This window comes from Spirosoma oryzae (assembly GCF_003002825.1).
In the GTDB taxonomy this organism is placed as follows: domain Bacteria; phylum Bacteroidota; class Bacteroidia; order Cytophagales; family Spirosomataceae; genus Spirosoma; species Spirosoma oryzae.
Genome location: NZ_PVTE01000006.1, coordinates 168,839 through 226,509, shown reverse-complemented (window position 1 = coordinate 226,509; position 57,671 = coordinate 168,839). Strand labels below are relative to the sequence as shown.

At 53.6% G+C, this 57,671-nt stretch carries 55 protein-coding genes and 2 tRNA genes (2 of these 57 running past the window's edge); 23 read left to right on the top strand and 34 right to left on the bottom strand.

Annotated features, from left to right (window positions below; translation table 11 throughout):
* The 3 genes from CLV58_RS09075 to CLV58_RS09065 form a co-directional block, all read left to right on the top strand.
* Positions 1-1,712, top strand: partial view of an FAD-binding and (Fe-S)-binding domain-containing protein gene (locus CLV58_RS09075; RefSeq protein WP_106137470.1) — the 3' portion only. 1,270 nt of this gene lie to the left of the window's left edge; only the last 1,712 of its 2,982 coding nucleotides appear in the window; its start codon lies beyond the left edge, outside the window; it ends in the stop codon at positions 1,710-1,712.
* 63 nt (positions 1,713-1,775) lie between these two features.
* Positions 1,776-2,714, top strand: a complete 939-nt coding sequence (locus CLV58_RS09070) for a hypothetical protein (protein WP_106137469.1) — start codon at positions 1,776-1,778, stop codon at positions 2,712-2,714.
* Positions 2,715-2,822: 108 nt separating this feature from the next.
* Complete coding sequence (locus CLV58_RS09065; protein ID WP_106137468.1) at positions 2,823-3,521, top strand: 3-keto-disaccharide hydrolase; 699 nt, start codon at positions 2,823-2,825, stop codon at positions 3,519-3,521.
* 2 nt (positions 3,522-3,523) lie between these two features.
* Here the strand turns inward: CLV58_RS09065 and arfB are convergent, their stop codons facing one another.
* Positions 3,524-3,928, bottom strand: a complete 405-nt coding sequence (gene arfB / locus CLV58_RS09060; protein ID WP_106137467.1) for an alternative ribosome rescue aminoacyl-tRNA hydrolase ArfB — start codon at positions 3,926-3,928, stop codon at positions 3,524-3,526.
* A 142-nt stretch (positions 3,929-4,070) separates the two neighbouring features.
* Between arfB and CLV58_RS09055 the strand changes: the two genes are divergently transcribed.
* The 3 genes from CLV58_RS09055 to CLV58_RS09045 all read left to right on the top strand — a co-directional run bounded on the left by CLV58_RS09055 (position 4,071) and on the right by CLV58_RS09045 (position 5,205).
* Positions 4,071-4,409 carry a hypothetical protein gene (locus CLV58_RS09055; protein WP_245882279.1) on the top strand — a complete coding sequence of 113 codons (339 nt, stop codon included), beginning with the start codon at positions 4,071-4,073 and terminating at the stop codon, positions 4,407-4,409.
* Positions 4,410-4,488: 79 nt separating this feature from the next.
* On the top strand, positions 4,489-4,836 hold the full coding sequence (locus CLV58_RS09050) for a hypothetical protein (RefSeq protein WP_106137466.1): 348 nt from the start codon (positions 4,489-4,491) through the stop codon (positions 4,834-4,836).
* A gap of 12 nt (positions 4,837-4,848) precedes the next feature.
* On the top strand, positions 4,849-5,205 hold the full coding sequence (locus CLV58_RS09045; protein WP_106137465.1) for a hypothetical protein: 357 nt from the start codon (positions 4,849-4,851) through the stop codon (positions 5,203-5,205).
* 199 nt (positions 5,206-5,404) lie between these two features.
* Here CLV58_RS09045 and CLV58_RS09040 read toward each other — a convergent pair whose 3' ends face one another.
* The gene (locus CLV58_RS09040) at positions 5,405-6,133 is read right to left on the bottom strand and encodes an SDR family NAD(P)-dependent oxidoreductase (protein WP_245882278.1); all 729 of its coding nucleotides are present in this window, start codon (positions 6,131-6,133) and stop codon (positions 5,405-5,407) included.
* Positions 6,134-6,234: 101 nt separating this feature from the next.
* Here CLV58_RS09040 and CLV58_RS09035 point away from each other — a divergent pair, with 101 nt between their 5' ends.
* Together CLV58_RS09035 and CLV58_RS09030 are read left to right on the top strand one after the other, a co-directional pair.
* Complete coding sequence (locus tag CLV58_RS09035) at positions 6,235-6,804, top strand: hypothetical protein (RefSeq protein ID WP_106137546.1); 570 nt, start codon at positions 6,235-6,237, stop codon at positions 6,802-6,804.
* 86 nt (positions 6,805-6,890) lie between these two features.
* Positions 6,891-7,367 carry a hypothetical protein gene (locus CLV58_RS09030; RefSeq protein ID WP_106137464.1) on the top strand — a complete coding sequence of 159 codons (477 nt, stop codon included), beginning with the start codon at positions 6,891-6,893 and terminating at the stop codon, positions 7,365-7,367.
* Between the two features lie 32 nt (positions 7,368-7,399).
* On the opposite strand, the gene CLV58_RS09025 is transcribed toward CLV58_RS09030, so the two are convergent.
* Positions 7,400-8,344, bottom strand: coding sequence for a Fic family protein (locus tag CLV58_RS09025; RefSeq protein ID WP_245882277.1), 945 nt, complete (start codon positions 8,342-8,344; stop codon positions 7,400-7,402).
* Positions 8,345-8,858: 514 nt separating this feature from the next.
* Between CLV58_RS09025 and hemE the strand changes: the two genes are divergently transcribed.
* Positions 8,859-9,887, top strand: coding sequence for a uroporphyrinogen decarboxylase (gene hemE / locus CLV58_RS09020; protein ID WP_106137463.1), 1,029 nt, complete (start codon positions 8,859-8,861; stop codon positions 9,885-9,887).
* A 42-nt stretch (positions 9,888-9,929) separates the two neighbouring features.
* Here hemE and CLV58_RS09015 read toward each other — a convergent pair whose 3' ends face one another.
* Positions 9,930-10,940, bottom strand: a complete 1,011-nt coding sequence (locus tag CLV58_RS09015) for a bifunctional heptose 7-phosphate kinase/heptose 1-phosphate adenyltransferase (RefSeq protein ID WP_106137462.1) — start codon at positions 10,938-10,940, stop codon at positions 9,930-9,932.
* A 226-nt stretch (positions 10,941-11,166) separates the two neighbouring features.
* Here CLV58_RS09015 and CLV58_RS09010 point away from each other — a divergent pair, with 226 nt between their 5' ends.
* The 4 genes from CLV58_RS09010 (at position 11,167) to CLV58_RS08995 (ending at position 15,877) form a co-directional block, all read left to right on the top strand.
* Positions 11,167-12,651, top strand: a complete 1,485-nt coding sequence (locus CLV58_RS09010; RefSeq protein ID WP_106137461.1) for a xylulokinase — start codon at positions 11,167-11,169, stop codon at positions 12,649-12,651.
* A 338-nt stretch (positions 12,652-12,989) separates the two neighbouring features.
* Entirely contained in the window at positions 12,990-13,748 is a 759-nt protein-coding gene (locus CLV58_RS09005) for a putative periplasmic lipoprotein (RefSeq protein WP_106137460.1), read from the top strand.
* A gap of 99 nt (positions 13,749-13,847) precedes the next feature.
* A complete protein-coding gene (gene xylA, locus CLV58_RS09000; RefSeq protein ID WP_106137459.1) occupies positions 13,848-15,194 on the top strand; it encodes a xylose isomerase in 1,347 nt (448 codons plus the stop codon).
* 218 nt (positions 15,195-15,412) lie between these two features.
* Positions 15,413-15,877 carry a nuclear transport factor 2 family protein gene (locus CLV58_RS08995; protein ID WP_106137458.1) on the top strand — a complete coding sequence of 155 codons (465 nt, stop codon included), beginning with the start codon at positions 15,413-15,415 and terminating at the stop codon, positions 15,875-15,877.
* Here CLV58_RS08995 and CLV58_RS08990 read toward each other — a convergent pair whose 3' ends face one another.
* The gene (locus CLV58_RS08990) at positions 15,878-16,696 is read right to left on the bottom strand and encodes an enoyl-CoA hydratase/isomerase family protein (protein WP_106137457.1); all 819 of its coding nucleotides are present in this window, start codon (positions 16,694-16,696) and stop codon (positions 15,878-15,880) included.
* 110 nt (positions 16,697-16,806) lie between these two features.
* On the opposite strand from CLV58_RS08990, the gene CLV58_RS08985 reads away from it, so the two are divergent.
* Positions 16,807-17,913 (top strand): T9SS type A sorting domain-containing protein, encoded by a 1,107-nt coding sequence (locus tag CLV58_RS08985; protein WP_106137456.1) that lies wholly within the window; start codon positions 16,807-16,809, stop codon positions 17,911-17,913.
* A 53-nt stretch (positions 17,914-17,966) separates the two neighbouring features.
* Here the strand turns inward: CLV58_RS08985 and accD are convergent, their stop codons facing one another.
* The 24 genes from accD to CLV58_RS08865 form a co-directional block, all read right to left on the bottom strand.
* The gene (accD, locus tag CLV58_RS08980; RefSeq protein ID WP_106137455.1) at positions 17,967-18,809 is read right to left on the bottom strand and encodes an acetyl-CoA carboxylase, carboxyltransferase subunit beta; all 843 of its coding nucleotides are present in this window, start codon (positions 18,807-18,809) and stop codon (positions 17,967-17,969) included.
* Positions 18,810-18,995: 186 nt separating this feature from the next.
* A complete protein-coding gene (ftsZ, locus tag CLV58_RS08975) occupies positions 18,996-20,456 on the bottom strand; it encodes a cell division protein FtsZ (RefSeq protein WP_106137454.1) in 1,461 nt (486 codons plus the stop codon).
* A gap of 72 nt (positions 20,457-20,528) precedes the next feature.
* A complete protein-coding gene (gene ftsA, locus CLV58_RS08970) occupies positions 20,529-21,923 on the bottom strand; it encodes a cell division protein FtsA (RefSeq protein ID WP_425443503.1) in 1,395 nt (464 codons plus the stop codon).
* The gene (locus CLV58_RS08965; RefSeq protein WP_342748898.1) at positions 21,920-22,579 is read right to left on the bottom strand and encodes a cell division protein FtsQ/DivIB; all 660 of its coding nucleotides are present in this window, start codon (positions 22,577-22,579) and stop codon (positions 21,920-21,922) included. The genes ftsA and CLV58_RS08965 overlap by 4 nt, the downstream gene beginning before the upstream one ends.
* Positions 22,580-22,732: 153 nt before the next feature.
* Complete coding sequence (murC, locus tag CLV58_RS08960; protein ID WP_106137452.1) at positions 22,733-24,145, bottom strand: UDP-N-acetylmuramate--L-alanine ligase; 1,413 nt, start codon at positions 24,143-24,145, stop codon at positions 22,733-22,735.
* Positions 24,142-25,233, bottom strand: a complete 1,092-nt coding sequence (gene murG / locus CLV58_RS08955) for an undecaprenyldiphospho-muramoylpentapeptide beta-N-acetylglucosaminyltransferase (protein ID WP_106137451.1) — start codon at positions 25,231-25,233, stop codon at positions 24,142-24,144. The genes murC and murG overlap by 4 nt, the downstream gene beginning before the upstream one ends.
* Positions 25,234-25,269: 36 nt before the next feature.
* Complete coding sequence (locus tag CLV58_RS08950) at positions 25,270-26,406, bottom strand: FtsW/RodA/SpoVE family cell cycle protein (RefSeq protein ID WP_106137450.1); 1,137 nt, start codon at positions 26,404-26,406, stop codon at positions 25,270-25,272.
* A 24-nt stretch (positions 26,407-26,430) separates the two neighbouring features.
* Positions 26,431-27,795, bottom strand: coding sequence for a UDP-N-acetylmuramoyl-L-alanine--D-glutamate ligase (gene murD / locus CLV58_RS08945; RefSeq protein ID WP_106137449.1), 1,365 nt, complete (start codon positions 27,793-27,795; stop codon positions 26,431-26,433).
* A gap of 87 nt (positions 27,796-27,882) precedes the next feature.
* A complete protein-coding gene (gene mscL, locus CLV58_RS08940) occupies positions 27,883-28,215 on the bottom strand; it encodes a large conductance mechanosensitive channel protein MscL (RefSeq protein ID WP_106137448.1) in 333 nt (110 codons plus the stop codon).
* Positions 28,216-28,310: 95 nt separating this feature from the next.
* A complete protein-coding gene (locus CLV58_RS08935) occupies positions 28,311-29,357 on the bottom strand; it encodes a DUF3078 domain-containing protein (RefSeq protein WP_106137543.1) in 1,047 nt (348 codons plus the stop codon).
* Positions 29,358-29,370: 13 nt separating this feature from the next.
* Positions 29,371-30,216, bottom strand: coding sequence for a mechanosensitive ion channel family protein (locus CLV58_RS08930; RefSeq protein WP_106137447.1), 846 nt, complete (start codon positions 30,214-30,216; stop codon positions 29,371-29,373).
* Between the two features lie 33 nt (positions 30,217-30,249).
* A complete protein-coding gene (locus CLV58_RS08925; protein ID WP_106137446.1) occupies positions 30,250-30,441 on the bottom strand; it encodes a hypothetical protein in 192 nt (63 codons plus the stop codon).
* A gap of 7 nt (positions 30,442-30,448) precedes the next feature.
* Positions 30,449-31,048, bottom strand: coding sequence for an RNA polymerase sigma factor (locus CLV58_RS08920; protein ID WP_106137445.1), 600 nt, complete (start codon positions 31,046-31,048; stop codon positions 30,449-30,451).
* Positions 31,049-31,390: 342 nt separating this feature from the next.
* Complete coding sequence (tsf, locus tag CLV58_RS08915; RefSeq protein WP_106137444.1) at positions 31,391-32,224, bottom strand: translation elongation factor Ts; 834 nt, start codon at positions 32,222-32,224, stop codon at positions 31,391-31,393.
* Positions 32,225-32,433: 209 nt separating this feature from the next.
* Positions 32,434-33,267, bottom strand: a complete 834-nt coding sequence (gene rpsB, locus CLV58_RS08910) for a 30S ribosomal protein S2 (protein WP_106137443.1) — start codon at positions 33,265-33,267, stop codon at positions 32,434-32,436.
* Between the two features lie 158 nt (positions 33,268-33,425).
* Complete coding sequence (gene rpsI / locus CLV58_RS08905; protein WP_106137442.1) at positions 33,426-33,812, bottom strand: 30S ribosomal protein S9; 387 nt, start codon at positions 33,810-33,812, stop codon at positions 33,426-33,428.
* Positions 33,813-33,821: 9 nt separating this feature from the next.
* Positions 33,822-34,265, bottom strand: coding sequence for a 50S ribosomal protein L13 (gene rplM / locus CLV58_RS08900; RefSeq protein WP_106137441.1), 444 nt, complete (start codon positions 34,263-34,265; stop codon positions 33,822-33,824).
* Between the two features lie 126 nt (positions 34,266-34,391).
* Positions 34,392-35,600, bottom strand: coding sequence for a phospho-N-acetylmuramoyl-pentapeptide-transferase (gene mraY / locus CLV58_RS08895; protein ID WP_106137440.1), 1,209 nt, complete (start codon positions 35,598-35,600; stop codon positions 34,392-34,394).
* A 91-nt stretch (positions 35,601-35,691) separates the two neighbouring features.
* Positions 35,692-37,182: a UDP-N-acetylmuramoyl-L-alanyl-D-glutamate--2,6-diaminopimelate ligase gene (locus tag CLV58_RS08890; protein ID WP_106137439.1), complete on the bottom strand. Its 1,491-nt coding sequence runs from the start codon at positions 37,180-37,182 to the stop codon at positions 35,692-35,694.
* 206 nt (positions 37,183-37,388) lie between these two features.
* Positions 37,389-37,475 (bottom strand) — tRNA-Leu (locus tag CLV58_RS08885).
* Positions 37,476-37,561: 86 nt separating this feature from the next.
* Positions 37,562-38,899 carry a dihydroorotase gene (locus CLV58_RS08880; RefSeq protein WP_106137438.1) on the bottom strand — a complete coding sequence of 446 codons (1,338 nt, stop codon included), beginning with the start codon at positions 38,897-38,899 and terminating at the stop codon, positions 37,562-37,564.
* On the bottom strand, positions 38,896-39,867 hold the full coding sequence (gene hemB, locus CLV58_RS08875) for a porphobilinogen synthase (RefSeq protein ID WP_106137437.1): 972 nt from the start codon (positions 39,865-39,867) through the stop codon (positions 38,896-38,898). Before hemB ends, CLV58_RS08880 begins: the two co-directional genes overlap by 4 nt.
* A 139-nt stretch (positions 39,868-40,006) precedes the next feature.
* Positions 40,007-40,690, bottom strand: a complete 684-nt coding sequence (locus CLV58_RS08870; RefSeq protein WP_106137436.1) for a response regulator transcription factor — start codon at positions 40,688-40,690, stop codon at positions 40,007-40,009.
* A 74-nt stretch (positions 40,691-40,764) separates the two neighbouring features.
* Positions 40,765-42,648, bottom strand: a complete 1,884-nt coding sequence (locus CLV58_RS08865) for a sensor histidine kinase (protein ID WP_106137435.1) — start codon at positions 42,646-42,648, stop codon at positions 40,765-40,767.
* Between the two features lie 178 nt (positions 42,649-42,826).
* Here CLV58_RS08865 and CLV58_RS08860 point away from each other — a divergent pair, with 178 nt between their 5' ends.
* Complete coding sequence (locus tag CLV58_RS08860) at positions 42,827-43,636, top strand: T9SS type A sorting domain-containing protein (protein WP_106137434.1); 810 nt, start codon at positions 42,827-42,829, stop codon at positions 43,634-43,636.
* Between the two features lie 192 nt (positions 43,637-43,828).
* Complete coding sequence (locus tag CLV58_RS08855) at positions 43,829-44,086, top strand: hypothetical protein (protein WP_106137433.1); 258 nt, start codon at positions 43,829-43,831, stop codon at positions 44,084-44,086.
* Between the two features lie 204 nt (positions 44,087-44,290).
* Here CLV58_RS08855 and CLV58_RS28310 read toward each other — a convergent pair whose 3' ends face one another.
* On the bottom strand, positions 44,291-44,467 hold the full coding sequence (locus CLV58_RS28310; RefSeq protein ID WP_211300833.1) for a hypothetical protein: 177 nt from the start codon (positions 44,465-44,467) through the stop codon (positions 44,291-44,293).
* A 352-nt stretch (positions 44,468-44,819) separates the two neighbouring features.
* On the opposite strand from CLV58_RS28310, the gene CLV58_RS08845 reads away from it, so the two are divergent.
* The 6 genes from CLV58_RS08845 (at position 44,820) to CLV58_RS08820 (ending at position 54,301) form a co-directional block, all read left to right on the top strand.
* Positions 44,820-47,891, top strand: a complete 3,072-nt coding sequence (locus CLV58_RS08845) for a serine hydrolase domain-containing protein (protein WP_106137431.1) — start codon at positions 44,820-44,822, stop codon at positions 47,889-47,891.
* 142 nt (positions 47,892-48,033) lie between these two features.
* The gene (locus tag CLV58_RS08840; protein WP_106137430.1) at positions 48,034-51,732 is read left to right on the top strand and encodes an Ig-like domain-containing protein; all 3,699 of its coding nucleotides are present in this window, start codon (positions 48,034-48,036) and stop codon (positions 51,730-51,732) included.
* Positions 51,733-51,845: 113 nt separating this feature from the next.
* Positions 51,846-52,283 (top strand): nucleoside deaminase, encoded by a 438-nt coding sequence (locus CLV58_RS08835; RefSeq protein WP_106137429.1) that lies wholly within the window; start codon positions 51,846-51,848, stop codon positions 52,281-52,283.
* A gap of 56 nt (positions 52,284-52,339) precedes the next feature.
* Positions 52,340-52,960, top strand: a complete 621-nt coding sequence (locus CLV58_RS08830) for a superoxide dismutase (protein ID WP_106137428.1) — start codon at positions 52,340-52,342, stop codon at positions 52,958-52,960.
* Between the two features lie 95 nt (positions 52,961-53,055).
* Positions 53,056-53,131: transfer RNA gene (locus CLV58_RS08825), tRNA-His, on the top strand.
* A 291-nt stretch (positions 53,132-53,422) separates the two neighbouring features.
* Positions 53,423-54,301: a MerR family transcriptional regulator gene (locus CLV58_RS08820; RefSeq protein ID WP_106137427.1), complete on the top strand. Its 879-nt coding sequence runs from the start codon at positions 53,423-53,425 to the stop codon at positions 54,299-54,301.
* On the opposite strand, the gene CLV58_RS08815 is transcribed toward CLV58_RS08820, so the two are convergent.
* On the bottom strand, positions 54,302-55,249 hold the full coding sequence (locus tag CLV58_RS08815) for a D-2-hydroxyacid dehydrogenase (protein ID WP_106137426.1): 948 nt from the start codon (positions 55,247-55,249) through the stop codon (positions 54,302-54,304).
* A gap of 24 nt (positions 55,250-55,273) precedes the next feature.
* On the bottom strand, positions 55,274-56,248 hold the full coding sequence (locus CLV58_RS08810) for a YheT family hydrolase (RefSeq protein ID WP_106137425.1): 975 nt from the start codon (positions 56,246-56,248) through the stop codon (positions 55,274-55,276).
* A gap of 57 nt (positions 56,249-56,305) precedes the next feature.
* Between CLV58_RS08810 and CLV58_RS08805 the strand changes: the two genes are divergently transcribed.
* Positions 56,306-56,755, top strand: a complete 450-nt coding sequence (locus tag CLV58_RS08805; protein ID WP_106137424.1) for a hypothetical protein — start codon at positions 56,306-56,308, stop codon at positions 56,753-56,755.
* A 24-nt stretch (positions 56,756-56,779) separates the two neighbouring features.
* Here CLV58_RS08805 and CLV58_RS08800 read toward each other — a convergent pair whose 3' ends face one another.
* Together CLV58_RS08800 and CLV58_RS08795 are read right to left on the bottom strand one after the other, a co-directional pair.
* On the bottom strand, positions 56,780-57,046 hold the full coding sequence (locus tag CLV58_RS08800) for a hypothetical protein (protein ID WP_146141395.1): 267 nt from the start codon (positions 57,044-57,046) through the stop codon (positions 56,780-56,782).
* Between the two features lie 27 nt (positions 57,047-57,073).
* Positions 57,074-57,671, bottom strand: the 3' portion of a protein-coding gene (locus CLV58_RS08795) for a glycosyltransferase family 2 protein (protein ID WP_106137422.1). 182 nt of this gene lie beyond the right edge of the window; 598 of the gene's 780 nt are visible here — the last part of the coding sequence; its start codon lies off the right edge, out of view; it ends in the stop codon at positions 57,074-57,076.

The window sequence follows — 57,671 nt, the reverse complement described above, 5'->3', positions numbered from 1 at the left end:
TCGACGTACACGATCTGCCCGACTACATCGACGAACTGGACAAAATGGCCTGGGAGCAACACGGCCTGAAGCTGGAATATTCGGCCCATGCCGGCGCGGGTGAAATTCACGTCTTACCCCTCATCGACCTGAAATCGTCGGCGGGGCGCACGACTTTCCGTGCCTTACTGATGGATACGGCGCAACTGGTAAAGAAATACGGTGGCTCGCTATCGGGTGAACACGGCGACGGACGGCTGCGGGGCGAGTGCATCGCCTTCATGCTCGGGGCCGAAAACTACGAACGCTGTAAGGCAGTGAAAGCGCTGTGGGACCCCCACAATACGTTCAATCCCGGCAAAGTAGTCGACACACCGCCGATGAATGAATTTTTACGGTCCGAAGCCGACGTCGAGATTCCGCAACCGAATACGGTATTCGACTTCGCGAAAGACGGTGGCCTGCTGGAACTGGCCGAAAAATGCTCCGGCTCCGGCGACTGTCGCAAGACCGAAATTTCGGGCGGTACCATGTGCCCCAGTTACATGGCCACCCGACGCGAGCACGACACCACCCGCGCCCGCGCCAACATGCTGCGGCACTTTTACACCAGTCAGGAAACACCATCGACAGCCGACTATGCAGCCGTTAAAGATGTGCTCGATCTGTGTTTGTCCTGCAAAGCGTGTAAAGCCGAATGCCCGAGCAGTGTCGACATGACCCGCATGAAAGCGGAATTTACCCAGCAGCAGTACCGCGAGTCGGGCGTTCCGATGCGGGCGCGGCTGGTCGGCAACTTCACGCGACTGATGTCGCTGGCGAGCAAAGTACCCTGGGCTTACAACGCCATTTACGATACCCCTGCCCTGCGCCGACTGGCCAATCGCACCGTCGGTTTTCACCCGGACCGTACCATGCCTGCCCTGGCCAAAACAACGCTCCGGCAGTGGTTTCGAAGTCGCCCCACTGAAAGTCGTATACCCAATACCGTAACCCGTAAACAGACGTCCGTCCTGCTGTTCGCTGATGAGTTCACCAATTTCAACGACGTTGAAGTCGGCCAGAAAGCGGTTCAGTTGCTCGAACGACTGGGCTACACGGTTACCATTCCCGAGCATGCCGAAAGTGGCCGGACGTATCTGTCGAAAGGACTGGTCGCTGACGCGCAGCAACTCGCCATTCGTAACGTAACGCTGTTGAAAGACCTCGTCTCCGACGATACCCCCCTGATTGGGCTGGAACCATCGGCGATTCTGACCTTCCGCGACGAATACCCCGATCTGGTACCTACCGATCTGAAAGCAACTGCGCAGCATATTGCGAAAAACACCTTTCTGCTGGAGGAATGGGTTGCCCGCGAGGCCGACGCCAAACGCATTCGGCCCGACGCCTTCACAACCGATGCGCGACAGGTACGGGTACACGGCCACTGCCACCAGAAAGCTTTGTCGAGCATGGTACCGGTGAAAAAGGCGCTCTCATTACCAGCGAATTATACAGTGCAGCTGATTCCGTCGGGCTGCTGCGGTATGGCGGGGTCGTTCGGCTACGAAACCGAACACTATGCGCTGTCGATGCAGATCGGCGAGTTGGTGCTCTTTCCCGCCGTTCGTCAGCTGACCGACGACGTCCTCATCTCGGCGGCCGGTACCAGTTGTCGCCATCAGATCAAGGATGGTACGCACCGCCACGCGCAGCATCCGGCCGAAATCCTGTTCGACGCCCTGCGCTGAGTTACCGGCAAAACCTTTTCCGTATCAGTGGGTTTTTTAGGGACAACATTAAACCCAGTAGTCATGGAAAATTCATCACTCAGCGACGGCGCACAACAGGCCGATATGGTGTCGAATGAAAACGCAGCCACCAAATTCGGAGCCGACCAGGGGGAAACAAATATGGTGAAACTCGTTGATGGTAAGCTGACCCCGTTCGGCGATACCGAAGACGACGTAGCCGACGATCAACTCAGCAACCGATACAGCGACGACGACGAGCGTGGCTTCAACGGCGATCAATCCAAGGGGCTGACCTACGAAAACGCCGATGCCAGCCTGCGCGCCGAAGACGCGGGTGAAGGCATCATCGCAGACGACGTACCTGAGAATCCGGAAGCCGAAGCGGAAATTACGGGTAATCCTGACGCTGGTGCCACGGTAAACACGGGCCTGCCATCAGAAGATGATGACAAGCGTACGCCAACCAGCACGTTTGTCGTTCGGGGCGATATGGTGCCGCCAACGCCGGGTACACCAGGTCCGGTGACGCCCCCCGATCCAAGTCAGCCCGTACCGCCGACGCCCCCATCGCCCGGTCCGGAAATTCCGGACCTGCCGGGTACGCCGAAGCCCGAGACGCCCGAAATTCAGGAACCCGAACAGCCTGACCGGTCGCACCAGATCGGGTTTCAGCAGCGTAACCGGACTTACACGGCTGGCAACGCTGCACCTGACACCCAGCGCGAAGGTATGGGCACCGGCCCCGGCGACGAACAGCCTGACACCGGCGATTCGGCCCATCCGTATGACGTAAACGCGAAAGACAACGAGGAATACCAGCCCGGCGAACGACCCGAGGAAGGGCGCGAGTCGCGTAAGATGCCCCGCGAGATGATGGACGAAAGTTCCGTGCAGGCGCAGGACATGATCGACGGCAGCGACCGCTCGGACCAGAAATCGACGGATGGGCTGGATCGTCCATACAATGATCCGCAGGCTGCTCGCGAGATGGCCAGTTAGTTGATCGCCCAATCGATTTGTGACAAGTCGCGCGAGGTGGTGTTGGGTAAGCCGACACCACCTCGTGCTTTTTCTGTACATTTAAGCGGTCACAATTAACTGAACCCCATGAACAAGAAAACAAAATTACTTATCGCCGAATTGTTCTGCGTCGTCTTCCTGACAGCCTTTCTTTCACCAAAAGACAAGTGGATCTCCCTGTTCGACGGCAAAAACGTGAGCGGCTGGCACAGCTACCAGAAAGACAAAGTCGTTGGCTGGAATATCGAAGATGGCTCGCTGGTCCCCGACGGCACCGGTGGCGACCTCGTTACTAACAAAGAGTACGAAAACTTCGATCTGGAGTTCGACTTCAAGATCCCGAAAGGCAGCAACAGTGGCGTTGTCTACAAAGTCATTGAGAACCCGGACCTGCGCTCAACGTACATGTCCGGCCCGGAATTTCAGATCATCGACGACAAGGGGTACCTCAACGAGAAAGGCGAAATTTATCCGCTCAAGCCAACACAACTGTCGGGTGCTAACTACGACATGATTCCTCCTGCCAACCTGAACGCCGTAAAACCTGCGGGTGAGTGGAACAAAGGCCGAATCGTTGTCAACAACAACCATGTAGAGCACTTCCTCAACGGCAAGAAAGTCGCGGATTACCAGTACGGTTCCGACGAGTGGAAAGCCATGGTTGCCAAAAGCAAATTCAAAGACTGGGCCTATGCGACACCACACGCCAAAGGCAAGATCGCGCTGCAAAACCACAACCCACGCGAAAAAGTCTGGTTCCGCAATATTCGCATCAAGGAGTTGTAGAATCAGTCCGGGTCGACGCGTCGGCGGGTTGCTTTCACGTCGCCCTTGCGCTTCTTTTCGCTGATTCGTTCGGCAACGGCCGCTTTCGACGGCTTCGTGGCGCGCCGGGCTTTGGGTTGCTCAAACGCTTTCTGCAACAACTGGTAAAACTTGGTCGTGACTTTCTCGCGATTGGCCAGTTGGGTACGCTCCGTCTGATGCGTCAGCACCAACTCACCATCGGTTGTCAGCTTGGTCGCCAGTTTTTGCGCCAGCACGGCTTTTTGCTCATCGGTTAGTAGCGTTGAGTTTTGCAGGTCGAAGCGGAGTTCGGCCTTCGTGGCCACCTTGTTGACGTTCTGTCCACCCGCGCCACCGCTACGGGCAAACTGATAGCGAATTTCCGGGCTGAGATCAGGTAGTTTCATGTGTCGTTGATGCAGCAATTAGTCCGTAAACATACGGGTTTGGCCAATAGACTCCGTTTTCTGAATGTACCGGGCTGATAAAACAAACCAGTAAACAGGCGGTTTAGTAACAGACAAAACCACCTGTTTACTGCATATTGGTATGGGATCGAATATATTGGAAGAGCGCATGCTCGAAGACACGCTCCTCTTGTTTCAGGGTGGCAAGGCAACCGACATGACAGCCGCTCAGGGCGTCAACCTGATTGACGGCTGGCTGCTGGCCCTACAGACCGACATAAACGTTGGGCAGGTCGAGGAACAACTCAGTCAGCTACGCGACGAATTGCAAAATCCGCAACCTGACGAAGCCACCGTTAAAGGGCTGTTACGCAGCCTGGCTGACGAAACGCAGGCCGCAGCCGAAGGACCAAACGCCGAAGGCACCTGGACGGGCAAGCTCGAAAGCCTGTCGAAAATACTTCGTCAATTCGGCAGTTAATTCTAATTTGGCCGACACGATCGGGTGGTTCTCCCATCACCTAGTCGGCCAATGCGTTACTTTTTAAAATCACTACACTATGGAAGGACAAGCAACACTGGAGCAGCGTATGCTGAACGACACGCTGGGTGCATTTGGCAAAGGCAATGTAACAACCCTTACCGCCGAGCGGGGCACGCTACTGTTGGAAGGCTGGTTGAACGCGTTGCGGGGCGACGTCGGTGCCGAACGGATTCTGGCGGAGATTGCTACCCTGCGCGACCTGCTGAAAGAACCCAAACCCGACGGCGATCAAATTCGTCATTTGCTGCTGAGCATGGCAAGCCATACGGCCGCCCTGTCGCACGAGCCGACGATCGAACCCGCTGTCGAAAGTCAGCTCAAGCAACTGGTTACGGTGCTACGTAATGTCAGCAGCCAACTCTAACCGACTCTTTTTATGACTACGCCGGAAGAATTTGCCGAGCTGCTCGATGAGACGATGGCGGTACTGAATCCTGAAGCGATTCCTGCCGATGCCGCAGCCGGAACCGATGTCCTGACGAAATGGATCGACATTCTGCGCGAGGGTATCAATACCACGGATCTGGCGCAATCGCTGGAAACGTTGCGGGCTATGATTAGTGAACCTGGTACAACGCCGGCCGACCTCGAACCAGTCCTACAGGACCTCGCGCATCAGGTTACCGAACTCAGCGCGAACGTTGGCTCCGAAGGCGATATGGTGACTCGCTTGCAGGCACTGGCTGCTTCCTTGCAGGACCTGGCGGGTAAGTTACACGCAGCGCAGGCGTAACGAAAACAGGTTACAAGAGGGGGCGGGAGAACACGACTGATTCTCCCGCCCCTTTCACTTTTCAGAGGTCAATCTAGCTGCTACGTAATCCACTCAACCGGCCGATGAGTTGGTCGAACAGTCGGTGGGGCAACCGCGAAATCAGCCAGCCGGCTACCGGTTTCGGGACGATCGCGTAGCGGATACGTGGCCGGCGTGTTTAGTGGATCTGCACGAGCCGTTCGCCTAGATAATCGATTGACAGGCCGTTTTCTTCGGACTGCTTCACCTGTTTGGCAAACCATTGCATAGCCGGAAAATACAGACTGTTTCGGTACCGCTCAATGTTGGTTCCTTTTCCCCAGATGGGTGTCTTAACCGCCCCCGGCCCCACAATCACGACCGATACGCCAAACAGCCGTAATTCCCGACGCAGGCTATGCGATAAGCCTTCCAGCGCGTGTTTCGATCCGACGTAAGCGCCCATGAACGGAATGGCTACCTGACCGTTTACCGAACTGATCATCTGAATCCGGCCCGGCGCAACCGGATGATTGGCACGCGCCCCGAGCAGCGGCAAAAAAGCCTGCGTGACACGCAGTACCCCCAACACGTTGACGTCGAAATGCTGCTGAACGACGTCTAATGGCTGTTCCTGTAGCGGTCCGCCGATAGCAATGCCCGCATTGTTGATTAGTCCACCCAAACCCATACCAGCTAGTCGCTCGGTTAGTTGCTGGGCTACAGCGTGTACAGATACGTCGTCTGTTACGTCGAGCAGTACGGGAACCACATTCGGTCCCAGTTCTGCCGAGAGTCGGTCAGCATCAGTGGGGTTACGAACGCCCGCAAAGACAGTGTACCCCCGCTGGGCAAATTGCCGGGCGGCCCCGTAGCCGATCCCTGTCGATGCACCAGTAATCAGTATTGTTCTAGGAGCCGTTTTCATTGGGTAAACATACGACCAATCTGTATCAACAAACAGCCAAAGCCGTACGTTATTCCAGTGAAGCTGGCAAACGCATTCTTTACCGGTCAGCCCCTTTTTCTATGCAGGATATCGAACCCTTTTACGGTTGGGAAAAGTACTACTCAGCAGCCGACGACGAACGGTCGCCGTTTCACGAACGGGAGTATAACATGCAGCAGTATGAACACGATATTTACGGCTACTACATTCACCCGCTCTGGGATGAAATTGGCTCGGAAACGCTCTACTGCAAGCTTCTTTTCACCAACTACGACCGGCAGTTTGTCGTTATCGAACTATTCGGCGAATGGAATGATACGCTCCACAACGACGTGATGTACCTGAAACGGCAGGTCATCGACCCGCTGATTGCCGAAGGTATTAAGTACTTTATTCTGATCGGTGAAAACCTCCTCAACTTCCACGGCTCCGACGACAGCTACTACGAAGAGTGGTTTGACGAAGTCGAAGACGGTTGGATTGCGGCCATTCGTATCCCCGATTTCGTCGAGCGCGAATGGAAAAAGTATCACCTCGACTATTACGTTAACTACGGCGGTACCCTGGACGAACTCGACAACTGGCGCACCCTTAAGCCGGCCGGTCTGTTCGATCTGGTCAACAGCCTGATTATTCGCCGACTAACTTAATCCCGAACCGGTCATACTGCCGGTTTTCGTTTTTTATCGGTTTCTTATCATTTTTCAGCCGTACACAAACTCCCACGATCCGAACCATGGAAACGCCCAAACAGACTGCCGAAAAGCAGATGCTGGCGGCCAAAGCAACGGCTGCCCAGAAAGTCGACGCCTTCAAAGCCGAAGCGGCCCAGCACCTCGACACCGCAGCCGCGCATCTTGACGAACTCCGCGATCAATTGGTTGCCAAAGCGCAGGAGATCGGCAAAGACATTGACATTGAGGGCTTGAAAGCGCAGGCTTCGCAGCAATTTGAGCAGGCGAAAGCCACCACCGCCGAAACGCTGACGCAGTTGCAGGCACAGGCCGAAACGGCGTTCTCAGCCGCAGCGGCCAAAGCCGATACCTTCTCCGATGCTGCCGAAGACAAATTCGAGGAACTGCGCGCCGAAGCCACCGTGCAACTCGAAGCCGCGCAGGTCAGAATTGACGAACTCAGAGCAGAAGCGGCACTCAAAATCGAAGAAGCCAAGGAGAAGGCCAAGGGCGTATGGAGCCAGTTGTTTGGCGGGTAATGAGTAAAAGCCAGACCACACTTGGTATTCACCTAGACGTGGTCTGGATTACTTAGTCTGGGACCGCGTATATAGTTTCGTTCCTTGCGATTAATGGCTAGTTCCTCCAGATAACCAGCCTTGATCAACGCCTGAATATCAGTACGCGCCGTCTGGTTCGATACGCCCAGTCGATTCTCTACTTCCTTTGCGGATAAGACCGTGGTTGGCTCCTGCCGAACCCACTCGACAATCTGTGCCTGTCGGGGCGATAAGTGTTCTGTGCGTTGCAGAGCCAGCACAGCCTGTTTTTCTTTCTGTTTACGAGCCAGGTAGTTCTTCAACTCGTCGTATGCTTTACTGAGCGTCTTTACCTGATAGAGCACAAAATAAGTCAGGTCGTTCTCGTCCAGTTCTGCATACTGGAAAGCACGATAATACTGCATCCGCGAGTCCTTTATCACGCGGGAAATCGACAGATACTCCGTTAGCCAGTACCCTTTTCGAAGCATATACCAGTAGAACAATGCACGGGCTGTGCGTCCATTCCCGTCCGTGAAGGGATGAAAATAGCCGATGAGGAAGTGAATAATGCTTGATTTGACAACTGGATGCAGGAAGTAGTCCGGTGATTCGTCGTTAAAAAACTGACATAGTTCAGTGGCGAAGACCGAAATGCTGCTGGATGCCGGGGGCGTATGAATGACTTCTCCATCGATAGCGTCGACAACGTGGATGTTATCGTGCTGACGAAACTGTCCGGCTTCCTCCGCATTGTCCAGCGTTTGCTCCGTCATCAAGCGGTGGACTGTCAGAAGGCCTTCTACCGTGAGCCGGTCGCTTTTATGGGCATCGATGTATTGAATTGCCTGATAGTTGTTGACGATCATACGCTCGGATACAGTACGTGGCGGACGCTCCTTTCGTAGCATTTCTTTCGCTACTACCCGCGATGTAATGGCCCCTTCAATCTGGCTCGACGCAATCGACTCTTCCATGATAGAGCCTAGTAGATATTGATGCCGATCGGCCTCCCCGATCGGTTGCTGCCCGCCCAACGTACCGCCCAGATTCAGGTCAAACTGGTGAAGATTTTCATGAAGCCGTTCTGTATGTAAAAAATAGAAAGTCTCTCTGCCGATAGAAATCTTCTTGTATTCCTTTCGCCGGCTATTCTTCACCAACATCCATAGGTCTCTGTGGTCTAGTATTCCCTCTATTTCTGCGATCTTTTTATACTTAACCTTATCCCAGTAGAGATACTCATCATCAATATCGCGTAGTATTCCTGTCATACCAGCCCACAATAAGATAAACTGCCGCTCCGCGTCGTCAAGATTATCGTACCACTCTCGCATATTCTGAGAAGCTGGTGGCGGCTCTATCTTTTTCATAGTATTTTCTAATATATCCAAAATTAGAAAATACTAGAAAATAAGCGATGCACTTTCAGAATGACAACATCCGCCAGAAAAGAGCAGGCAGACGGCTTATCGAGCTTATCTTTGCACTATGACGTTACAGAACGATTTGTTGCTCCGCACGGCGCGGGGTGAACTGAATGAACGAGTGCCCGTCTGGATGATGCGGCAGGCAGGTCGGGTGCTGGCGCAGTACCGGTCCGTCCGGGAAAAGGCAGGCAGTTTTATTACACTGGCTAAAACGCCGGAACTGGCGGCTGAGGTTACGATTCAGCCCATCGACGCATTCGATGTCGACGCGGCTATCATCTTCTCCGATATTCTGGTGGTGCCCGAAGCCATGGGACTTCCCTACGAAATGATCGAAAGCCGGGGACCGGTATTCCCGAAAACCGTACGGTCGACCATCGATCTGGGACAGTTGCGCGTGGCCGATGCCGAAACGGACCTTGGCTACGTACTCGACGCCATCCGACTTACCAAAAAGGAATTGAACGGGCGGGTACCACTGATCGGTTTTGCGGGGGCACCGTTTACGATCTTCTGCTACATGACCGAAGGCAAAGGGTCGAAGACCTTCTCCGTAGCGAAAAAACTGCTGTATACCGACGCTGCCTTCGCGCATACGCTGCTGCAAAAAATCACTGACAGCACGATTTCTTACCTGAAAGCGCAGGTGCTGGCCGGTGCCGACCTGATTCAACTGTTCGATTCGTGGGCGGGCATCCTGTCGCCGGAGCAGTACCGGCAATTCTCGCTACCGTACATCAAGCAAATCTGCGACGCGATCACGGACGTACCAGTCACGGTGTTTGCGAAGGGTGCATTCTTCGCCCGGCACGAAATCGGTCAACTCGATTGTCAGGTGGTTGGTCTCGACTGGAATATGGACCCGGCGGAGTCGCGGGAGTTGGTTCCCAATAAAGTGCTTCAGGGCAATCTGGACCCCTGCGTTTTATACGCTGACTTTGCCCAGATCAAGCGGGAAGTGAAACACATGCTCGACGCGTTTGGTCATCAGCACTATATCGCCAATCTGGGTCACGGCATTTATCCCGATACCGATCCCGACAAGGCCCGCTGCTTCGTTGACGCCGTAAAAGAGTTGTCGACCCGGTAAATTGATTGTGGCGACGCAACGGGTTGCGTCGCCACAATCAATTTACGAATTTTGAATCAGGCCAGCTTCGATAGCTTCCTGTTTCAACTGTGCTTTGTCGATGGGCACAACGCCTACCGATTCGCAGACCAGTCCGCCACCGAGGTTCGACAGGCCAGCGATAATGGCGGGCGACTGACGCAGGGCCACGCAGCAGGCGGCTATGCTGATCACCGTATCGCCGGCTCCCGATACGTCTGCGATCTGCCGGACGTGAGCAGGTAGTTTCAGCTTTTGGTCGTTGAAATCGATAAACACGCCCCGCTCCGACAGCGTAATCAGCGCACCCGAAATATGAAGCGCCTGCTTCAACTGATCGACAGCTGCCTGAAATTCACTGGCGTCATCAACGTCAAAATCGAGCTTCAGCCCTTCACGCAGTTCTTTCAGATTCGGTTTGAACAAGGTCGTGTTCTGGTACGACAGGAAGTTTCGCTTCTTCGGATCGACTACCGTAGGAACGCGTTGTTCGTTGGCGAAATTGGTAATCTCGGCAATCGCTTCCTTGCTTAGTACGCCTTTGTCATAATCTTCAAAAATAATGACGTGACAACTCGGAATCAGCTCTTTCGCCTTGGCAACAAGCTGCGTTCGTTCGGCATCCGTTATGTACCGATCGGTTTCTGTATCTACCCGCACGACCTGTTGTGAGCTGGCAATAATCCGCTCCTTGATGGTTGTAATCCGGTCGTGACTACGAATCAGACCATCGCAGTTTAGCCCACGATCGCAAAGTTCCTGTTCGAGCAGATCGCCCGGCGCGTCGGTGCCGATGACCGAGCAGATAATAGCTTCCGCTCCCAGCGCCTGTACATTGAGCAGTACGTTACCCGCGCCACCCAGCCGCCGTTCACGCCGATCAACGTTGACGACCGGTACGGGCGCTTCGGGGGAGATCCGCTCGACCCGTCCCCACACGTACGAATCCAGCATGACGTCGCCGATAATTAATACCCGCAGGGAATCGAACTGCGTAAACAGCTCGTCAATCGAAAGGTCCAGTACTGGAGACATACCAAAAGAGCGAAAGAGTGAAAGAGCGACCAGCACAATCGCCCTTTCGCTCTTTCACTCGTTGAAGTTTCGTGCAAAGAAACGAAAAGCGAGGTCTATTTCCGAAATCCGGCCACAGGCTTGAGTATATGGCTCGCCGGGGGTTTCTTTGCTATAGTTTATAGCCACGGCGGCTTACGATACGTCCATTACCAATCCTACTACCGTCTATCATTTCGCGTTCTACATGTATTTTCTTGGCTTTGATTTAGGAAGTTCGTCTATAAAGGCTTGTCTGGTTGAGGCCGACAGCGGTAAAGCAGTAGCCTCGGCCTTTTTTCCGGAAACGGAAATGGCTATCGATTCACCACAACCCGGTTTTGCCGAACAACACCCCGACAACTGGTGGCAGAATGCCTGTCAGGCCAGTAAAGCGGTGCTGGCAAAAGCCAACGTCAACCCCGGCGACATCAAGGCTATCGGTATTTCGTACCAGATGCACGGGCTGGTTGTCGTCGATCAGAATCTGGCGGTATTACGCCCGTCGATTATCTGGTGCGACAGCCGGGCGGTCCCCTACGGCAGTAAAGCATTCGATACCCTGGGCCACGACCGTGTACTCAAGCAGTTGCTGAACTCTCCCGGCAACTTCACAGCCGCCAAGCTGGCCTGGGTAAAAGCCAATGAGCCAGACACCTACGCCAAAATCGTTCATTTCATGTTACCCGGCGACTACCTGGCCGCCCGCATGACCGGCGATGTCGTTACTACCGCGTCGGGTCTGTCGGAAGGGACACTCTGGGATTTTCAGGCCGATCAGCCGGCTCAGTTTCTGTTCGATCATTTCGGCTTCGACACCGCACTGACGCCAACCATTCGCCCGACATTTGCCCCACAGGGCGAGCTGTCCGCGTCGGCCGCTGCCGAACTGGGCCTGTCAGCGGGAACACCCGTCACCTACCGCGCGGGCGATCAGCCGAACAATGCCCTCTCGCTGAACGTGCTGGAACCGGGGCAGATTGCTGCAACGGCCGGTACGTCGGGGGTGGTGTACGGTGTCAGCGACCAAGTGAGCTACGATCCACAGTCGCGGGTGAATACCTTTCTGCACGTAAGCCACACGCCCGAGGCCCCCCGGTACGGCGTATTGCTGTGCGTCAATGGTACCGGTAGTCTGAACAGCTGGCTACGCAATCAGGTACTCCGCCGGTCGATCAGCTACAACGAGATGAACGAACTGGCGCACGAAGCACCGGTCGGGGCCGACGGTCTCGTTTGTCTCCCCTTCGGGAATGGGGCTGAACGGGTACTGGGCAACGCTGATCCGGGCGCGTCGTTCCAGGGGCTACAGTTCAACCGACATGGGTTACCGCACATGATCCGGTCGGCGCAGGAAGGCATCGTCTTCGCGCTGTACTACGGCATTCGGGTCATGGAATCGGTTGGTGTCGGTATTCAAACGATCCGGGCGGGCGAAGCCAATATGTTCCTGAGTCCCCTCTTCCGCGATACACTTGCTAACCTGACTGGCGCTGTCATTGAGCTATACAACACCGACGGCGCACAGGGAGCGGCCCGTGGTGCCGGATTAGGACTGGGCTATTACAAGAATGCCGCCGAAGCATTCCGGGGATTGACCGTTACCAAAACCATCGAACCCGACATGCGGGCGCAACAGGCTTACCGCGACGCGTACGGCCGCTGGCTGGAGGTACTGGAGGCTGCGCTGTAAGCAGCACATTTCGTACCTTAGTGCCCCAAAAAAGAAAAAGTCCCCACCTGTCAACCGACTGGTGGGGAACCTGAAACCTATCTAAGTGGCCTAAGCCAATCCGAATCTACACACAAAAGCGCTCAGTCGACCCGGCTGAGCGCTTTTGTATAGCAAATAGTTAGCAAACAGGCCGATATATCCCTTTCTGTCTCTTGATTTACTTGGCAAAGCGTGCTTCTTTTGGTCGGTTACGTCGTTTAGTATCGAAACAGCTACCTGTTTTTCGTTGTCCTGCTACCAGAATCAACACCACCTGGTAGTCGCGTGTCACGCTATCAACCAACCAGTTCATACCTATGAAAACCTGCTTACTCCTGCTGATCAGTGCGCTGTTCATCGCGTCCTGTACACCCAAAGCGCAGCTCGTTACCATCCGGGGCGACAACCTTAAAGCCGTCCCCGATCAGGGGCTGGTGATGGACAATGATACCATGACCCTGCGCTACAGCTTTTCGCACGAACGGGGACAAATGCAGATCTTGCTAGTTAACAAACTCAACCGGCCACTGTATGTCGACTGGAAGCGTTCGGCTTTCATCGTTGGCAAAGAAAAACTGGACTACTGGTACGATGTGGCTGACGTTAATCTCAGTACCTCGACATTGGGCAGTTGGTACAGTCGTTATTCGATAGGGTCAATCAATGGAGTTATTTCGAAAGACGATCCGGTTGGCTTCATTCCACCTGGTACGCAACTGGCGAAGAAGCAATTCGTAGTGTATCCCAACGGCACCATTCGACTACCCGGTCAGCCCGAAGTCGTCGAAGAAGCGTCGAAAAGTGGCAACCGTCGAAAACCCGTTGCCGTCGATATCTACACGTACCAGCCCGATCAGTCGCCCCTGCGGTTTCGTAACTACCTGACCCTCTCAACAGATAAAGACTTCAAGACGGAATTTATCATCGATACGAAGTTTTGGGCGTCGGATATCCGCGTAATGCCAGCCAACCAGCTGACGGGCGTGGCCATTCACGAATACGAAGGTGGCAGCTACTTTGAATCACTGCCTTTTAAGAAACCCGATGGCTTCTACATCCGGCTTCCGATACAATAGGTAAAAAAAAGCCGGTTTCTGCTCTTATTGTAGTTGACAAACTCTCGAAGGCTGTTGACCTTTGAGTGCTTATTTAATTGTCTCAATTTTAGAAATAACATGTCACAACTAACCCTGACCTTGGGCGACAAGGCGTACTTCCCTTTCGTTGAGAAGCCTATTGCCTACGAGGGTCGCGAGTCGGATAACCCGCTGGCATTCAAGTTTTACGATCCCAGCCGCACGATTCTGGGCAAGCCAATGAAGGACCTGTTCCGCTTTGCGGTAGCGTACTGGCATACCTTCTGCGGCACTGGTGGTGATCCCTTCGGCCCTGGCGTGAAGCATTTTCCGTGGGATGCCGCTGCCGGCACGGACCCGCTGGGCGCAGCGCACCAAAAAATGGATGCCGCCTTCGAGTTCATCACCAAAATGGGCATGGAGTTCTACTGCTTCCACGACGTCGACGTAGCGCCCGAAGGTAACTCGAACAGCGACTTCGAGAAAAACTTCCGCGCCATTGTCGATTACGCCAAACAGAAGCAGGCAGCCAGTGGCGTGAAGCTGCTGTGGGGAACGGCCAACCTGTTCTCGCACGAGCGGTACATGAACGGTGCCAGCACCAACCCCGATTTCCACGTACTGGCCCACGGCGGCTGGCAGGTGAAGAATGCCATCGACGCTACGATTGAGCTGGGTGGCTCAGGCTACACGTTCTGGGGAGGTCGCGAAGGCTATATGTCGCTGCTGAACACCAACATGAAGCGGGAGCAGGAACACCTGGGCCGCTTCCTGCAAATCAGCCGTGATTACGCCCGCAAGCAGGGTTTCAAAGGAGCGTTCTACATCGAGCCAAAGCCGATGGAGCCGACCAAGCACCAGTACGATTTCGACGCAGCAACGGTTGTTGGCTTCCTCAACAAGTTTGGCCTGCAGGACGATTTCGAACTGAATCTGGAGACCAACCACGCTACGCTGGCCAACCATACGTTTGCGCACGAGCTACAGGTAGCGGTCGACAACAACATGCTGGGTAGCATCGACGCTAACCGGGGTGATTACCAGAACGGCTGGGATACCGACCAGTTCCCCGTCGATGTGTACGAGCTGACGGAAGCCATGCTGGTTATCTTGGAAGCAGGCGGCTTCAAATCGGGTGGTGTAAATTTCGACGCCAAAACCCGTCGTAACTCGACCGATCTGGAGGACATCTTCATCGCCCACATCGGTGGTATGGATACCTTCGCGCGGGCCGCTATTGCTGCCGAAGCTATCCTAGAAAAGTCGTCGTACAAAAAACTGCGCGCCGAACGTTACGCCAGCTACGATTCGGCGGAAGGTGCTCGCTTCGAAAAAGGCGAACTGACGCTGGAAGATCTGCGTACCTACGCGATGAATAACGGCGAGCCGAAGCAGGTCAGCGGTAAGCAGGAACTGTACGAAATGATTGTGAATCAGTACATCTAGTACCCGATAAATCATTCCGCAAACAGGGCCGGTTGTTCATTCGATCGGCCCTGTTCGTTTATCCTGACCTTTCGTAACTGGTCATACAGGCACAAGCGCTAATGGACACCTGCTTTTCTATTCGCTATCAGCCCGATCGCGCTGCCGGTTATTACCGTGTTACGGCTAGTCATCCGCGCCTTCCATGACCGGGACCGTCAATCCACCAATTCTGAACTATGAAAATTCCTGTACTCCTACTCAGCCTGTTTGTCGCTACGCAGGCGGTTGCCCAATCGGGCGAAAAATCGGCCGTTAAGGCAACAATCGACCGACTATTTGATGGGATGCGAAAAGCCGATTCGGCAAGTTTGAAAACAGTGTTTACGCCTACTGCCCGACTGCAAACCGTGGTCAACAAACAGGGCGTAGTTAGTGTCGGCGATTCACCGATTGCGTCGTTTATTAGTTCGGTCGGGAAAGCGAAACCTGGTGTACTTGACGAACGACTGGCGAGTATGGATGTCAAGATCGACGGTGAGCTCGCAACCGTCTGGACACCCTATGTTTTCTATTTACAGGGGCAGAAAAACCACTGTGGTGTCAACGCCTTTACGCTGGTCAAACTAAACGGCACGTGGCAGATTCAGGGTATAATCGACACCCGTCGGAAAGACAACTGCCCTGACCTCCCAAAGCCCTGATCAGTCGCCAGACCATTTCGGTGGCCTTTTTTCCAGAAAGGCCGTCATTCCTTCCCGTGCATCGGGCGTTTGCTGTAGCTGTACGAACTGCTCGTACAAATAAGCCTGTTGCTGATCGGGTGGCAGGCTTTTCAAGGCGCGCCGGGCACGTAACCCGAACTGTATCGCCGTCGGGGAAACCTGTTTCAACTCGTCAGCCAACTGACCAACAGTAGTCAGTAATTGGTCGGCAGACACTTTATCGGTTATCAGCCCGATCTCCAGTGCTTCGTCGGCCGTAAGGGTCTGTGCACGTAGACACAGATCGAGCGCTTTGCGGGCGGGCATCAGATCGAAGAGCAGCGCCAGTACCTGAAATGGAAACAGACCCCGCTTCACTTCCGGCAGGCTAAACGTCGCCGTCTCAACAGCGACAGCATACGTACAGCCTGCTACCAACAGAAATCCGCCCGCATGCACCCCGCCCTGCACCTGGGCAATTGTCGGTTTATCCAATTGCTGGAGCAATTCACCCAGTCGTACAGGGCCAGTCGGCTCAGGGACAGCCGGTCGTTCATCGGACCCATTTGTCAGGCTTTTCAAATCCATTCCAGCACAGAACGTATCGCCCGCAGCTGCCAGCACAACCAGCCACACAGCGGGATTATGCTGCGCATGAGCCAGTGCAAACGCCAGCTCAGCCAGCATAGGCGGATGAAGCGCGTTCTTCTTCTGGGGGCGGTTCAACGTGATCGTCAGGACGTGGTCGTCAACCGACAAAAGCAAGTATTGGAAGCCGTTCGTGGGTAACGAAGTCGTTTGTTGAGCGGTGTAAAGCATAGCCTAAAGTACAATAAATTACCGCTTACGAACTATTTTCGACGTAACACACGAAGATAGTTTATCCATCAGTTCTTCTGACAGCTGCACCTATATCAACGCCCGATCCTATGAAACCTTTACTTTTAGTCGTTTTCTTGGTAATCAGCCTGTCAGGCAAAGCGTCTCATTTACTAGGTGGTTACGTGCGGGCGACTCCCGTTGCTGGTCAGGCACTCACGTATACATTGACCACCACGCTCTACGCGTACAAATCGCCCGCTACGACTGAGTTAGTATCTGTTTCGTTTTGCCTGGGCGATGGCACAACCCAACTTATATCCAGAAAAAGTCAGACCGCTATCACGACCGATGGAACCATCGTTGCGACGGTTTTTGAGACAACCTACACGTATCCCGGTGCCGGTACCTATACGGCTTCCGTCGCCATAGCGAACCGGTCAGGGCAACTCAATATCCCTTCTGCCGAAGCTAGCTTCCTGACCCTGACGACCACATTTGTTATCGGTACTACCCTGACTAACCAGACGCCTATAGCCGCTATCCCAACCGCCGGTTTTCGGCTGGCCGTCAATCAGCGGGCGGTGTTGGCTCTGCGCGCTACCGATTCGGAAAACGACAGTATCCGTTACACGCTGGCGCGGCCAGTTACTACCACCAGTAACAATACCTGCCAGGCCAGTGAGTTGACGCAGTACACATTTCCGAACGACGTAGCCAAGCAGGGCACGTTTACCCTCAATAGCCAAACCGGCGAGTTAGTCTGGACAGCCCCCGTCAGACAGGGCACGTATAGCGTGGCTGTTCTGATTAGCGAGTACCGAAACGGTATTAATATCAGTCAGACGCTAGAAGAAATTCCGCTGCTGGTTATCGATCAGGCGGTTACTCCTGTCGCTATTCCCCCGTACGAACCGGCCATGTCGACGGGTATTGTAACGGCCGTATCGCCACCCGTCGATGCGTCGATGCAACTCAGCGCGTTTCCCAATCCGGTCGAAGAAAACTTACAGGTGGTTGTACTGACCAATACACCGGCGGTTGTAACGGTACAGTTGCTTGACGCGAACGGGCGACAACTACATCAGCTGGGTACGCGTACCCCCGTACGCCGACATGAGCAGGTGATCGGGATGGGAAGCCTGTCTGCGGACACTTACCTGATCCGCGCCGACATTGGCGGTCGTATTCTTACGGAAAAGGTGGTAAAAAAATAGAGACGCAGGTTGACTGCGTCTCTGTGTGTTGCATTGATATAGCTAGCTGAACCCTACTTCAGCATGGCAAACAAGGTCGAAAGCCGTGCTTTCAGATCTTTACGGTCGACGATAAAATCCAGGAACCCATGTTCCAGTACGAATTCGGCACTCTGGAAGCCTTTGGGTAGATCTTTACCGATCGTTTCGCGGATAACCCGTGGACCGGCAAACCCGATCAGCGCTTCAGGCTCGGCAATGTTGAAATCACCCAGCATAGCATAAGAAGCCGTAACGCCACCAGTCGTCGGATCGGTGAGCAGCGATACGTACGGTAATTTCTCGTTGGACAATAGTGCCAGTTTGGCCGACGTTTTTGCCATCTGCATCAGCGAAAAACCGGCTTCCATCATGCGCGCGCCACCAGACCGCGACACCATTAGAAAAGGGGTCCGATTCTGAATGGCGTGATCGACAGCGCGGGCGATTTTTTCACCCACAACCGAGCCCATCGAACCACCGATAAACGCAAAATCCATCACAGCCATGGTGACCATTTCGCCGTTTACCGGCCCGTAAGCCGTTCGGACGGCATCGCGCAGTCCGGTTTTAGCCATCGTTGCCCGAATCCGGTCGGGGTATGCTTTCGTATCGACAAACTTGAGGGGGTCACCGGACGTCATTGCTGCGTCGAGTTCAACGAATTCATTATCGTCGAACAGGATCGAGAAATACGCTTCCGATCCAACCTTCTCGTGGTAGTTACAATGGATGCAGGTATACGCGTTGAGTTTGTGCTCACGCGTCTGCATCGCTTTTTTACAATTCGGGCACTGATACCATAACCCATCGGGAGCTTCCCGTTTTAGTTCGGTGGGGGTTTGAATTCCTTTATCTTTTCGGACGAACCAAGACATATCGACTAACGACAGTTGACAGGCAGTTACCACCACCCGGTATAAATAAGCCCCAAAGGTACGAAGAAACCTGACCCGTTTATCACTACTTACTTTGTCAGGTAATTACATTGATTAGCACAGATAACAAACTCAACAAAAAAGGACTTCTCTCCAGAAGTCCTTTTTTGTTGAGTTTGTTATCTGTTACTCATGCCGCATACTATTCAGATTCGACCGAACGAATTCATGATCAGGCAGGGCGGGTTTTTCGTACAAAATGTGTCGATTTCGTTCGAACGTTGGCCGTTCAAGATCGCCGACACTACCACGAACGAACATATCGATCGTTTTACGGATCAATTCAGCATCCCCTGCTTCGTCGACCGGTTCTTCCGTGAGCGTGTAGCGGCCGTCGTCGTAGGGAAACAAATGCCTGCCCTCCGGATCTTCCCCCAGACCACGCAGGTCGCCGGTCCGATCGGTAGGTACCAGATCACGCATAACACGGCGCGGGCCGGGTTCAGGCTCGTTCTCAACAGTAGTGTTAGCGGGCGGCTCTGTATCGTTGGTAACCTCGTCAACGGGCTGTATCTCCGTTTCAGCCGATACTTCCTCAACGGGTTCCTCTACCTCTTCGATGATATCTTCAGGTTCTTTCAGGTCGCCGGGGGTACCCTTCAGAATTTCGCCCAGGTCGGTAGTAGGACCAAAACCAGCGGCAATAATCGTTACCCGTAGTTTGTCACCCAGTGAGTTGTCGGTAATTGCGCCGACTTTCATCATACGCGCCTGCGCCTGAATCCGATCTGAAACAAGCTGGTTGATAGCCGTTTGCTCCCAGACGAACATCGAATGCTCTTCGCTGGATGAAATCGTCAGCAGCAGTCGCTGTGCACCGCGAATGTCGTGGTCGTTGAGCAGGGGCGAGTTCAGGGCCGCTTCGATTGCTTTCACCGCCCGGTCTTCTCCGCTTGCTTCCGCCGACCCCATCACCGACTGTCCGGCCCGCTCCAGAACTTTCTTTACGTCGGCAAAGTCGGAGTTGATATCCCCCTGCGTCGTGATGATTTCGGCAATACTTTTTACCGCATTGGCCAATACGTCATCAGCGTGCGCATACGCCTGACGCCAGGTCAGGTTGCTGTACAGTTCCGACAGTTTATCGTTCAGCACGACCAGTACCGTATCGCAACTCTTCTTGAGTTTCTCGATACCGTCGAGTGCCTGCTCTTTCTTCTCAACGCCTTCGTACCAGTAGGGTGCCGTCACGACAGCCACTGTCAGCAGGCCCATTTCCTTGGCTATTTCTGCAACGACCGGAGCCGCGCCGGTGCCCGTACCACCACCCATACCGGCCGTGATAAATACCATCCGGGTTGGTGTTTCCAGCATCTTCCGAATCTCGTCGATGTTGGCGCGGGCCGCTTCCTCCCCCGCTTTCGCTTCAGTACCGGCCCCTAACCCATCGCCAAGTTGCAACCGGTACTCCACGGGGTTAGTCATCAGAGCCTGGCGGTCCGTATTACACACGGCAAAATCGACATCTTTCATGCCCATTTCGTACATGTGCTTGACGGCATTGCCTCCCATGCCCCCGACGCCAATCACTTTGATGATGTGCTGGCTCTTTTCTTCCGTTGCAAATCTATAGCCTTGTGTCACCATGTGGCGGTTCTATATTGTCTTAGGTATGTTGGACAAAAACTATGCAATTCGACGCTTGTTTGGCATCGCAGCTTACTCATACGTATCTGTCGGACTGCCTTTCTGCGGAAACAGGGTACGCAGAATACGATCCAGAAAACTCTCACCCTGTACGCGTTCCGGCTCGGGTGGCAACGCGGGTTCGGCCTTCTCTACTACGGGCTCCGGCGCTGCTTTCGGCTTCGACTCGACGCGTTCGTTGTACTTGGCCCGAACCGGATCACTGATAAACGAGATACGCCGATCGAGCGTTTTGTACCCCGCCCAGACCAGTCCCACTGCCGTTGCGTAGGCCGGATCGCCCACCAGATCAGCCCGTCCGTTCGGCTCCAGGTGTTCAGGATAGCCGACCCGCACTTCTTCCGCGCCAGTGACGCGGTTGAAGATTGATTCGACACCCGAAATCATAGCCGTACCACCGGTCAGTACCAGTCCACCCAGTAATTTACCTTCGTAACCCGACCGCAGGATTTCGGCCTGTACCATGGCGGCAATCTCGCGCAGTCGGTCTTCGATGATAATGGCGACGTTCTTAATCAGCACGTCCTTCGGTTTCTTGTTGCTCAACCCTGGTACAGCCACGACCTGATTCAGGTTGAACTCGGAGGGCGTAGCGCTACCGAACTTCTTTTTCAGGAGTTCGGCCTGCTCGGGCATAATCTTGCAACCCAACTGAATATCCGACGTCAGACTGTTACCAGCCCAGGGGAACACCGCCACGTGGCGCAGCACATTGCGGTAATAAATGGCGAGTTGGGTTGTTCCACCGCCGACATCGATCAGGGCTACACCAGCGTATTTCTCTTCGTCAGTCAATACCGACAGACCCGACGCCAGTACGGAGAGCATCATGGTATCGAGTACCAATTCATTACGGGCTACGCATTTCCGCACGTTCCGGGCCGCATTGGCCTGCGCCGTAATAATCTGGAAGTCAGCGCCCAGCTTGACACCATTCCGCCCCACCGGCTGATCGATATTCATTTCACTATCGACCACGAAATCCATCGGCAGTACGTGCACGATTTCTTTATCGGCCGGTATCGCCGTGCGGTACATATCGTTCAGCAAATGATCGATATCCTCCTTTTGAATTTCGTCGCCAGCCGACGAGCGAGTAATATTCCCGGTTGATTTTACCGAGACGACATGCGAGCCATTGAAGCTTACATTGACCCGCTCAATCGGCATATTGATTTGACTGGCAACCTCATCGATTACCTGCCGGATGGCACTAACGGCATTGTTGACGTTGACAACTGACCCCTTCGCGACACCGTCGTTCATGCGGGTACGGCCAACGCCCAAAATTTCCAGTGTTTCCTGATTCTTGTTATTGCGTACTAACCGGCCAGCTACGGCACAAACTTTCGTGCTACCAATGTCCAGGCCAACTACAATATTCTCTCCAACGCTCGTCGCCATCATTCGCACACTATTTGATTTCGGTACTGAACGTTTACCCGGTGGTAGGCATCCCAACCTTTGGCAGGCAAAATGTTCGTATAAAACAATTTCAGCTTTTGAAACTTCGCATCCAGATTCACCGGTTCACCCAGTTCAAGCTGATGCTGTCCGAGTTGTGGCCACATCGTCACTTCGCCCGACCGGTTAACGGACAGCTCAACGATTTGTGCCCGCCAAAACGAGTCTTGCTGAATTCGCTTTAGCAAATCCAGCAGCGGTCGGTTGCGTTCACTGGCCAATGAGCGGTTACTGGCAAAATATGCCCCGCTTAGCAGTGGCACCCGAGCCGTATAATTCATCGACACAGGGAAGAAGCGCCCTTCTTCACTGACATATTGCCCCCCTACCCGCCGGGTTTCATCGTCGGGCATGTTGACAAGGCGCGCCAGCGGCCGGGGCGGCTCCACACGAACAAGCAAATCACCATTGAGATCGCGCGATACCTGACAGGTTTTCACAAGACCGTGCTGCCGGAGCCGCGTTTCGAGCTGCCGGAAGTTAACGTCTGTGTAGGCTTTACCCAGGATAGGATCGTTACCGTCCCGCGTCAGATAGGCCATTACGTCCCGATTGGTTATGAAGTGCTGTCCATCTACCTGATCCAGTCGGACAATCACATCACGGACGTGTTTTTGACCATGACGGATTTCCGTAAACGCAATCAGGCATAACAGACTAAGAAGCCCGCCAGCCGTGAATAACCACGTTCGGATTGATTTAAAGGTAGAAAACATCTCCTTACTGCTAGGTCAACAAACTGCTTTTTTTATTTATTGGTCCGTTAAACGGTTTTTTAATTCAGTTAACAACTGATCGATATCACCAGCGCCGACCGTAACCAGTAATTCCGGCTTTTCTGATGAAATAATGGCCAATATTTCATCTTTTGTACACTGCCGTTTATTTTTCGCCCGAATGTCGCGAAAAATAAGTTCCGATGTTACGCCTTCGATGGGCGACTCGCGAGCCGGGTAAATATCCAGCAACAATACCTCGTCAGCCAGCGACAGGCTATTGGCAAAACCTTCGGCAAAATCGCGGGTGCGGCTGAACAGATGCGGCTGGAAAATAGCCGTCAGTGTACGGTCAGGATAAAGCGCTTTAACCGACTGTAAAAACGCTTCTACTTCGGCCGGATGATGCGCGTAATCATCGATCAGAATGGCTTTGTCGGTTTTCAGAATATACTCGAACCGACGCTTAACTCCCCGGTAACTGCCCAGGGCATTCCGAACGGCGGCTGGCGAAACGCCCAACTCCAGCGCAACAGCTGCGGCTGCAATGGCATTTTCTACATTATGAAAGCCGGGAATCAGGAGGGCGATATCAGGAATCGTACCGCCGGGATAAACCAGATCGAAGCTGAACGTCGCGTTTTCGATGCGCAGCTTCTCCGCGTGGTAATCGCCTTCGTTCAGGGAATATGTTTGTACGTCAGCCTGTGTTTTGTCAGCCAGCGACAAGCCTTTTTTCATAAACAGAACCCCCGGCTGCGCGGGGCTACTCCCTACCTGAAGTGGTTCGATCTGACTAACGTAGGCACTAAACGAGTCAAGTACGGCCTCATGAGCCCCGTAGATGTCGAGGTGATCGGCATCCGTCGAAGTGACAATGGCCAGATGGGGATGTAGCGTCAGGAACGAACGATCGAACTCATCCGCTTCGACCACACACACCACCGAACGCAAGTCGTCGGCGGGTTCGTTGAGCAGAAAGTTGGTACCGTAGTTATTCGTTATCCCTCCCAGAAACGCAGCACAGTTGACACCCGCGTCGCGCAGGATGTGCGCCACCATCGACGAGGTCGTCGTTTTCCCATGCGTACCTGCCACGCCGACCGTATTCATCTGACCGGCGATCAGCCCCAGCACCTGTGACCGTTTTTGCAGCGTAAAGCCGTTTTCGGTCAAGTAAACGTACTCTTTGTGCGTTTTCGGAACGGCGGGGGTATAAATGATGAGCGTCTTGTCAGGCTGTTGCCGGAACGTGGCCGGAATCTGCTCGACAGCCTCCTCGAAGTGAATGGCCATGCCCTCGGCCTGTAAAGCGTCGGTCAGGGCCGTCGACGTACGGTCGTAACCAGCGACCTCGTAGCCGTTGATAACAAACCAGCGGGCCAGCGCACTCATTCCGATACCGCCGATTCCCAAAAAATAAACGTACTGAAAGCGATCTAAAGTCATTGCACCAGTTTGCGTACTTCCTCCGCGATGTCGCGGGCGGCCGTGGGTTTTCCTAATTTTTTCAGTTCGACACTCAACTGTTCCCGCTGACGTTGGTTCGCCAGCAGCGCCAGCGCAGCGCCGATAAGTTGTTGCCGGGCATCCTGATCGCGAACCAGCAGCGCGGCATTCCGGTCAACCAGACTCATGGCATTCTTAGTCTGATGATCTTCTGATGCCTGCGGAAATGGTACCAGTATAGCCGGCCGGCCTACCAGCGCCAGTTCCGACACAGACAATGCGCCCGCCCGCGACACAACGGCATCGGCAACGGCGTACGCTTTGTCCATTTCGTAGATGAAGTCGTAAGCACGTACCAACGGTGAACCAAGTGCTGTGATGGCCTGCCGGGCGCGCTCAATAAAGCCCGCACCGGTCTGCCAGACAACCTGCACACCTGCATCGACAAACCGACTGAGCCCCGCTTCCATACTTTCGTTAATGGTTCGCGCGCCCTGACTGCCGCCAATCACCAACAGTGTCGGACGGTTGGTATCCAGACCGAAAAATTGCCGGCCGGCCTCAACCTGCGCGTCCGCCAGCTGAATATCGCTGCGAACCGGGTTTCCCGTCAGCCGAATTTTATCGACCGGAAAAAACGCGTCCATGCCCGGATAAGCGACGCAGATACGTTTTGCCCAGCGCGCCAGCACTTTGTTAGTTAGTCCGGCGTACGAATTCTGTTCCTGAATCAGGGTCGGCACACCTTTCAGCGAAGCCGCCAGCAACAACGGTCCGCTGGCATAACCACCTACGCCAACGGCAACGTCGGGTCGGAAGTCACGTACGATTTCCTGCGCTCGCAACAGACTCCGGCCCAGCTTAATTGGGAAGAGCAGGTTTGCCAGCGTCAGTTCACGTCGAATACCGACCACCGGCAAGCCGATAATCTCGTAGCCCGCACGAGGTACTTTCTCCATTTCCATCTTTCCTTCCGCCCCAACAAATAATAGCCGGGTTGTTGGATCGATTGTTTTTAATTCATTGGCGATGGCAATAGCCGGATAGATGTGGCCACCCGTTCCACCTCCACTAATAATGACGTTCATACACCCACTGGGTTACAGACAGACCGTACCGGTTCTTTATTTTTTTTCCGCGATCAACCGTTCGTCGACCTGCTCCCGGCTGACGCTTAGCACAATACCAAAGGCCAGTCCGGTGAATACCAGCGACGTCCCTCCCATACTTAGCAGTGGTAGTGGTTGTCCGGTTACCGGGGCCAGTCCGATGGCAACGCAGATACTGGCTAGTGCCTGAATTACGAGACTGAACGTAAGCCCGGCTGCCAGCAGCCCTCCAAACGGCCGGGTTGTCTGGTCGATGGTCTTTATACCTCGCCAGAGAAACCATAAATACGCCAGCACCACGGGAATACCGCCGAACAATAGGCCGTATTCTTCCACGATGATGGCAAAAATGAAATCGGAAAACGGAAACGGCAGGATATTCCGCTGGTGACTGTTACCGGGGCCTTTCCCCATCAGGCCGCCATTGGCCAGCGCGATGTACGACTGTTTGACCTGAAACCCGACTGTTTCCGAACTGGTAAAATTCTTGATCCGATTACTGGCCGTTCCGAACCGCTGCCCGAAGAACAGCCCGATGCCGCCAAAAAAGACGCAGACGCAGACCATGATTACGAGGTATTTAACCGGAACCCGGCCAATGTACATGAGCAGGAAGCAGGTCGCGCCCAGCATCAGTGCAGTAGACGTACTGGTCAGGATAACGAGGAAGCAGATCGCGCCGATCCACAGAATCATGTTGACCAATACGCTGGGGTCGTCCACGTACTTCTGCCGTTTCGCCAGCATCGCAGCCAGGTTTGAAATAAGGGCTAGCTTCGCTAAGTCGGATGGTTGTACCGTCCGGTTAATGATGGGTATGGTTACCCAACGTGATGCGTCATTGACACTGGTTCCTTTGAAGAACGCCCAAAGCAGCAACACCACCGACAGCCATAGCCCGTAGCGCGACAGTTGAGCGTATACCAGGTAGTTGGCTTTGTGCGCCCAGTACATGCAGCCGAGCCCAAGCATCAGCAGGATACCGTGCTGAAACAGAAACGATTCCGTGTCGCCGTTTGCTTCGCGAAACGCCCGCGTGCTAGTCGCGCTGTAAACGACCAGGATGCTCATCACCGACAGGTAAAAGACGATCCACCAGATTTGCCGGTCGCCTTTCAGGTACGTGCGGAACAGGTTCGTAATCGGAAACATATGCTATACTGGATAACGATTGAGTCAGGGAATGATTACAGAGTCAGCGAGCTGCGCAACGGCCGTGCGGAACTGATCGCCCCGGTCGATGTAGTTGCGGAACAAGTCGAAGCTGGCGCAGGCGGGCGACAGCAGTACAGTCTCGCCGGGGCCAGCCAATGATAATCCTTTTGCAACAGCGTCCGTGATCTGCTGCGTTTCGTAAATCACCGGTACGCGCCCGCCGAAATGATCGACCAGTTTTTTGTTGTCGACACCCAGGCAGATCAGCGCCTTTACATGTTTATCGACCAATTCATCAAGCTGGCCGTAGTCATTGCCTTTGTCCTGCCCACCCGCAATCCAGACCGTCGGTGTATCCATGCTCGACAGCGCGTAGAATACGGAATCGACATTAGTAGCTTTCGAGTCGTTGATGAACTGTACGCCATTGATCGTCCCCACAGGTTCGAGCCGGTGCGCGGCATTTTCGAACGTGCGCAATCCGTCGGTGATAGCATCATCGGTAGCCCCGACAGCCTGCGCCACCAACACGGCGGCCAGCATGTTGATCGCGTTGTGCGGTCCGCGCAGGGGTGTGTCGGCCTGCGCTATCGTAAACGTCTGCGTTCCTGTCTGCGCTGTCAACTGACCGTTCAGCGCGTAACCGCCTTCTCCCGTCAGAGCACTGTCGAGTCGAATGGGGCGTTTCTGAATTGCATATGCCTGCTTTGCCAGTTGGTCCGTTACGGGTTGACTACCGTCAAAATAAATGAAGGTATCACTGGGTCGGGCGTTTTGCAGAATCCGGAATTTCGAATCGACGTACTGTTGAAAATCGTAGTTGTACCGATCGAGGTGATCGGGCGTGATGTTGAGCAGTACCCGCACGTCGAGATGAGTGTCGTACATATCGTCGAGCTGAAAGCTACTCAACTCCAACACGTAGTAATCATAGGACTGATTGAGCACCTGCTCGGCAAAGCTATCACCGATGTTGCCGGCCAGACCGACATTGAAGCCTGCCGTTTTCAGGAGGTGATAGGTCAGTAACGACGTGGTGGTTTTCCCATTGCTACCTGTGATACCAATCAGCCGGGCGTTGGTGTAGCGGGCGGCAAATTCAATCTCTGAAATGACGGGCGTACCCTGCTCCCGTAGTGCTTTTACCAGTGGAACGGTAGCCGGAATACCGGGGCTTTTGATGACTTCGATGGCAGTCAGAATCTGGCTGTCGGTATGCTGCCCTTCCTCAAACGGGATACCCGCCTGCTGTAGCGTAGCCCGGTACGAATCGCCTAGTTTACCTTTATCTGACAGAAAAACGTCGAATCCTTTGGCTTGAGCCAGCAATGCAGCACCGACGCCACTTTCGCCCCCACCCAACACTACTATCTTTTTTGTACCCATACGAACCGGCAGTCTTGACACAAAATAACGCAAAAGAAACAAAAGCCCCCCGTTACAACGGGGGGCTTTTGTTTCTTTTGGCTCAATCTAGGCTTTTTGGGACATCGAACTCGATAACCGCGCCCGGTTAGCCGCCTTCACGAGTAGAAAGACAACGAACGCTATAGTCAGGAATTGAATGACCACGTTGAGGAAGTTTCCGTAGCGAATGGCGACTTCCGGAGTAGTGCCAACCGCTTCTTTCAACACGATCTTCAGCTGGCTAAAATCGATTCCGCCAATGACTAAACCGAGTATGGGGTTGACAATATCCTCAACCAGTGAAGTTGTGATTTTACCGAAAGCGGCACCAATGATAATACCAACAGCAAGGTCGAGAACGTTACCCTGCGCGATGAATGTTTTGAATTCGTTCAGCATGTGTTATCAGATGGTTAGTGGTGAAACGTACTCTGTCCTAGAAGGTGACCGGTGTAAATTACCACATAGTCAGCACTTTCTGCATACCCGGCCTGCTACTTGTCCTTCTTACCTTTTTTAAAGGTACTCTTGGTATACGTCAGCCCGATACCAGCTGTCTGCTGTAACTGCCAGAAGGGTGAGTAATCGCGATTATACAATGCCGTTACGTTGACCGTTACACCCAGGTATTTGGTCACGTTGGCCGCAACCAGTATGTCGATACGGTGGTCGGCACTGGCAAGTGATCCGTAGTTTGCGAAGAGCAGATACTTCGCACTGAACGTGAAGACACGGCTGACAGCCGTGCTAAATACCATCTGTAGCTGCATCGCAGCCCACTCGCGTCGTATACTTCTCCCCGGCGTTACTCCATATACAGTAGCCGTTGGGTCCTGCACAAAAATGCTGTCGGCATCCCCCCGGTAGCGAACCGACTGATTGGCGAGAAACGTAAATCGTGTGGCCAGTGGACTAAATCGAATGGCAAACCGATCACTCGGCTTATACGCCAGCCCGAAAGCAGTGGTCAACTGGGCTGGCGACAAAAAACTAGCGGTCTTAACTGGCGATTGGCCACTACCGATTCGTTTGTACTCGTACCCCGGTGCAAAGTAAGTCGTGAACGTCCCGGAACCGAACAGGTCGACTTTAGGTGCAATATGAAAACCCGCCACGGAATTGAGCAGTATCTGATCAGACGCTTTCTGAAACAGGCCGGCCTGTCGAACAAAACCTAACTGCAAATCTGCGTTACTATCCCACGACCACCGGTCTCGCTGATACAAGGCGCGGGTGTTGATGATCCCTCCAATCGAGACAGAATTTACCCCGCCACCTATCCAGTTGCTGAAGGTGGCCTGATTGAGGGTAATGTTGCCATTAAACGACCGCTGCCAGTAACTGGTGTCCTGCGGTACGCCCTGGGTTAGCCGCACCGTATCCCGCTTGACGATTACCGTTTCCCGGATTAGCACTGTATCACTACCAACGACCAGCGTGTCGACCAGCTTCGTAGTAACGGGCTCTGCTTTCTTTTGCCCGAAGGCAACGCTTGCCCACAGCCAGCAGAAGGCCACAATAACTGCGTATTGATTCGTCATATATGTTTCGCAGCTAGACCGCTTCTGCTGCCGGTTCATAGATAATTACAGTTTGGGTTTGCAGCGTTTGTAGTGGCAATACGGTGATTGTATCCTCAGTACGCAGTGTAAGTGACGTCGTATCCAGTTGCATAATCACTCCTTTCACCCCATCGACCTGAATTACCTGCCCGGTCCGGTACCTATTTTTCGAGTAGAATGACGACAGTATGTTCGCTAGTACGTCGCGGGATGCAATACCGTAGCCAATGGCGAAGGCGAAGATAGTACCACCTACGAGAAGCATAAAGCTGGACTCCAGCAGTTGGGTGTTAAGACCTGTCTGCCCGAGCGCGTTGATCAGCGTAATCACGAACAGAAAGAAGAAAACAAGTGATCCCAGCATACGCCCCCCTTTTATGTTGAACGACTGACACAAACTGATAACCAGCTTTTTCAGTGAGTCAGCGATCAGCAGGCCAACAACGATTATGATGCCGGCGACAATCAACTTGGGAATCAACCGGGTTACCCCGACGATCAGATCTGTCAGTGCAGCTATACGCACTAGCTCGGTGGCCGCCGTCGCGAAGATCAGAACAATGAAGAAGAATAGTACTTGGGCAATGACAGCACTGATTTTGACGGGTCTGTTCAGACTTTTTACTAGATCGATTTCGTTCAGCTTCTCACCAATTCGATCAAGGCCAACCTTTGCCAGTACAGTCTGTACAATCTTTTTGACCAGCTTGGCGACCAGGACGCCTATGAGTAGAATGATGACAGCACTGACCAACCGGGGCACGAAACTGACCAGCTGACCGATTAGGTCGGTAACAATGTTGACTAAGATTTCCTGAAGATTTGGTATGGAATTCATGGATTAACAAATTAGGAGCTAGATAAAGTACGGTTACTTCTGATCGGTTGATGACAACCCACTCATAAAGGTTGTCACCACACCAACAATGTTATGTATACACGTATCGGCGGCCATGAGCACGTTACGCATCAAATCGATTTCGGCGATGAGATCGTCCCTTAAATCAGGTGGACAATCAGCGTCCGACTCTAACGCATGAAATGGGTTGTTCTTTTCGTCCATATAGTTGTTAATAGAGCCAGCGTGCCGCCATAATCACACCGATAGCCAGCAAGAGACACAGTATGGTATTTTCCAGATAATACTTGCGGAGCCTGTCCCGGGATCGTTTCAGGCGCATTTTGACGGCGCTTTCTGTCAGGCCATTCATGTTGGCAATTTCCCGGATACTAACGTCGTCCTGGTACTTTAGCAGGAGCATACTGCGTTCGTCGGGCGGCATGTGCTCCAGCGCTATTTTCAGGCGCTGGGCTTCCATCTCCGCAAGCTCAGCGAGATTATCATCAGCCGCTTCGATCCGCTCCCAACCTTCATCTCGATACACTTCATTTCGATGACTCGCTGATCGAACGTGGTCTGTGCAATGATTATATGTAATCGAATAGAGCCAGGTCGAAAACTTGGCCTGCTCTTTGAAGCTCCCCAGTTTTACGACCAGCTTCAGGAAAATATCATGCGTAAGATCCTCAGCCTTGGGGGCATCTTTTGTGAATGAGAGGCATTTGCGATAAACTTTGTCACAGTACCGCCCATAAAGTCGTTCGAAGTAAACGTTCTGCTGTGTTTCTATGAATAAACGAACCAGCTTTTCATCTGAAAACTCCTTCATCGGTTGTTGGGACAACGAAAACGGGTAAAGTAACGCTTACCCGTGTGAATTTATGGGTACTGGCGTTATTGCTTATCGCCGGAGAATCGTTGCAGACGGTATGCCACAAAAAAGAGTCTGACCGCAGAGCCAGACTCTTTTTTGTCGAAACCTGCTTATCAGGCTTCTTTTATAGTACAACTTCTCAGCTGCTACAACTAGTTGGATGTATATTAACTCATTTATGATTAGCTCAATAGATCAAAGCGATCGTATATACGTCTATAGTTGTTTTTTGGATTTAAAAAAAAGCAGGGACCTCGTTTTTAGCGAGGTCCCTGCTTTTTTAGCTGTATTAGCTACCTAGCCGATAGCTACGCGCTTGAATGCTGACACCGTCAGGCCCTTGCTCGTTTTGTCGAGCAACTGCGCGATCGTCAACGAGCCATCTTTTACGAACTCCTGATTCAGCAGCGTATTCTCTTTGTAGAACTTATTCAGTTTACCCATAGCAATTTTTTCCAGCATTGCTTCGGGCTTGCCTTCCTGACGAGCCTGTTCTTTACCGATTTCGATTTCACGCTCAACAATCGTAGCGTCGACACCGTCTTTGTCAAGGGCAACAGGTTTCATGGCAGCAATCTGCATCGCTACGTCTTTACCTACTTCCGTAACGTCGGTTCCGTTCGTATTCACCAGGCCTACCAGTACGCCCAGTTTACCGTTCGAGTGAATGTACGATACAACCTGATCAGCCGATACGGTTTCGAACGAGGCAACATCGATTTTCTCCCCGATTTTACCCATCAGATCAGTGATGTGATCCTGTAGGCTACGGCCATCAGCTTGTGTCGACGCTAGCAACGTTGCTTTATCCGTTGCGCCGGTAGCCACTGCTGTGCTCATTACGGCCATGGCCAGATTCTGGAAATCGGCCACTTTCGAAACGGGTTCCGTTTCGCAAGCCAGGGCAATCACTTTACCACTTTTGCCATCTTCGCTGACATGAGCCAGCACGATACCTTCAGCGGTTGCATTATCAGCCCGTTTGTCGGCTATTTTCTGGCCCTGCTTCCGCAGAACTTCTTTTGCTTTGTCAAAATCGCCGTCGGCTTCGGTGAGGGCTTTTTTGCAGTCCATCATACCGGCTCCGGTCTCTTGCCGAAGTTTGTTTACGTCAGCAGCGGTAATTGCCATGAGAATAGGTTGTTTTAAATTTAAATTGCCAAAAAATGTTTGGTAATCAGCAAGTTATCTACTTAAACGGAATAGCCCATAGCAGTCGCTACGGGCTATTCTGAAGTTGTAAAGTTTCAGAGTTTCAGGCTTATAAAGTTGGCGTCGCCGGTACCATTCTGCGTCAAGCAACTTTACAACTAGTCAACTCTATAACTTTACAACGTCTATTATGCTTCCTGTTCGCCTTCAGCAACAGCAGCGGGCGATGAAACAGCTACAGGCTGATCTTCACCTTCCGATTTGGCCTGGGCCATATCGCTCTGACGCTTGGCTTCTTCTTCTTCCTGAACGCGCTGATCGTCTTTGTCCTGCTTCCGCTCGGTCAGCCCTTCTTCGATGGCCTTACCGATAGCAAGCGTGATCAACGAGATTGATTTGTACGCGTCGTCGTTTGCGGGGATAGCGAAATCAACCTCTTCCGGGTTCGAGTTCGTATCACACATCGCGAAGACGGGGATACCCAGACGGTGTGCTTCAGCAACGGCAATGTGCTCGCGCTTTACGTCAACAACGAACAGGGCAGCCGGCAGGCGGGTCAGGTCGGCAATACCGCCCAGTACGCGCTCCAGCTTTTCTTTATCGCGGCTCTTGGTCAAACGCTCGCGCTTGGCAATGCTCTTGACGGTCTCCTCGTCTTTCAGCATTTTTTCCAGCGTCTGCATTTTCTTCAGCGACTTGCGGATCGTGGCGAAGTTCGTCAGCATCCCGCCCTGCCAGCGGTCCGTAACGTACGGCATTTTCAGACGACGCGCTTCTTCCGAAACGATCTCCTGCGCCTGCTTCTTAGTCGCCACAAACAACACTTTACGGCCCGAACGTACGATACCTTTCAGGGCATTCGACGCTTCCTCAAGGGCAGCCTGCGTTTTGTTGAGGTCGATGATGTGGATGCCGTTCTTCTCCATGAAGATGTACGGAGCCATCCGGGGGTCCCACTTACGCGTCAGGTGGCCAAAGTGCACACCAGCGTCGAGGAGTTCTTTATATTCGATTTGTGCCATTGTCTTGATAACAAAAGAATGTGGTAAAAAAGTACGCAGCGCAGCCCGTCGGCATCATCTAAGGGCAGCCTGGACTTGATTGGTTTAGTGTTTAAAGTCTCATGTTTAATGTTATTCTCAACCTTAAACATTGGACGTTGAACAATAAACCCAGAAAATTAACGCTTCGAGAACTGGAACCGACGACGGGCTTTCCGACGACCGTACTTCTTCCGTTCTACCATGCGCGAATCCCGTGTCAGGAAGCCTTCTTTTTTGAGGGCCGGACGGAATTCCGAGTTCATTTCAACCAGCGCACGGGCAATAGCCATGCGGGTCGCTTCAGCCTGACCAGCAACACCGCCACCGCGGACGTTTACTTTCACGTCGTAACCGTCAACACCATTGATGGTTGCGAAGGGCTGATTCAGGATGATTTGCAGTACTTCCGTCGGAAAATACTGTTTGTAGTCTTTTCCGTTTACCGTGATGGCTCCGGTGCCAGCCGACATGTAGATGCGGCTGATGGCCGTTTTCCGACGACCGATAGTGTTAATGCGATCCATTCGTCTATCTTAGAATTTAACGGCTGTCGGTTGCTGAGCCTCGTGAGGATGTTGATCACCGGCGTAAACGTACAGGTTGGTGTACAGCCGACGACCCAGCCGGTTTTTAGGCAGCATACCCTTCACGGCATGCTCGATGATCCGCTCTGGATGCTTTTCCATGAGCAGCCGGGGCGACGTAAACCGCTGACCGCCGGGATATCCCGTGTGGCGCGTGTATACTTTGTCGGTCATCTTGGCACCCGTCAGGCGAACCTTATCGGCGTTGATGACGATTACATTGTCCCCGCAATCGACGTGGGGCGTAAAGTTGGTCTTGTGTTTTCCGCGGATCAGACTAGCAACCTGGCTGGCGAGCCGGCCAAGTACTTCGCCCTGTGCGTCAACCACAACCCACTCTTTCTGCGCCGTTTCTTTGTTGGCAGAGATGGTTTTGTAACTGAGCGTATTCACTGTTATGGAGACTAATTAATTGATTTCTACCGAATTATACGCAAAAAAGCACTCCCGCTCGGAAACGGGAGTGCAAATATAGACGATAGTGTGCTGAAAAACAAGGTGATGCAAACAATATCGCGGCTACCGTAGCTTGAGCGTAGCCAGTGCCAGTACAGCCAGGATGATTCCGACGATCCAGAAGCGCGTAACAATTTTGGCTTCGTGGTAGCCTTTTTTCTGAAAATGATGGTGCAGGGGCGACATCAGCAGAATACGCCGTCCTTCGCCGTACTTCTTTTTGGTGTACTTGAAATAGCTGACCTGCATGATCACGGAGATATTCTCCACCAGGAAAATACCGCAGACGATTGGGATCAACAGCTCTTTCCGGATGGCCAGAAACAAAACGGCGATAACGCCCCCCAGCATCAGGCTACCCGTATCGCCCATGAATACCTGTGCCGGATACGAGTTGTACCAGAGAAAGCCAACACAGGCCCCCACGAAGGCCGCGCAGAAAATTACCAGCTCACCCGAATTGGGGATGTACATGATGTTGAGATACTGCGAAAATACTTTGTTCCCCGACAGATAAGCCAGTACACCGACCGTCAGCGCAATGATTGTTGATGTTCCCGCTGCGAGGCCGTCGATACCGTCTGTGATATTGGCTCCGTTCGAGACGGCCGTGATGATAAAAATGCAGATGACAACGTACACAATCCAGGTGTAGCTGTCAGGGAGCAGGCCGAACAACAGAGAGCTGTAGTCGAACTCGTTATTCTTCAAAAACGGTACTGTCGTCAGCGTTGACTTGATGTCGACGTACACGTCGGGAACGTTGGATGTGCTCAGCAGTCGGGGGGCGTATTTACGGATCTTGACATAGTCGTTGAAATACAATGTCAGACCAACGATCATACCCAGGCCAATTTGTCCGACGACTTTGAAACGGCCTTCGAGCCCTTCCTTATTCTTCTTGAAGACTTTGATGTAATCGTCCAGAAAACCAATCAGACCCGTCCAGATGGTAGAGACCAGCGCCAGTACGATATAGACGTTGGAGAGCTTGGCAAACAACAGCGCCGGGATCAGCAACGATGCCAGAATGATGAAGCCGCCCATCGTTGGCGTACCACGCTTCTGCATCTGCCCTTCGAGTCCCAGATCGCGAATCGATTCACCGATTTGCAGATTACGTAGCGTATCGATAATCTTCCGCCCGAAGATGGCAGCTATCAGCAGCGACGTGATAACCGCTCCTAATGCCCGAAACGAGATGTACTGAAAGACGCCTGCGCCGGGTAAATTGTAGCGTTCGTCGAGAAATTGAAATAGATAATAGAGCATCGATAAAGAGCGAAAGAATGAACCGGAGCGCCGGACCGGAGTGAAAGAGGAATTCAGTAATGACAGCGAGTTTGCAAAAATATTCGCTCTTTCACTCTTTCGCGCTCTCGCTCTTTAAAAACGCATCGCGTAGCACAGCCCGGTCGTCGAAGTCGCTTTTTACGCCTTGCACATCCTGGTACGTTTCATGCCCCTTCCCCGCTACCAATATAATGTCGTGCGGACCTGCCAGCGAAACGGCCCGGTTGATGGCTTCGCGCCGGTCGACAATGGTCGTCGTTTTTTTCGCGTCGACGGGCGACACGCCAGCCTGCATCTGCTCCAGGATAGCCGTTGGCTCCTCAAAGCGTGGATTGTCGGACGTCAAGATTACCCAATCGCTGAAGCGACAGGCAATCTCGGCCATGATTGGACGCTTGGCCGCATCGCGATTTCCGCCACAGCCAACTACCGTAATGATCTGCGGTAGCCGGTCCTGTTCGTCGGCATGGCGAATATCCTGAATTGTTTCCAATACGTTCAGTAACGCATCGGGGGTATGCGCAAAGTCGACAATACCGACGATGCGATTATCCGACACCACCTGTTCGAACCGGCCCGGTGGGGGCGTTACACCCGACAAAAGAGTCAGTACGTCAGCCGGGTCTTCGCCCAGCAGCACGGCAGCCCCGTATACACTCAGCAGGTTGTATGCGTTGAACCGACCGATCAACTTAAACCAGACCTCCCGATCATCGACCAGCATATTTAAGCCAAACAAACTATCGGCCAGCACTTTTCCTTTGAATGTCGCCAGTGTTTGCAGCGAGTACGATTCTTTCCGGGCGGCTGTATTTTGTAACATTACCAGCCCCCGCTTATCGTCCACGTTTGTCAGCGCAAATGCCGACGCCGGCAATTGGTCGAAGAAGCCTTTCTTCGCGCGAATGTAGTTATCGAACGTACCGTGAAAGTCGAGGTGATCGTGAGTGATGTTGGTAAAAATGCCCCCGGCAAACGTTAGCCCGGCGATCCGTTCCTGCACGACGGCATGCGAGCTGACTTCCATGAATACGTGCGTGCAACCGTGTTCCAGCATCTGCGTCAACAGCTGATTGATCGTGATGACATCGGGCGTGGTGTGCGTCGCTGGAATCACCTGCTCATCGATCTGATTCTGAACCGTCGACAGTAGTCCGCAGCGATAGCCCAGATCACGGAACAGCCGGAACAGCAGCGTTGCCACCGATGTCTTGCCATTGGTCCCCGTCACGCCAACCAGTTTGACCCGCTTCGAAGGCTGACCATAGAACGTGGCCGCCAGCAAACCCATCGTCCGGGCCGAATCCTGTACCTGCACAAACGTGACGGTATTGGCAGAATTAGCAATATCCGGCATTTCTTCGCAGACAATTGCCGTTGCTCCCTGCGCGATAGCGGTATCTATGAAGGAGTGTCCATCTGTAACGGTCCCACGCACGGCGATGAACAGGCTACCCGGCCCGACCCGGCGCGAGTCCATCGTCAGGCTGCTGATGTCAGTATCCATGCTGCCAGCCGTAGCCAGCAATGGAATTTTGTAAAGGAGGTCTTTGAGTAGCATAGGCGGTTACGGCTAAACTGGGCCGCTTTACCCGCAAAAAAACGACCTGAGCCGCTGACTACCTAATCTGAGGCAAGCACATCCCTCATTTCTTACCGACTACCGGTCAGACACAGGCTGTATCAGGAACCGTTGACAAGGCTAAAAATAGCCTGAATCGAAGTAAAAGAAAAAGCCGTGACTGCTGTTACAATCACGGCTTTACTTGGTGCCGAAGGCGAGACTCGAACTCGCATGTCCGTAAAGACACACGCCCCTGAAACGTGCGTGTCTACCAATTTCACCACTTCGGCAGCACTGTTTCCCCTGTGTTGGGAGTGCAAATGTACGCACACAAAAACAGCTTATGCAAGCAATCAGGGCAAAATTTTTCGACTTTTTACCGATCAAACGCCATTCGCTGCCCAGCCTGATCCGTAACAAACTGATCGTTAGCGTAAACCAGATTTCCCGACACGAAGGTATGGGTCACACTTGACGCGAAGCGATGCCCCATCAGTGGCGACCAGCCACATTTGTACAGTATGTTTTCGGGCGATACAATCGTAGGCTTATTCGGGTCGACCAGTACCAGATCGGCCCAGTAGCCTTCGCGAACGTAGCCGCGTCCGTCGATCTGAAAGCAGTCGGCGGGGGCGTGGCACATCTTGCGGACAACCGTTTCGATGTCAAGCTTACCCTGCGCAACGAAATCGAGCATCAGCAGCAATGGGTGTTGCACCAGCGGCAGACCCGACGGCGCCGACCAATAGGGTTGTTGCTTCTCATCCCAGGTGTGCGGGGCGTGGTCGGTGGCAATAATGTCGAGCCGGTCATCCAGCAGGGCCGCCAACAGCGCTTCCTTGTGATGCGGAGCTTTGATCGCCGGGTTACATTTGATCTGGTTACCGAGCGTCTCGTAATCGCGGCTGTCGAACCAGAGGTGGTGTACACAGACTTCCGCCGTAATCCGTTTGTCGCGCAGGGGGATACTGTTGTCGAACAACGCCAGTTCATCGGCGGTGGAAATGTGCAGGACGTGCAGCCGGGCGTTGTGCTGCCGGGCCAGATTTACCGCCAGCGACGACGATTTCAGGCAGGCTTCTTCGTTCCGAATCAGTGGGTGGAGGGAAGCCGTGCCCCGGTCGCCGTACTCCTGCTTGTAACGTTCCGTGTTGGCGCGGACTGTGGCCTCGTCTTCGCAGTGAGTTGCAATCAGCATCGGACTTTCCCGGAACAAGCCTTCCAGTACGCGCTCATTATCGACCAGCATATTGCCCGTCGACGACCCCATGAAGACCTTGATTCCGCACACCGTTTTCGGGTCGGTCCGCAGCACCTCGTCCAGATTGTCGTTCGACGCACCCATGAAAAACGAGTAGTTCGCCAGCGAGGTCTGCGCTGCAATAGCGTACTTGTCGGCGAGCAATGCCTGCGTCAGTGCGTTGGGCACCGTATTCGGCATCTCCATGAACGACGTAACGCCCCCGGCAACAGCCGCCCGCGACTCCGTATGAATGGTTGCTTTGTGGGTCAGGCCGGGCTCGCGGAAATGCACCTGATCGTCGATGACGCCGGGAAGCAGGTAGCTACCGTTTGCGTCGATAACCTGTTGCGCGGAACCGTCCGACAAGCCTTGCCCAATCCGGGCGATAAAACCGCCGTCAATCAACAGGTCGGTTTCGACTGTCTTTCCTTCGTTGACCAGCCGGGCATTACGAATTAGTGTTTTACTCATAGCAGACGGGCAGCTTCTTTGGCGAAATAAGTCAGGATAACGCTGGCACCGGCACGTTTGATCGCCATCAGCGACTCCAGCATGGCCCGCTCCCCATCGAGCCAGCCTTTCTGGGCAGCGGCTTTAATCATGGCGTATTCACCGCTGACGTTGTAGGCCGCCACGGGCAAATCGAAGTTGTCGCGCAGGAGTTTAATAATGTCCAGATACGCCAGGGCGGGTTTAACCATTAGAAAATCAGCTCCTTCTTCGATGTCGAGTTGGGCTTCGATAAGGGCTTCCCGGCTATTGGCAGGGTTCATCTGATACGTTTTCTTATCGCCAAACTTGGGAGCAGAATCCAGCGCATCGCGGAACGGACCGTAGAACGCACTAGCGTACTTAGCACAGTACGACATGATCGCTACCTGATCGTACCCAGCCTGATCGAGCGCCGACCGAATGTAGCCGACACGGCCGTCCATCATATCCGACGGACCAATCATATCAGCACCGGCCTGAGCCTGCGCGACTGCCATTCGACCCAGCACTTCGAGCGTGGGATCGTTCAGGATTTTGCCATTTTCTACCACCCCATCGTGCCCGTCCGAACTGTAGGGGTCCATCGCGGCATCGGTCATGACCACGCAATCGGGGAAGCGATCTTTAATGGCCCGAATCGTCCGCAGGTACAACCCATCCGGGTTATAACTTTCGGTCGCGTATTTATCCTTTTTCGCTTCGGCGATATTGGGAAACAGATCGAACGTTTTGACGCCGAGATCCATGCACTCCTGTACCTCATCGAGAATCAGGTCGAGCGAGTGACGGTAAATACCCGGCATCGATGCAACTTCGGTGCGCACGTTTTGCCCTTCGGTAACGAACAGGGGCAGAATAAAATCAGTGACCGACAAGCGTGTCTCCTGCACCATATCGCGCAACACCGCCGACTGACGGCTCCGGCGCGGACGACGGATGATGTTCATAGTTGACTGATTGAGTGATGGAGTGATTGAATGAGTCAGCAATTGAAAAGTCAGTTGCGCCAGCTAATTCACTGCGCCGACGGCCACCAGGCACGGACTATTCATTCTATCACTCAATCATTCAACAACTCAATCACGTCTAAACGATAAGTTTGAATCCTTCGCCGTGTACGTTGACCAATTGAACCGATGGGTCCTCTTTGAGGTACTTGCGGAGTTTGGTAATGTACACGTCCATGCTCCGGGCGTTGAAATACGAATCGTCGCCCCAGACCATTTTCAGCGCAAAACTACGGCTAACGGGTTGATTGAGGTTCTGCGCCAGTAATTTTAGTAACTCCGATTCCTTGCTGGTTAGTTTCTGAGCCACCCCATTGTGAGTCAGCAACTGGCGGGGATAGTCGAACGATAAACTACCGATCTGATAAATCGAGGGGTCGCCGATGGCATCGCCTGATCGCTGGTAACGCCGAAGAATAGCCTGAATGCGGAGCAGCAGTTCCTCCATGCTGAACGGCTTGGTAATGTAATCGTCGGCACCGGCGCGGAACCCCTGAATCGTATCTTCCTGCATCGATTTGGCGGTCAGGAAAATAATGGGCACATCGCGATTGGCCATTCGGACTTCCTTCGCCAGCGTGAACCCGTCTTTCTTGGGCATCATCACGTCGAAAATGCACAGATCGTACTGGCCGTCCATGAAGTGCTGTAGCCCCTGATTGCCGTCGGTCACCCGATCGGTCGTAAAGCCTTTGAGCGTCAAAAATTCCTGCACCAGCTGGCCCAGGTTGGGGTCGTCTTCAACAAGGAGAATGGTAGGCATAGCTTAATGAGTGATTGAGTGATTGAGTGATTGAGTGAATAGGGCCACCGTAAACTATTCGCTCAATCGCTCATTCACTCATTCGCAATTTTATATGGTAAGATCACTTCGAAGGTGCTGCCTTTGCCGGGCTGGCTGTCGACCAGGATCTGGCCGTGGTGCTCCTCGACCATTTTTTTGACATAGCTCAACCCTAGCCCGAAGCCTTTCACGTCGTGGCGGTTACCCGTCGGGACGCGGTAGAATTTCTCGAAAATCCGGTTGACCTGCTCCCTGGTCATGCCCAGCCCCTGATCGGATACGGTGATGCTGACGCCTTCGGGCAGACTGGCCGTTTTGATCCCGATGACGGGCGTGTTGGGCGAATATTTCAGCGCGTTGTCGAGCAGATTATACAGAATGTTCGTAACGTGTAGCTCGTCGGCTTCGATCACTTCCTGATCGGCGTCGAACGACAGGTCGACCTCTCCGCCACGCTGTTCGATCTGGATACCGATGTTGTTGAGCACCTTTTCGATCACGTCATGCACGTTGACCGACGATAGCTTCAATCTGATTTCGCCCCGGTCGAGCAAGGCCATTTGCAACACCTTCTCGACGTGCGACCCCAGCCGCCGGGTTTCGTCGCGAATGATGCCCATGTACCGCCCAACCCGCTCGTTCAATCCGGCCGCATCGTCCCCCCCCGACCGGCCCACCTGCTCCTGCGCCATTTCGGCCGCCAGCGAGATCGTCGAAATCGGCGTTTTGAACTCGTGGGTCATATTATTGATAAAGTCGTTCTTGATGTCGGCCAGCTTTTTCTGTTGCACGATGGTGTTGATGGCGATGTAAAAGCAAGCCAGAATTACGGCAATCAGCAGCACCGACGCACCCAACGTAAAGCCCAGCTGATTCAGAATGAAAGCCCGCTGCGTGGGGAAGTAAACGTACAGGTAATTGCCGGTTTCGTTCATATTGTTTGGAAACAGCACCGCCCGGTAGCCACTCTCGTTGAAATGCTGCGTGTCCATTCCGGCCGACGTAAACAGGAAAGCGGGGCGTGTCTTCGTTCGTACGCCGAAGGCAAACGGAATGCTGATACCCCGGTCCTGTAGGGTCTGCCGCAGCAACGTATCGAGTACCAGCCGATTAACCCGGTCTTCGATAGGCCGATCCGATAACATCAGTCCGTTCAACACGTCCTTTATCCAGCGCGTCTGTTCGGTAGCCTGGCTGCTGCTCATGCTGGCTGGCCGGCTGACGGCACGAGTGGTATCGGCAACTGACTTTTCTGCCGACCGCTGTCGTTCGCGTTGCGCTACCAACCGTTTGTATCGATTGACGGAATCTTTGTGCCGTTTTTTTTCGGCCACCTGTTCGTTGATATGCACCATCTCCGTCAGGATCTGACCGTCGAGCCACTGGCTAAACTGCTGCTGCTGGGCGATCTGCGTTTGCCAGTCTCCTACAGCGATCAGTTCGTCCTGCTGCCGAAAAAAGGCCTCCACGACAGCCGCCTGTTCGGGTGTCAGGGGTTGCACCATCGGGTGCAGAACATCGGATTGAACTACCATACCGCCCATACCGCCGGCGTTAGGTACGGTGCGATGCCGACCACCGGCCAGCCGTTCTATCTGGCGATCAGCCGTCTGCTTTTTCGTCAACGTGGCATCGGTCGCTGGCTGACGAGCCGGTTGTACTGCCGTTTCCGCTGTTTGCGTCGATTCCTTTCGGCGCGAAATCGCCATCAGCCGCTCCTGCTTTTCGCGCGACTGTACACGCTGCCGGGTCAGGTACAGGATTTCCTGCCGTTCGAGCGTACGCACGACCTCCTGCAAAGCGTCCGTGACTTTGTAATCGAACTGTTTTTTCTGGAGTACGAGTGCGCTGCTGATCCAGTACGATTGCAGACCAATCAGGCCCAGCAGTCCGACGGCCATCAGCGCGACGATCCAGCGTATGCGTTGTCTTGACATTTTTTTGACTCCGGGTGCAACCTTCCCTGTTTTACGGCATCTATAGCAAACAGACGGGGTGGCTCAGGTAAAAGTAAGCCGCTTAACCGCCACAAACTGACCTGTTAACAAACTTTAACAGCCCGATAAGCCAGCTGGTTCGGGCCTTCACGCACCGCTTACCAAACACGCAGTACTAATGAAAAAACAACAACTCCCCGCCCGCTGGTTCGGCCTGATGCTGCTGGCTGCGGCAACCCTCACCGGTAACGCTTACGCGCAAAAAGCGAAAAAGCAGGCAACGACGACCGATGAAATCCATGTTCAGATCATCGAACGCAACGGTAACGACATCCGCGAAACCAACCGTACGTATCGCGTCGATGGCCTGCAAGACCCCGAGCGCGATCGGCTGGTTACCAAACTGGTTGATTCATTGAAGGCAGCCCGTCGGAAATCCGGCGATGATCAACAGCTTACCGTCATTGTGGACGACGGCACCGGCAATCGCACGACCACACGTGAGCGTAGTACCACCGGAGCCCAGCGCCGACGAAACGACGTGTATGTGTGGCGCGACAGACGGTCAACGCCCGGCAACGGCTCGACCTGGCAGTACGACCTCCGGCGCGGAGCCGACTCAATCGGCAGGCAGTTAAATCGGCTGCAACTGCAATTCCCGTCGGACTGGGACCGGCAGCTAGCCCGACCGTTTGAGACCTGGGCACGGAACATGGAAGCGAAGCCTTCTTCAGTCCGGGGCCTGGATGTTTACCCAAACAATCCCGATAAAGATCAGCTCAACATCCGCTTCACGGCACCCGCTAAGGGGAACGTAAGCATTGTGGTTACCAATACCAAAGGCAAGGAAGTAGCCCGGAAGGACATCAGCGATTTCTCGGGTGAGTTTATCGGTCAGATCAATCTGGGGCGCAAAGCCGAAGGAACTTACTTCGTAACCGTCACGCAGAACGAAGACGGTGCCGTGAAGCGGGTCGTAGTTGATTAGTTTGCAGTATTCGGTTTATAGTTTACGGTGGTTAGTAGCGGCAAACGTGTGCTATCTACCGTAAACTATAAGCCGAGTTCCGTCAACCCCCTTCTGTACACTTGTAGAAAAAATTAGAAAATTTTAGTACTTTGTATTGCAAGGTATTGATTAAAACCTATACCTTTGTTCTGTCCTTAAATCGACACACCTATGAAACGGCTTTTGCTTATCGGATTTCTGACAACGAGCCTGGCCGGACAGGCTTTCAGTATGGGGCACCCGCACAATGTGTTTGCCGCCCGCAAACGGATGCACGCGAAACTATCGGCGAACAAACTGTCGGCCAAAGATGTAAAGGCGCAGGCCGTTAAACCAACCTATGCGTCTACGCTAGTCGAAAAAGGGTCGGCCCTGCTGACAAAAGGATGTGCACGTGCTATAACGAGCCTGCTACCTAACCCTTATTGAGCAAGCGCCTGGGTAGCTAGTACCCATCGTCTTTTTTCGTTTGATGCCTCAGGGCCGCGAGTGGATGTGCTCGGTGGCTTTTCCCCCCTTACCTACCTCTGGGTTTTCTTCATGAACCCGTCCGAACAGGCTTCCGTGCAGATTATGTACGTGCTGATTGCCAACTGCCAGTAACTTCCTCTCTACCCGTTCACGCCGAACCCCCTACTGATCAGCACAGTACCACATTACCACATTACCCCATTGCCCCCCTTCCGCATAACGGTCACCCCCTTCCGGGTCTAAACTGGTGTAGCCTACGTAAGTCATACCGTATTCTTCGCTCAATCGCGTAGTCAGCAAGCCAATAACGGGCGTTTTCTTCAGCTTCGCTACCGCCACAAATGGCACAGTTTTTTATCCCACGTATCGACGCCTATGCGGTACGATTGGCTCAGCTACTGCGCTTACGCCAGGCCGATACTAACCATCAACAAGCTCAGAATCACGCGACTATTCATACGTCGATCGGAACATGTGTGTTGGCCTGTTTTGTGCAGCTAACGAAAAATAGTCCGGGTAAACTGCACTTTACAGCACTAAATCTTGCGCTGATCGTTATTATACCGGTAAAAAATTAAACAATTCTAACAGCGCCTATGCTTTAAAATAGACGTTGGCTAATTTTATGGTTTAGCCAATCGACCTTGTCTGCTGAGCTTATCTTTTCGTACCGTTTGCTTTTTTGAGTACCATGCGGAACAACACGACCCGACCGATTTTACTTCTCGGTCTGCTGTCCGTCAGTTTATTGACTGCTTTCGGTCTCTCCCGGCCGGGGCTTCTTTCGTGGCACAACATATTGCCAATCCGTAACAAGGGCAAGCTGCCCGTGTCGGGGTTGAAGCCGGTTATTCGCAAATTTTACGCGCATGCTCGTCCTGTTGAGGTGTTTAACCTGCCCGACAGCGGTAATCACTGGGTCGATAGTGTGTTCCAAACGCTGACACCGGAGCAGAAAATCGGGCAGTTTTTCATGGTTGCTACGTTCTCCAACCGCAGCGATAATCACTATCAGTACATCGATCACCTGATCCGCAACAACAATATTGGCGGGCTGATTTTCTTTCAGGGTGGTCCGCACCGGCAGGCACTCCTGACCAATCGCTACCAGGCAGCCTCGAAAGTACCACTCCTGATCGGGATCGACGGCGAGTGGGGCCTTGGTATGCGGCTCGACAGCGCGATGGACTTCCCGAAGCAGATGGCGCTGGGCGCTATCCGCGACAATGAGCTGATCTACCGCATGGGGGCGGAAATCGGTCGGCAATGTCAGCGGCTGGGTATTCACATCAACTTCGCGCCCGTTTCCGACATCAACAGTAACCCGGCCAATCCGGTAATCGGGGTACGGTCGTTTGGGGAGTCGAAGGAAAACGTCGCGTTGAAGGCGTCGGCTTACATGCGTGGTCTGCAACAGACACACGTGATTGCCACTGCCAAGCATTTCCCCGGTCATGGCGATACAAACGTCGATTCGCATAATTCGCTGCCGACGATCAGCCGGTCGTCGGATCAGATGCGCGAAATTGATTTGTATCCGTTCCGTAAGCTGATTGCCGACAGTCTGATGGGCGTCGTGACGGGGCATCTGCACGTTCCGCATATCGACAACACCCCCGCACTGGCGGCAACGCTGTCCGAAAAAATTGTAACCGAACTGCTCAAGAAAGAACTGGGCTTTCGGGGGCTTGTCTTCACCGATGCGCTCAACATGGGCGGCATTCATCAGTCGAGCAAGGCGCTCGACGTGAATCTGCGGGCGCTGATGGCGGGAAATGATATTCTGCTTTATCCTGAGAACGTACACGACGCCACGCTCAACATTTTGAACGCTGTGCATCAGGGGCAGATTTCGCAGGCGTTCATCGACGAAAAAGTCAAGAAAATACTGCGGGCCAAGTACTGGGCAGGCTTAAGTAAGTACAAGCCGATTGACCTGACAAACCTGGCCAACGACCTGAACTCACCCGAGGCTCAGTTGCTGAAACAGGAACTCTGCGAACAGTCGGTCACGGTCGTAAATAACCGGAACAACCTGCTGCCGCTGAATCGGCTCGACTCGCTTCGGCTGGCATCGGTCGCTATTGGTGCGGAAGCGGGCAACACCTTCCAGCGAACGCTCAACCAATACGCACCTGTTGAAACACTGGCCTACACCGATCGTAACCTGACCGATGCGGCCGTGAATCAGATCCTGGCTAGTGTCGACTCGGCCAGTACGGTGGTGGTGAGCTTTCACCATATGAGCGAATCGGCCTACCGTAAGTTCGGCATCACGAAAGGATCGCTCGATCTCATCAACCGGCTCAAACAACGCGGCAAGCAAGTAATCGTGACGGCCTTTGGCTCGCCCTATAGCCTTTCTCAACTGGGCTCAGCCGACGCCCTGGTTTGCGCTTACCAGGATTTCGATGAGATGGAGCAGGTCGTGCCGCAGGTGCTGTTCGGTGGCCTGGGTTCACATGGCATGCTGCCGGTATCGACGGGAGCACTGACGATGGGTTCTGGCGAACGACTCAATCCGGCGGGTCGTCTATCGACTGGTGCCCCCGAAAGTGTGGGCATGAAGTCGGCAACGCTGGCCAAGATCGATCAGCTGGCGCAGAATGCCGTGCGCGATCGGGTTGTGCCGGGCTGCGAAATTCTGGTGGCACGGCGAGGTAAGATCGTTTACAGCAAAAACTTCGGTCGCCTAACCTATGCCCCCAACGCCGAAAAAGTCACCGACGAAACGCTCTACGATCTGGCCTCGCTGACGAAAGTGCTGGCAACGTTGCAGAGCGTGATGGTACTCTACGACCGCAAGCAAATCGACCTGAACCAGAAAGCGTCGTTTTACCTGCCCGAACTGCGCGGCACCAACAAACAGAACATTACCCTTCAGGATTTGCTCTGGCATCAGTCGGGCATGGTCTCGTACTATCCGACAACCTGGGATCGTACCCGGACACCGGGCGGTGGATTGAAAACAGAATACTACGGTACCGCGCGTGACAGCCTGCACACCTTGCAGATAGCGCCGACGCTTTGGGCAACGCCCGCCCTGAAAGATTCCGTCTGGAAATGGGTGGTACAATCACCGATGTCGCGTAAACTGGACGAAACTGGTAAGCCCGCTTACGTATACAGCGACCTGAATTTCCTGACGCTACAGAAAATCGTCGAGCGTATCAGCCTTCAACCGCTCGACCGTTTCGTTACCGACAATGTGTACAAACGGCTGGGCCTGCATCAGCTTGGCTTTACGCCATTGCAGCGACTAAAGAATCCGCACTGTGCGCCCACCGAGCAGGATACCTACTACCGGAATCAGCTCCTGGTCGGAACGGTTCACGATCAGATGGCAGCTGTGCAGGGCGGTATATCGGGGCATGCTGGTTTGTTTGGCAACGCCCACGACATTGCCACGCTGCTACAGATGAATTTGCAGAAGGGCCTGTACGGTGACGTGCGTATCTTTCAGCCCATGACCGTGCCTTTCTTCACCCAGACGTTAAGCAACCGCAGTCACCGAGCACTTGGCTGGGACAAACCGAATCCCGAAAGCACGAGTAGCGTATACCTGGCTGAGCAGGCGTCGCCCCGTTCGTTCGGTCACACAGGCTTCACGGGTAACGTCGTTTGGGTCGACCCGGATCAGGAGCTTGTTTTTGTCTTCCTGTCGAACCGGATTTATCCGACAGCGGGCAACAACTCCATCAACACGACGAAGCTACGTCGGCGCATCCACGAAACGATCTACAGCGCTATTATCCCGGAATAAGCTGATCGACACAAACAAAAATGCCACCGCTTGCGTGTGGCATTTTTGTTGCGCGAATGTTTCTATAATTTGTAGCCTGAGTACTATCTTCTGTGGCTAATTTACAAATACATTACCTTTACCAACCAGGAACTTCAACTCTATGCAACGATTTTTATTTCACTGTTTCCTCGTTCTGGTATCGTGTAGTTTAGGGCTGCCGCTAAGCGGACTGGCACAGACGATCACGGTTGGAACACTCTCACCCGCTGCCGTCTGTACTGGTAAAGCCACGGTCATATCTGTTCCATTTACCACGACAGGTTCGTTTGGCTCAACCAATACGTTTACGGCACAACTGTCGGACGCATCGGGCGCGTTTAGTTCCTCGGCAACGAACATCGGTACGCTGACAGCCGCATCCAGCGCGACTACAGCTACGACACGGACCATTTCAGCAACGATTTTGAGTGGAGTAGCCGCTGGCACTGGTTATCAGGTGCGCGTGATTTCGTCAACCGCCCCGGTGAAGACGAGTAGCAACACAGCGGGACTCACGATTTCGAATACCCCCAGCGCGCCCGGCGTTACCAGCCTTCCCGTAGCTTATTGCATAGGCGAGACAGCAGTACCCCTATCAGCTTCGCCGGTTAATGGCGCTACGTTAAACTGGTATACCACTGCTACAGGGGGAACGCCTTCGTCCATTGCACCTACTCCGGATACGAAACAAGCTGACACGTTGCAGTACTACGTCAGTCAGATGTTGGGAACCTGTGAAAGCGCCCGTGCGCCACTTACCGTTACCGTAAATGGTACACCTCCTGCGCCCAGTATCCCATCGTCGTTATCGTTGTCTTTCTGCCGGGGGGCGACCTTGTCCCCCCTCACAGCAACAGCCGCTGCTGGTGCCACGCTACGATGGTACGGAACGACTGCCAGCGGAGGTACTTTTTCGTCGACAGCTCCTATACCCGACAACCAGAATTCAGCAACCTATTATGTCAGTCAGGCGCGGGGTAAGTGCGAGAGTAGCCGTACGGCCATTTCGGTTACCATTCTTTCTCCGTCAGCACCCAGCGTCGTTTCGCCGGCGGCCAGTTACTGCCCCGGTCAGACCGCTGCTCCGTTATCCGCTACGGCATCAACGGGTGGCACACTAAACTGGTATGGTACCAATTCGACGGGGGGAACCTCATCGTCTACAGCTACCGTCCCCAGCACCACATCCTCAGGCACGTATTATGTCAGTCAGACGGTTGGGAACTGTGAAAGTCCACGGGCATCGATCAGCGTAACGGTCAAACCTACGCCGGCTACCCCCAGCGTCACGAATCTGTCGCTCTGTCAGAATCGGTCGGCAAACGCACTGACCGCGTCGGGCGTGACGGGAACGATCAACTGGTATAGCCCGAACAGCAGTACCCCGTCAACGACGGCACCAACCCCATCGGTGACGGCCACTGGCGCAACATCGTTTTCCGTTAGTCAGACGGTCAACGATTGCGAAAGCAGTAAAGCAACACTGACTGTGACGGTCAATGCAGTTCCGGCCATGCCTACCGTCGCGGCTACCGGCCCGACCTACTGTCAGGGTGCATCGGCTCAGCCGCTGTCAGCGACCGGAACTGCACTGCTCTGGTATGGTGCAAACCAGACTGGCAGCACTGGCAACTCAACCGCTACCGTACCGTTAACGAGCAGTACCGGGCCAACAACCTACTATGTCACGCAAACGACGAATGGCTGTGTCAGTGACCGGGCTGGTATAACGGTTACGGTAAAGACAACGCCCGCACAGCCCGATGCAATCAACGCGTTGTCCTTCTGCCAGAATGCCACTGCTTTACCCGGCTTAACAGCGACACCGGTCACTGGTGCCACCCTGCTCTGGTATGGTGCCAGCGCTACAGGCGGTACCAGTACAACTGTAACACCCACTCTTTCATCGTCAACAGTGGGTACAACCAACTACTACGTCAGCCAAACGCTAGATGGGTGCGAATCAGCAAGTCGATCGGCTATTGCCGTGACTGTAAAGCCAACCCCAGAGATTCCAACCGTAACGGCCGTCGCGTATTGTAATAACGAAAAATCGCAGCAACTAACTGCGATCGGCAACGCCATCAAATGGTACGATGCAGCCGGGACAGCACTCTCCGGTGCGCCCACACCACCAACGGGCGCGGTCGGTACACAAACCTATCAGGCCACGCAAACCGTGGATGGCTGTGAAAGTCAGCAGAAAGCAGCGCTGACCGTGACCATCAAGCCGCTACCCGGTCAGCCCGGTGTTGCCAATCTGTCGTACTGCCAACCTACGCAGGATCAGCCTGCGCAGAACGTTGGTCCCCTGACCGCGTCGGGCGATAACCTGCGCTGGTACAATACCGACGGCAATCCGTTTCAGTCGGCCCCTACGCCCCCGGTTACACAGGTCGGCACCTACACCTATCAGGTTAGTCAAACGGTAAATGGCTGCGAAGGTGGCCGGGCTACACTACAGGTCGCCGTCAACAGTACTCCTGCCCCGACCGTCACAACACCCCTGGTCACGTACTGCATCAACACGACAGCCGCCCCCCTTCAGGCTACAGCGGCCACTGGTGCCAGCCTGCGCTGGATTAATCCCTATAATAATACATCGGTGGAAGCCCCCACCCCCTCAACACTCAACAGCAACGTAGTGGCAGGCGGTGATCCCTTCTACGTGTACCAGATCGGTTCGAATGGTTGCTACAGTTCACGGGCGACCATCCGGGTTGTCGTCAACGTAGCACCGACGCTGGCATTAAACGGTGCTGGCGAAGTTAATCTGGGCACGCTGGCCCCCGTTAAGCTGAGTTTTACCGGTGCACCACCCTTCAGCTACACGCTGACAGACGGATATAGCGGTATCAGCCGAACGAACGACACGACGATTTACGTGCTACCGCGCGGCAACACCACTTATCAGATCGTTTCGGTTGCCAACAGTTGTGGGGTTGGTCTGCCCGGTAACCCAGCAACCGCTACCATCACCGTGCGCGTTCCGGTCATTACTACCAGCGCCCTGCAAACGTCGACGGTTTGCGCGGGCAGTTCATTTGCCGTGCCGTTTACAACGACGGGACAATTCACAGCAGGCAACCTGTTTACGGCCGAACTGGTCAGCGTAGCTGATACGAGTCGCAAGATCAGGGTATCGCCCAACGGCACGACCGGTAGCGTCGTAACTGCTGTTACTCCGTTGACGCTGACGGCGGGACAGTACTACGTTCGGGTGAAAGGTTCGAATCCCAGCGTTGGCATCACGGGCAGTAACAGCCCGTCGATCCTGACCGTACGAGCACGGGCAACAGCAACACTTACCGGTACACAGTCGATTTATGAAGGCTCTCCCGCCACGCTGACGCTAACATTTGGTGGGGAAGCTCCCTGGACAGCTACCTACGCCGACAGTCTGCGTTCGTATACGGTTACTGCAGCCAGTTCACCATATACGCTGGAGGTTCTACCGGCCCGCGCCACCACGTACCGACTCACAGGCGTCAGTAACAATTGCGGGGTAGGCACGACCGTATCGGGGTCGGCCGTTGTTACGGTGCAGAAAGTGCTGGGCGTCGAAGACCCATCGCTGGGCCCACTCGTCAACATATATCCCGTTCCAACTGGTGCAACGCTAACGGTCGACATCGACGTTTCGCTGCTGCGCGATCCGGCCATACTGACCCTGCATGATGCCAGCGGTCGGCCGGTGCTCAATCAAACGACCCGCTCCCGGCAAACAACGCTGGATGTCAATCAGCAGCCCGCTGGTACGTATCTGCTTCGGATACAGATTGGCGACCGGCAGCTTGTCCGGCGAATCCTGAAACAGTAACTGGTAGACGAAAGAGGATAGACGAAAGAAGAAAGACGCTGGTGTAGCAAGTCTCTTCTCTTGTGTCTATCCTCTCCTATCTTTCTTCTTTTATCTTTTGTCTATCTTCTTTCATGCTCCCCGACGAATACTTTATGGAAATTGCGCTGGGCCTGGCAGAGGAAGCCGCCGACGACGGCGAGATTCCCGTCGGTGCGGTCGTAGTCAGTCGCAATCGAATCATTGGCAAGGGGCGCAATCAGACGGAGCAGTTGGGTGATGTTACAGCACATGCTGAAATGCTTGCCCTAACCGCAGCCGCCCAGTACCTCGGCGGTAAATACCTCACCGATTGTACCTTGTATGTTACACTTGAACCTTGTGTGATGTGCGCAGGCGCGCTCTACTGGGCCCAACTGGGTCGTCTCGTCATTGGCGCACCAGATCCCAAACGGGGACACAGCCGGATTAGCCCACCGCTGCTTCACCCCAAAACCCGTATCGAAACGGGTATCCTGGCCGACGAGAGTCAGGCCTTGTTGACGAAGTTTTTCCGGGGCTTAAGAACATAAACGAAAAGGGGCGTGTTAATCCCTCCGAACGATTTCCCATATAACTCATTCATTCAATGGCATTCGTACTAGATCCACTGCCCTACCCCAGCGATTCTCTGGAACCCCACATCGACAAGCAAACCATGGAGATTCACCATGATAAGCACCATAACGCCTACGTAACGAATCTCAACAACGCCATTTCCGGTACGGATATGGACAGTAAGTCGATCGAAGACCTGCTGAAGTCGGTTAGTCAGGCTCCGGTTGCGGTTCGGAACAACGGGGGTGGGCACTACAACCACACACTGTTCTGGAATACACTTTCGGGTAACGGTGGCGGTCAGCCAACGGGTGAATTGGCAGAAGCGATCGACAAAAAATTCGGCTCGTTTGATGCGTTCAAAGAAGAGTTTACCAAAGCAGCAACGACCCGGTTCGGCTCAGGCTGGGCATGGCTGATTGTCAATAAAGAAGGTGAACTGGCGGTAACCTCGACGCCGAACCAGGACAACCCGCTCATGGACGTAGCGGAGGTCAAAGGTTTCCCGATTATCGGTCTCGACGTGTGGGAGCACGCTTATTACCTGAAGTACCAGAACAAGCGCCCGGATTATATTGCGGCTTATTTCAATGTAGTCGATTGGAATGCTGCCAATGCCCGTTACCAGGAAGGTAAGCAGGCAGCCAGCTAGCAGGCGAACTGGGGAAGCGAGAAGATAGTTAAAAAAAATCTCGCTTCTCGCTTTCTATTTTCGTCAACTTGTCACTACCTTTGCAATCCCAAAACGGTGATTGTAGCTCAGTTGGTTAGAGCGTCGGATTGTGGTTCCGAAGGTCGCGGGTTCGAGCCCCGTCTTTCACCCTTAGTAGAAAAAAGCCTCCCAGCATTCGGGGGGCTTTTTCGTTTTTACCCCCACTAGCAACAAGCAACTTTGCGGTAGTTACCTCACTTAGTCGTAAAACGAGTGGTTTTGTTAAAGCATATATCCTGAAACATTAAACAAAGTATCGTTTTTTATTGTTATAGTCCATATATTAGCAGGGTATTTGCTAACCAGTGGGGATGCTTTTTGCGGCTCGCGCTTGTCGCTGTTCAACGGGCACCCAACGGCTTGATAACCCCCATATAAGTCATTGTTGGTGCACGTTATTTCATGAGTAATTATTCGATAAAAGACCTCGAACAGCTGTCCGGCATCAAAGCGCACACGCTTCGCATCTGGGAACAGCGCTACAACATCATCGCGCCGAAACGCACGGACACGAATATCCGTACGTACGACGACCGAGACCTCAAGCTTGTGCTTAACATCGCCTTGCTGAAGGATCACGGCTACAAGATCTCGGAGATATCGAAGCTATCGCTCGAAGAGATGAACAAGGAGGTCGTCAAGATTTCTGATCGTCAGCTCAACTACCCTGATCAGATCCACGCGTTGACAATCTCCATGATCGATCTGGACGAGGATCGGTTCGAGAAGATCATCAGCACGAATATCCTTCAGTTTGGTTTCGAGAACACGATTATCAACATCGTATACCCATTCCTCAGCCGGTTGGGTACGTTGTGGGTGACGGGTTCGGTCGGACCGGCTCAGGAGCATTTTATCAGCAATCTGATTCGCCAGAAGATCATTGTCGCTATCGACGGGCAGGTGAGCAAACAGCGGCCTAACGGCAAGACGTATATGCTGTTTTTGCCAGAAGGCGAGTTACACGAAATCAGCCTGCTGTTCGCCAGCTACATCATTCGGGCACGCTACAATAGGGTCATCTATCTGGGTCAAAGTCTGCCCTTCAGCGAACTGGAGTTTGCTTACAACGTTCATCGGCCCGATTACATCTTCTCAGCCTTTACATCAGTACCATCTAACCACGAAGTACAGCCTTACGTCGATCGTATGGTGAAAGCGTTCCCAAACGCACATTTATTGCTGACAGGTTATCAGGTAGTCGGACAGGATATAGACATGCCGGAGAATGCGACGGTAATCAACCAAATTCAGGATCTGATTCGAATAGCCAGTGTATAGTTACACTGCATTGACTGGGGTTCCGTTCTGAAATGCTTTTAAATTAGCCACAACGCCCTGCATGAGCCGGACACGCGCTTCGTAGCTGGCCCAGGCAATGTGCGGTGTCAGCACGCAATTCTGAGCCGTGAGCAGCGGGTTATCCGTTTTGGGGGGCTCTACAGACAGTACATCCAAGCCTGCGCCGGCCAGTTTACCAGCGTTCAGCGCCTGCGCCACATCGATTTCGTTCAATAATGTCCCCCGACTCGTGTTGATCAGATAAGCTGTCGGCTTCATGAGCGCCAGCAGGTCAGCGTCGACGAAACCGATTGTGTCCGGCGTGGCGGGCAGGTGAAGCGAAACCACGTCGCTTTGGGAAAACAAGTGCCTACGGTCTACCAGCGTAATACCTTCTTCTCCATTTGCCGCGTTACGCCGGTTAACCAGCACATTCATCCCAAAGGCCCGACCGATAGTGGCTACTTTACGGCCAATATCGCCGTAGCCAACCAGTCCCAGCGTTTTTCCGGCTAGCTCAATCAATGGTGATTTTGTATAACTGAAATCAGCGGAGTTGGCCCAGTCACCCGCATGCACACTCTCGCTATGCCGTCCTACATGCAATACAAGTTCCAGTAGCAGCGCAAAGGTTAGCTGCGCCACCGAATCGGAGCTGTAGCCTTTTACGTTGGTTACGATGATGTTTCGCTCGCGAGCAGCTTCCATATCGATGATGTCGTAGCCCGTAGCCGTTACCCCGATGTAGCGTAGTTTAGGCAATTGCGCCAGCGTTTCCCGATTCAGTTTCACTTTGTTCACCAATACCGCGTCGGCCTCTTTCAGTCGATCAACAAGTTCGTCGGGCGAGGTCCGGTCGTAAAGAACAACCGTTCCCAGCGCCTGTAAGGGTTGCCAGTCGAGATCGCCGGGATTGAGGGTGTATGCGTCGGGATAAACGATAGTCATTGAATCAGGAGATTAGGTTGGTTACTACTGTTGGTCCAGGCTTCCCTGCGCGAAAGCAAGTGCCCGCCGTTCGGCATAGGTGTGTAGATCACGACTGACCATAAAACCGACGTGTCCACCGGATGTTGGCGTTTCCAGAAAAATCATTGGATGCGTTTCTGCCAGATCGGCCGGCGAACATTCCGGCGACAGCAACGGGTCGTTTTGCGCGTTGAGCAGTAAGACCGGGACGGGTATGGCCGGCATGAACCGTACGGCCGACGCCTGTTCGTAAAAATCATCGGCATCGCGGTAACCGTTCACTGGTGCGGAAAAGAAATTGTCGAAATCGCGCCACTGCCGCACCCGTCGTAAGTTGGCCATGTCGAGCCGTCCCGGAAACTGATTAGCCTTCTGCGCTACTTTCCGGACCAGTTTTTTCATGAACCGATTCCGGTAGAATCGATTGCCGGGCCGGTCGAGCAGACGGGCACTAGCACCCAGGTCCGTTGGCGACGAGACCGCAATACCCCGTTTGATCGATGGATGCAGCGTTGCGCCGTGGACACCCAGGTATTTAAGAATAATATTGCCACCCATGCTGTAGCCCATCAGAACAATCTCGCGATACGAATGGACGCGGAGCGCATGCTGAATTACTTCGCCCAGATCGCCGATTTCGCCGTGATTGTACAGCCGAAACGCTTTATTCATGGTACCACTGCACGAACGACAATTCCAGGCCAATACATCGTAGTTAGCCTGCGCGAACAGTTTTGCCGTTCCCATGATATATTGCCGGTGACTATCCCCTTCCAGCCCATGCGTCAGAATAAGCAGTTTGTCGTTGGCTTGCCGAAGCCAGTCCAGATCGACAAAATCATCGTCGGACAGCGTTAGTCGTTCGCGGTCGTAGGCGACGCCCTCGACCCGGCGGGTCAGGCTGGGAATGATGGTTTGTAAATGACCATTATACTGGTAGGCCGGGGCACCGGGATAGGCAGTGTGAATGACAGGCATAGGTAATGAGAACAACCCCACGACGAAAGCGGTTGTTCCGTGACAAATAATCGGTCCATGCAGGTAGGGAAACTCATTTCGATCATTATTGCCAGCACCATCAAATTCATCGGTGGACCGCTCACGGGCGCTGCACTCGGCGTACCCTGGGTACAGACGGCCCTGGGCACCGCGCTGGGCATGATGCTCAGCGTCGCCGTTGTTACGTTTGCTGGCAATGCTATTCAGGCCGTTATCGATCGGTATCGCTCACGGAAACCACGTCGGTTTACAAAGCGGACGCGTCGGGCTGTACGGATCTGGAAACGATTCGGCATGGCAGGTATCGCCTTTCTGACACCGTTAATCCTGACGCCGATCGGTGGTACGGCTATTGCCGTTTCATTTCGCGTTGGCCGGCTGCGTCTGTTGAGCCATATGCTGGTGAGTGCCGCATTCTGGGCTGTTCTGCAAACACTATTACTGTATCAGGTGCCGGGCTTACTTGGCTTTTTCAGCCACCGGTAAGGTGAGTTGATTTCCGATAGTCAACTATTGCTCTGCTACCGGTTCGTACTTCATCAGCCAGATGATGAATGAAATTCCGGTGCCGATCACTAAAGACGCGCCAATGATCAGTCCTATTTCAACCGCAATCAACGGTAACTGAAAATTACCCAATCCTCTCAACAGGATTGGTTTGCGCTCAATGGCCTTAGCCAGCATTGGCCACATCGCTACAGATAGCAGAACGGTACATCCTGCTGTGAATAAGGGCGCGTACCGACGTGTAAATGACAGTGTGGTGTGGCGAGGCATGTGCAGTATAGTTTTAGCGCGAACTTTTTACCGGCTGACAGTCGATGCCGGCGCATTGGCGGTTTTCTTGCGAAAATCGCCCTGCGAGAAGTATTTTTCGATCAGGCAGTACATCAGTATAAAGAAGTACCGGCTACCCATTTCTTTAATTTTCAGCTTCGATTCCCCGTACTTCCGATTGGTCCAGCTGTTGGGCACGACCTCATAGCTGTAGCCCCGAACAATCGCTTTCAGCGGTAGCTCGACTGTCAGGTTGAAGTGGGGCGACAGAAACGGCTTGATTCCTTCGATCGTTTCGCGCTTGTACAATTTGAACGCGTTGGTCGTGTCGTTATACCGAATACCCATAACCACCCGCACAATGAAGTTTGCGATACGGTTGATGAATTTCTTAAGCGGTGGATAATCGATCACCTGACCACCCTTTTCCCAGCGTGAACCAAAAACAGCATCGGCACCGGTCTCCACCATTTTGTCATAGTACCGCACCAGATCTTCCGGATCGTCGGACATATCAGCCATGAATACGGCGACACAGTCACCCGTGAAGCGTTCCAGTCCGTAGCGAACTGCATAGCCAAAGCCATTGGGACCGGGATTGGTAAACGGCACCAGCGTCGGGATT

Excerpts from the sequence above, each read along its gene's own strand:
- CLV58_RS08935 (WP_106137543.1), bottom strand. The coding sequence starts at position 29,357 with ATGACGAATCAATACGCAGTTATTGTGGCCTTCTGCTGGCTGTGGGCA.
- CLV58_RS09070 (WP_106137469.1), top strand. The coding sequence starts at position 1,776 with ATGGAAAATTCATCACTCAGCGACGGCGCACAACAGGCCGATATGGTG.
- CLV58_RS08995 (WP_106137458.1), top strand. The coding sequence starts at position 15,413 with ATGAAAATTCCTGTACTCCTACTCAGCCTGTTTGTCGCTACGCAGGCG.
- CLV58_RS08805 (WP_106137424.1), top strand. The coding sequence starts at position 56,306 with ATGCAGGTAGGGAAACTCATTTCGATCATTATTGCCAGCACCATCAAA.
- tsf (WP_106137444.1), bottom strand. The coding sequence starts at position 32,224 with ATGGCAATTACCGCTGCTGACGTAAACAAACTTCGGCAAGAGACCGGA.
- xylA (WP_106137459.1), top strand. The coding sequence starts at position 13,848 with ATGTCACAACTAACCCTGACCTTGGGCGACAAGGCGTACTTCCCTTTC.
- CLV58_RS08815 (WP_106137426.1), bottom strand. The coding sequence starts at position 55,249 with ATGACTATCGTTTATCCCGACGCATACACCCTCAATCCCGGCGATCTC.
- mscL (WP_106137448.1), bottom strand. The coding sequence starts at position 28,215 with ATGCTGAACGAATTCAAAACATTCATCGCGCAGGGTAACGTTCTCGAC.
- CLV58_RS08870 (WP_106137436.1), bottom strand. The coding sequence starts at position 40,690 with ATGCCTACCATTCTCCTTGTTGAAGACGACCCCAACCTGGGCCAGCTG.
- CLV58_RS08860 (WP_106137434.1), top strand. The coding sequence starts at position 42,827 with ATGAAAAAACAACAACTCCCCGCCCGCTGGTTCGGCCTGATGCTGCTG.
- CLV58_RS08890 (WP_106137439.1), bottom strand. The coding sequence starts at position 37,182 with ATGCTACTCAAAGACCTCCTTTACAAAATTCCATTGCTGGCTACGGCT.
- CLV58_RS09055 (WP_245882279.1), top strand. The coding sequence starts at position 4,071 with ATGGGATCGAATATATTGGAAGAGCGCATGCTCGAAGACACGCTCCTC.
- arfB (WP_106137467.1), bottom strand. The coding sequence starts at position 3,928 with ATGAAACTACCTGATCTCAGCCCGGAAATTCGCTATCAGTTTGCCCGT.
- CLV58_RS08985 (WP_106137456.1), top strand. The coding sequence starts at position 16,807 with ATGAAACCTTTACTTTTAGTCGTTTTCTTGGTAATCAGCCTGTCAGGC.
- murD (WP_106137449.1), bottom strand. The coding sequence starts at position 27,795 with ATGGGTACAAAAAAGATAGTAGTGTTGGGTGGGGGCGAAAGTGGCGTC.
- rpsB (WP_106137443.1), bottom strand. The coding sequence starts at position 33,267 with ATGGCACAAATCGAATATAAAGAACTCCTCGACGCTGGTGTGCACTTT.
- hemE (WP_106137463.1), top strand. The coding sequence starts at position 8,859 with ATGACGTTACAGAACGATTTGTTGCTCCGCACGGCGCGGGGTGAACTG.
- CLV58_RS09065 (WP_106137468.1), top strand. The coding sequence starts at position 2,823 with ATGAACAAGAAAACAAAATTACTTATCGCCGAATTGTTCTGCGTCGTC.
- accD (WP_106137455.1), bottom strand. The coding sequence starts at position 18,809 with ATGTCTTGGTTCGTCCGAAAAGATAAAGGAATTCAAACCCCCACCGAA.
- rpsI (WP_106137442.1), bottom strand. The coding sequence starts at position 33,812 with ATGGATCGCATTAACACTATCGGTCGTCGGAAAACGGCCATCAGCCGC.
- CLV58_RS08930 (WP_106137447.1), bottom strand. The coding sequence starts at position 30,216 with ATGAATTCCATACCAAATCTTCAGGAAATCTTAGTCAACATTGTTACC.
- CLV58_RS08845 (WP_106137431.1), top strand. The coding sequence starts at position 44,820 with ATGCGGAACAACACGACCCGACCGATTTTACTTCTCGGTCTGCTGTCC.
- hemB (WP_106137437.1), bottom strand. The coding sequence starts at position 39,867 with ATGAACATCATCCGTCGTCCGCGCCGGAGCCGTCAGTCGGCGGTGTTG.
- CLV58_RS09015 (WP_106137462.1), bottom strand. The coding sequence starts at position 10,940 with ATGTCTCCAGTACTGGACCTTTCGATTGACGAGCTGTTTACGCAGTTC.
- CLV58_RS08920 (WP_106137445.1), bottom strand. The coding sequence starts at position 31,048 with ATGAAGGAGTTTTCAGATGAAAAGCTGGTTCGTTTATTCATAGAAACA.
- CLV58_RS08800 (WP_146141395.1), bottom strand. The coding sequence starts at position 57,046 with ATGCCTCGCCACACCACACTGTCATTTACACGTCGGTACGCGCCCTTA.
- ftsA (WP_425443503.1), bottom strand. The coding sequence starts at position 21,923 with ATGATGGCGACGAGCGTTGGAGAGAATATTGTAGTTGGCCTGGACATT.
- mraY (WP_106137440.1), bottom strand. The coding sequence starts at position 35,600 with ATGCTCTATTATCTATTTCAATTTCTCGACGAACGCTACAATTTACCC.
- CLV58_RS08830 (WP_106137428.1), top strand. The coding sequence starts at position 52,340 with ATGGCATTCGTACTAGATCCACTGCCCTACCCCAGCGATTCTCTGGAA.
- CLV58_RS09030 (WP_106137464.1), top strand. The coding sequence starts at position 6,891 with ATGGAAACGCCCAAACAGACTGCCGAAAAGCAGATGCTGGCGGCCAAA.
- CLV58_RS08820 (WP_106137427.1), top strand. The coding sequence starts at position 53,423 with ATGAGTAATTATTCGATAAAAGACCTCGAACAGCTGTCCGGCATCAAA.
- CLV58_RS08880 (WP_106137438.1), bottom strand. The coding sequence starts at position 38,899 with ATGAGTAAAACACTAATTCGTAATGCCCGGCTGGTCAACGAAGGAAAG.
- CLV58_RS08950 (WP_106137450.1), bottom strand. The coding sequence starts at position 26,406 with ATGTTTCCGATTACGAACCTGTTCCGCACGTACCTGAAAGGCGACCGG.
- CLV58_RS09010 (WP_106137461.1), top strand. The coding sequence starts at position 11,167 with ATGTATTTTCTTGGCTTTGATTTAGGAAGTTCGTCTATAAAGGCTTGT.
- murG (WP_106137451.1), bottom strand. The coding sequence starts at position 25,233 with ATGAACGTCATTATTAGTGGAGGTGGAACGGGTGGCCACATCTATCCG.
- murC (WP_106137452.1), bottom strand. The coding sequence starts at position 24,145 with ATGACTTTAGATCGCTTTCAGTACGTTTATTTTTTGGGAATCGGCGGT.
- CLV58_RS09040 (WP_245882278.1), bottom strand. The coding sequence starts at position 6,133 with ATGAAAACGGCTCCTAGAACAATACTGATTACTGGTGCATCGACAGGG.
- CLV58_RS09005 (WP_106137460.1), top strand. The coding sequence starts at position 12,990 with ATGAAAACCTGCTTACTCCTGCTGATCAGTGCGCTGTTCATCGCGTCC.
- ftsZ (WP_106137454.1), bottom strand. The coding sequence starts at position 20,456 with ATGGTGACACAAGGCTATAGATTTGCAACGGAAGAAAAGAGCCAGCAC.
- CLV58_RS09025 (WP_245882277.1), bottom strand. The coding sequence starts at position 8,344 with ATGGAAGAGTCGATTGCGTCGAGCCAGATTGAAGGGGCCATTACATCG.
- CLV58_RS09035 (WP_106137546.1), top strand. The coding sequence starts at position 6,235 with ATGCAGGATATCGAACCCTTTTACGGTTGGGAAAAGTACTACTCAGCA.
- CLV58_RS08925 (WP_106137446.1), bottom strand. The coding sequence starts at position 30,441 with ATGGACGAAAAGAACAACCCATTTCATGCGTTAGAGTCGGACGCTGAT.
- CLV58_RS08990 (WP_106137457.1), bottom strand. The coding sequence starts at position 16,696 with ATGCTTTACACCGCTCAACAAACGACTTCGTTACCCACGAACGGCTTC.
- CLV58_RS08810 (WP_106137425.1), bottom strand. The coding sequence starts at position 56,248 with ATGCCTGTCATTCACACTGCCTATCCCGGTGCCCCGGCCTACCAGTAT.
- CLV58_RS09050 (WP_106137466.1), top strand. The coding sequence starts at position 4,489 with ATGGAAGGACAAGCAACACTGGAGCAGCGTATGCTGAACGACACGCTG.
- CLV58_RS08840 (WP_106137430.1), top strand. The coding sequence starts at position 48,034 with ATGCAACGATTTTTATTTCACTGTTTCCTCGTTCTGGTATCGTGTAGT.
- CLV58_RS08855 (WP_106137433.1), top strand. The coding sequence starts at position 43,829 with ATGAAACGGCTTTTGCTTATCGGATTTCTGACAACGAGCCTGGCCGGA.
- CLV58_RS09045 (WP_106137465.1), top strand. The coding sequence starts at position 4,849 with ATGACTACGCCGGAAGAATTTGCCGAGCTGCTCGATGAGACGATGGCG.
- CLV58_RS08835 (WP_106137429.1), top strand. The coding sequence starts at position 51,846 with ATGCTCCCCGACGAATACTTTATGGAAATTGCGCTGGGCCTGGCAGAG.
- CLV58_RS08865 (WP_106137435.1), bottom strand. The coding sequence starts at position 42,648 with ATGTCAAGACAACGCATACGCTGGATCGTCGCGCTGATGGCCGTCGGA.